Below are 57,671 nucleotides of genomic sequence, written 5' to 3' on the forward strand. Positions count from 1 at the left end.
GGCTGGTCCGGAGGCAGGCCCGGGCCGGAGGTGGCCGAAGGCCAGGGCGAAGCCCCTTGCCTCCGGGGTGGGCCTGCCGCAGGGCCTGCAGGCCACCCCTGTCAAGCGCCGAGGGGACCCACACACCACGGGACCCCGCAGCAGGCTCACTGCACCGCCACCCACACCCCCACCCCCACCCCCACCCCCACAAGAGGCTCCGCCCGTAGACCGCCACCGAACACCGCCCGTCAAGCCCACGACGCAGCGACGAGGTGCCGTTCGGCCGCCGACAGGTGGACGGCGGCGGCCAGCCAGGCCCGGGCGTAGGGGTCGGCCGAGGAATCGGTGAGGCGGCCGAAGACGTCGCGGGTACGCCGGTCGGCCTGGGCGGCCAGGGCCTGCGCCAGGTCGGCCGCCGTGCCGAAGCCGGCACGCCGCAGCACGTCGGGGCGACTGACCGGTTCACCGCCCCGGGCCGCCTCGGCCACTGCCCGGCGCCCGCCCGCGACCCCTGTCTCCAGCAGCCGCCGTACCCGCCACAACGGCGAGTCCGCCAACGGGTCCGGACCGGGTCCGACCACCACGGGCGCCGCCGACCCCGGCGCGGCGGCCGGGAAGTGGTCGCCCTGGAGGCGGTCGTACCCCAGGTCGACACGTCCGAGCCGGTCTTCGGGCAGCCGCAGCGTGTACGGGTCACCGGGGACGGGCCCGACCGCGAGGGGGCGCAGGGTCGCCGCCCGGTCCAGGTCGGGACGGCCCAGCACCCGGAGGCGCAGGCCCGGGTGGCCGGCCAGGCGCCGCAGGTTGGCCAGGTGGCCCAGCTCCGGGTGCGGGTGGGCGGGCAGCAGCCGCAGCACCGGGGCCCCGTCCCGTACCGCTCCTTCCGGCGCCAGTTCGCGCACCAGCAGGCTCTCGCCCGCGGCGCCCACCACCTCCACGTCGCACCCGAGCAGCCCGGCTCCGTCACCGGCCCCGAGCGCGGCGGCCGCCAGCCGGTCCGCGACGGCCTCGGCGGCCGGGCGGGCGAACAGGGCCGCGGCCGGGCCCTCCGACCAGGGGACGCCGCGCAGCGGGGTGGCCTTCACGCCGCGCCCGGCGCCCAGCCGGCCGTCGGAGGAGACCGTGGCGCCCACGACGAGCAGGCCCCCGCGGGCCAGTCCGGCGTGGTCGAGCACCGCGCCGCCGAGCGCGACGGGCGCGGAACCGGCGCCCCGGGTCCGGGCGAGGCCGCCCGGTTTGACGTCCGCGAGGGACAGGTGGGCGCCCTCGGGGGTGAGCAGGTGGGTGACGACACCGCCGTACCCCGTGGCGGACAGCACCGGCTCACGGCACAGGCCGAGCACGCGCAGGCTGCCGCCGGGCAGGTACGCACGGCGGCCGCGGCCCGCGAGGTCCGGGTCGGCGGTGCCCGATGCCAGGGCGGAGCTGATGCGCAGCACGTCCAGGAAGGCGCCGGCGAGGTCGGACAGCCGCAGGGCGGAGCTGCGGTCGCGGGCCGCCCGCAGTCCGCGGACCAGCCGCAGGGTGGCCGCCTCGGCCCGGGGCAGGCCGGCCACCCGGGCCGTGTGCGCGGCCCGCAGGAGCTCGGCCTGGACGACGGCGCCCGCGGCCGGCACGCCGGCGGCCAGGGCCGTCGCGGCCACCTGCCACAGGGCACCGGCCGCGGCCGTCTGAGCCGGGCCCAGCGGCTCGGGCCGGACGTCGGCACCGGACCCGGCGCCCGAGCCAGCAGACGAACCAACGCCAGATCCGGCATCCGGACCCACGCCGGATCCAGCACCCGAACGCGCGGCGCCCGCTCCGGCCTCCCGGTCGGCGCCGGAACCGGCGGCCGAACCGGCGGCCGAACCGACATCCGAACCGACATCCGAACCAGCGGCCGAACCAACACCAGATCCGGCATCCGAGTCGGCGATCGGAGCCGCGCCCAGGACCGCGGTCCGGTGCAGGCAGCGCGGTGCCAGCAGGCAGCCGCACACGGCCTCCTCGGCAGCGGTGACCACGCCCGAAGGGCCGGGGCGGACGGTCACCACGGCGTCCTCGCCGAAGCGGACCGAGACCGAACCGTCCGCGGCGGCCACCGCGTCGGCGCCGCAGTCGGCGATCGCCGCGTCCAGCTTCTTCCGCAGCCGGGCGGTCAGGGACTCGACCGCCTCGGCGAGGACGGCCGGTGCGACCGGCGGGAGGGTGGCGACGGGCACGCTCGGGTCGGGGGTCAACGGGCTTCTCCACGAAGTCGGTCGCCCACCCAGCGGGCGAGGGCGAGCGGGCTGAGGGCGGCCACCGGCATCCCGGCGGCGACGAGCTGCCGGGCGACCGGGACCGAATAGCGGGGCGTACCCCGGTCGTCGAGGGCGGCGCAGCCCAGCAGGTGGGCCCCGGAGGACGCGAGCGCCCGGACCTCGCCGAGCAGCCCGCTCACCGGGTAGCCCTCTTCGAAGTCGCTGACCACCACGACGAGCGTCCGGCTGGGCACGGTGATCAGCGAGCGGGCGTGCGCGAGACCGGCCGCGATGCGCGTACCGCCGCCGACGCGTACCTCCAGCAGCAGCGACAGCGGGTCGTCCACGCGGTCGGTCAGGTCCACCACGCTGGTGGAGAAGGCGAGGAAGTGGGTCGACAGCGTCGGTACGCCGGCCAGGACCGCGGCCGTCAGCGCGGACCAGACCACCGACGCCTCCATGGAGCCCGACACGTCGACGACCAGGACCAGCCTCCAGTCGGCCTCCCGGCTCACCCGGGTGCCGAACACCGGCCGTTCCGGCACGACGCGCACGCTGCCGTCCGGCAGCCTGCGCGTGTGGGCCAGGTTGGCCCTCAAGGTACGGGCGAGGTCGAGGCGCCCGCCCGGCCTCGGGGTCGGACGCGGGGTGGTGAGTCCCGACAGCGCCGGCCGCGTCCGCGTGGCCAGCTGCTTCGTCAGCTCCTCGACCAGTCGCCTGACCAGCGGCCGCAGCCGGGCCAGCCGGTGCTCGGGCAGGCCGCCGGCCAGCGACAGCACCGAGGCGAGCAGGTCCACCGACGGGCGCACGGACGCCGGGTCGAGCTCGGCCAGCACGTCGGTGCGCCCCGTGTCGACGGCCGCGGCGAGCACCTCCTCCCGGACGTCGGACCCGAAGAGCGCCTCGAGTTCCGCGGCCCACTCCCGGGCCGTGGGGAAGGCGGCCTCCTGTCCCCCGCCCGCGCCCGGTGCACCGTGCGGGTCGAGGTCGGCGGCGCCTTCGCCGCGCCCGGCCCCGTACAGCTCGTCCAGGGCGCGGGCGTGGCGCCGGGACGCGGCGGGCAGCCGGTCGTGCTCGCGACCGAGCAGCAGCCGCCACCGGTCGGCCGCACCGATCCGCGGCCCGTCGGACGGACCGGCGGGGCCGTCGGCCGGGGCGGTGGACGGGCCAGCGGAGCCGTCGGCCGAGACGGTGCACGGACCAGCGGAGCCGTCGGCCGAGACCACGTGGCGGTGGGTCGGAGCGGTGGGCCCGTCGACCGGTACACCCGCCCCAGGCGCCCCGGTGACGCCCTCCACGCGCGGTCCCGTTGCGTCGGGCAGGGCCAACTCCTTCAGCGCGGCCGCGCCCGCGGCATCCGCGGCCGCCCACAGGGCGAGCAGTGCGGGCGGCGCCTCGAGGGAGAGGTCCAGCCGGTCGCCGAGCCGGCCGGCCACCGCGTCCAGCAGGCGGCCGCGCGCGGCGGGCGCCAGAACGTCGAACCCGCCGCGCAGTGCGGGCAGCCGGTCCAGGAACTCCCGGTCGGCCAGGGCCTCGACCCGGTCGAGCACGGGGTCCAGGGCGTCCGCGGACGTCTGGAGCAGCGGTCCGGCGGCGGCGAGGAGGCCGCTCAGACGGCGGGTGAGCCGGCGGCGGCCCTCGGCGTCGGTCGCGGTGTCGATCCAGCCGGCGGCCCGGGAGCCGAGGTCGGCCGTCGGCTCCAGGTGCAGCAGCACCCGTACGGCCAGGGCGGCGCCCTGCATCAAGGGCGAGCCGGTGTCCGCGAGCGCCGCCAGCGCCTGGTCGAGGCGCAGCCCGAGGTGGTGGGCGGCGGCCCGGTCGGCCAGGGCCACCAGCGCGGCGGCGTCCGCCGGTTCGTCGCTGCCGGCCAGGCCGGGCAGCGTGCGCACCGCCGCTTCGAGGAGCACCGCGGCGAGCGCGGCCGCCTCGGCACGGGCCTCGGGGCCGGTACCGGGGAGGTGGCCCCGGTGGAGGGCGTCCAGCAGGTCGAGCGCCTGGAGGAGTTCGGGCAGGCTCGCGCAGCCCGGCAGCACCTCGGCGGCCTCCGCGAGCCGTACGGCGACCAGGTCGGGCAGGTCGCAGCGGGCGGCGTCCCCCAGGCCGGTCAGGATCTGCGCGCAGGTCGGGCCGCCCTCGGCGGCCTCCTGCCGTGCGGTGGCGCGCAGGGTGCCGGCGGCCGCCTGGGCCGCGGTGACGCCGCGTACGCCGGCGAGGTCGAGGCGGGCGGTCACGGCGGGGGTCCAGGACAGCCGCCACTTGGTCCCGAGGGCGGTGCCGTCGCCGGTGGCCGCCACCCTGAGCGGCTCTCCGTACGAGGCGCCGCAGACGAGCAGGCGTTGCAGCAGGACCTCGCGCCGGGCGTCGGTGGGCGAGCGCAGCGGCTCGAGGCGGATCTCGCGCGGGGCGGGGTCCTCGGGACGGGGCAGGCGCAGGGCGGCCAGTTCCCGTTCCACGGACGGCCCGAGGCCCGAGCGCGGGGTGCGGGGCGAGAGCCGTCCCCGGTCGGTGCCCACGAGGACGGCTTCCAGGGCGCGGGCCAGCGCCCGGCCGCGGCCGAGCGGCTCGCCCTGTCCGAGGACGGTGGTGACGGCCTCGACCAGTTCGGCGCGCCCGGGCGCGGGCAGGCCGCGCAGCCGGGCCAGGTCCCCGGCCAGCCGCAGGGTCTCGGCGGCTTCCCCGGTGCCGGCGGTGTGCCCGGCGTCGCGCAGTTCGCGGCACACTGCCGTGACGACGCGCGCGGCGGCCCCGTGTATCCGCTCCGGGTCGCCGGCCGCCCGCAGGACGGCCTGCTGCCACAGGGGGTCGCGGATGCCCGCGGGGTAGCCGGAGCGGGAGTCGAGCAGGTCGAAGGAGTAGGGAACGAGGGACGTCACGGGTGCCGGGTCGGCCGGGGCGGTCGCGGCGCCGCCGCCCGGAAGCCGGACGGAGCCGGGCCGGGTGTCGGCGCCGGTCCTGCTCCTCGGTACGGATCCGGACCCGCCCACCGCACCGTCTTCGGCGCCCGACCCAGACCCGCCCACTGCAGCGCCTTCGCCATCGGGCCCGGCCCCACCCACCGCAGCGTCACCGGCGTCGGACGGAGCAGTGGCCCCCAACAGCCCTTCCACATCCGGGCGTTGGCCGTCCGTGGCCGTCAGGGCAGGCGCGTGGAAGGCGCCGACGACCGCCGCGACGGTGCGGCCGCCCGCCGAGGCGGCGCGGATCACCCGCCGCATGTGAGCCTCACGGGCCAGGTCCCGCGCGGGGACGGTGCCGTCGGCCTCGGCGTCGCGGCGCAGGGCCCAGCCCACGCCGAGGGCGGCGCGGCGGACCGCTTCGGGCGTGCAGCCCGGGGCCAGCACCTCCACGGCGCGGTCCCACAGGTCCTCGCCGTCGCGTCCCGTACCGGCCGCGGCGAGGGCTTCCGCGAAGGAACGCCCGGCGGCCGGGGTCGCGGCGTCCGCCGCGCGCCCACCCGCTCCGGCCGCCGCGCCCTGCGCGGCCCGTTCGACCTCCGCGGCCTCCCCCGCTCCCGGAGCCACCACGTCCGCTTCGGGCCCGGTCCAGCCCGTGTCGGCCAGCGGCAGGTCGCAGCAGAGCACCTCCACCCCGTGCTCGCGAGCCCAGCGGATCGCGGCCAGTTCGGGCGAGAAGTCCGCGAAGGGATAGAACGCCGGCAGGCCGGCCGGGCCGATGCCGGCCAGGGCGACCGGCGCCCTGGTCTCCGGATCGGCCAGGTGCTCCAGCCAGTCCTGGAAGTCGACGGGCAGTTCCACGCACACGACCTGCGCGCCGGCCGCGTCCAGCAACGCGGGGGTGACCGCGGCGAGGGCCGGGCTGTGGTGGCGTACGCCGATCAGGTAGGGCGCGCGGCAGGCACCGAGGGCGTCGACGGCGGCGCCGGGCCCGTCGCCGGGGCCCGCTCCCCCGCCGTCGCGGGGCTCGGAGGTCTGCTGGGTCAGGTCCGTCACCGCAGGCTCCCGCGCAGGTCCCACAGGCGGCGCCACATGGCGGAGCCCTCCTCGGCCCGGCGGCGCACCGGACCGTCCCAGTAGCCGAGCATCCGGTCGTGGTCGGCGGGGTCGTCCTTGCGGACCACGCCGAGCAGGTGGCCCGGCAGCAGGTCCAGGACGTCACCGCCGGGGAGGTACGCGGCGGCCACCCCGAGCGAGGTCGCCACCTGCACCGCCTCGGCGGTGGACATCACCGTGCCGGGCCGTTCCACGTCCCAGCCCTCGGCGGAGCGGCCGCCCCGCAGGTCGCGGAAGACGGTCACCAGCGCGTCCAGCACCGCGTCGTCGACCGCGAAGGCGGCCCCGGCGCGCTCCACCGCGGCGACCGCCTGGCGGCGGACCAGGGCGGCCTCGGCGTCCGCGTCGGGGATGGGCTGCACCGTCTCGAAGTTGAAGCGCCGCTTGAGGGCCGCGGACATCTCGGACACGCCGCGGTCGCGCAGGTTGGCGGTGGCGATGACGGTGAAGCCGGGCGCGGCGCTGACCACCGCGTCCTCGGTGGCGGTCAGTTCGGGCACCATGACGCGCCGCTCCGACAGCAGGGAGACGAGGGCGTCCTGCACTTCCGGCAGGCAGCGGGTGATCTCCTCGATCCGGGCCACGCGGCCGGTGCGCATGGCGGTGAGCACCGGGGAGTCGACCAGGGCCTGCGGGGTCGGTCCCTGCGCGAGCAGCAGGGCGTAGTTCCAGCCGTACCGGAACGCGTCCTCCGTGGTGCCCGCGGTGCCCTGGACGGTGAGGGCGCTGGTGCCGCAGACGGCGGCCGACAGCAGTTCGGACAGCAGGGACTTGGCGGTGCCCGGGTCCCCGACGAGCAGCAGTCCGCGCTCGCCCGCGAGGGTGACCACGCAGCGTTCCACGAGGGCGCGCTCGCCGACGAACTTCGGGCTGATGGCCAGCTTGGCGGGCAGCCCGGCGCGGCGGCGGGGCAGGGCGAGCTCCTCGCCGCCGCTGCCGCAGACGAACGTGACCACGGCGCGCGGGGTCAGGGCCCAGCCCGGCGGGCGGGGGCCGGTGTCCTGGGCCGCGAGGAACGCGAGTTCGGCGGCGTACCGCTCCTCGGCGGGGAGCACCTGCCGGGCGGCGGGTGCGGCAGCGGGCTGCGGGGGCTGTGGGGCGACGGTCGTCATCGGGTCCTCATCAGGTGGATCGGGCGGGTGGTCGTCGGAAGACGGAGGGGGCGGGGGCGTCGGTGCGAAGGAGCGGACGCCCGGTCGCCGGCCCGCTCCGGTCGGGAGCGGGCCGGCGCCCGTTCAGCGGCGGCGCCCGCGCCGGCGCACGGTCAGCTCCGCGAAGCGCGGTACGTCGCCCTCGCGGACGCGCTGCCACGCCCTGCGGTACAGGTCGGCGACGGGCTCGGTGGGCACGATCACGCCGAGCGGGGCCGTGCGGCCGGCGAGCAGCTCGTAGAGGGGCGCCTTCCACTCCTCCACCGGCAGGCACGGCGAGGCGGGCTCCACCCATCCGCCCGGCAGGAACAGGCTGCGCCCGGCGCGGGTCCGGCGGGCCGTCACCACGAGGTCGGTGTCGGCCAGTTCGGCGCGGGCGGCCCGGATCCGGGCCGGCTTCCAGCCCGTCCACCGGGCGGTGTTGCGGTCGGTGGGGTCGGGCATCGCCAGCAGCATGAGGTACAGGGCGGCGGCGTCCGCACCCAGGCCGTGCCCGGCCGCAGCCTCGGCGACGAGGTCGGGCACCGAGCGGGTCGGGTCCTGGGGCCACCACGTGCCGTCCCCGTCCGGCGCCGGGCCGGCCGCGGGGGTGCCCGGGTCGGCGAGCAGCTCGGCGAAGCGGCCGCCGGAGACGAGCCGCAACGCCGTTTCGACCGGGAAGGGCTGCTGGTCGGCGCCGCGCAGCAGCGGCACGTACGGGTCACCGCCCGCGGAGTCGAGCAGGGCGGGGACGAGGGCCGGCATGGGCTGGCTGTCGTGGGTGGCCATCACCACCGCCCCGTACTGCTCGTAGCGCTCGGTGGTCCGGGTGGGCGCGCCCGCGGCCTTGCGGAACGCGGGCAGGTTCGCGTACCCGCAGAGGGTCAGCAGGAGCTCCGGGGCGGCCAGCCGCTGCCGGATCGCGGTGAGCGCCGGCGGCAGCAGGGCACGCACCGGGTCCCCGGCCGGGAGTCGGTGGGCGAGCCAGGCGGTCATGGCCACCGCGCCGGTCAGGACGTCGGCGGAGAAGACCTCGGCGCCCTCGGGGCCCTGCGGCTGCGCACGGTCGCCCTTCACCTCCCACGGGACGTCGGTGCCCAGTGCCGGTGAGGCGGCCGGATCGAGGACGGCGGTCAGGGAGCGCAGGGCGGGCCAGGGGGCCCTGATGCCGCGGTGCGCCTCGGTGACGAGCCACTCGGGCACGGGCGTGCGGCGGCCGACGCGCCGGTTCCACACCTCGGCGGCCGCGGCGGCGTCCGGTCCGTGCGTCCACAGCCCGGCGGGGTCGGTGGGGAGCAGGGCGGCGACCAGTTCGCGACGCACCTCGGCGGTCAGCTGCTTGAGCTCCTCCTTGGCCGTGGCGGCCTCGGTGACCTTGACGCCGAGCAGGGTGCGCTGCTCGGTGGGCAGGAAGCTGCGCTCGTAGTCGTCGACGTGCGGCAGGCCGGCCACGACCAGTCGGGCCAGGGTGGTGGACACGCCGGTGAGCCGGGCGAACTCCTCGGCCGCCTCGGGGAGCCAGGGCGCCGGGCCGCGCCCGTCGGCCTCGTCCAGGAACCGGGTCAGCCAGTCGACGGGGCGTCCGGGGTCGCCCAGCGGGCCGTCGCCGCGGGACGTGTAGGGCTCGGGCACGGCGCACGTGCCGGCGGGGTCGTACCGGAGCGCCTCGAGCACGATCCCGTCGCTCACCTGCTGCCAGTGCTCGGTGGTGGCGAGGAACCCGCCGCCGCCGAGGGGCAGGACGCTGCGGTGGTACGCGCTGTACTCGCCGCCGTCCGGGCGGCGCAGGTGGCGCTGGGCCAGGTGCACCCGCTGCCGGCGCCACCGGCCGGTGGCGGCGGCGAGGCCCAGCCCGTCGATGCGCGCCAGCAGGGCCAGCAGCGCCCCGCGGTGTTCGTCGGCGGTGCCGGCGGCGACCGCCCGGTAGGCGAGGGCGGCGGGGTGCTCGAGCAGCGGGGTCCAGGCCAGGACGGAGTACGGGAGGGCGGGCAGCTGGCAGTGCAGCCGTCCGGGTACGGCCACGGCCTCGGTGTCGGCGGCCGCGTCGGCGAACGCGCGCAGGGCGCGGAAGACCGCATCGGCCTCGCCACCGCCCCACCGGTGGCGGACGCTTCCGGTCAGGCCGGACAGGGCCTGGTCGAGCACCCGGTCCTCGGGGCCTTCCGGGGTCCGCGCGTCGGTGTCGCCGTGCGGGCCGGCGGCCAGTCGTGCGGCGATCCGCTCCAGGGCGGTGCGCTGGGCGAGCGCGAAGGCGAGCACGTCGACCACGCCCCGGACCAGGAGGGGGTCGCAGACGTCGGGCAGGGCCGCGCGGACCGCGGCGGCGAGCGCCTCGGTGCGGTCGGCCGCCTCCTCTCCGGCGGCGTCGGAGGCCGCGACGGCTGCGGTGAACAGCGCGCCGGCCCGTCCGGCGTCCACCGCGCGCAGGTCGAGGGAGCCTTCGGGGTCGCGCGGACGCAGGCAGAACCAGTGGTCCGCGGGCGGGAGCTTGGAGGTGCGGGAGCGGGACCCGTAGCCGTCGTGCCAGCGCGAGCGGGCGGTGACGGCGCCCTCGGGGTCGGTGAGCCGGAACTCCTGCCAGGTCTCGGCCAGGGCCCGGGGCCGGTCGTCACCGGGGAGGACCAGCGCCGCGAGGGGCATCTCGCCGCCCTCGGGCACCCGGACCGTGCGGCCGGCGGTGTCGGCCGCCCGCCAGCCCTGGTCGGGTACGTGCACGACGCGCCAGCCCAGGAGGCCGTCCGCGGGGGCGCCGAGCACGGAGTCGGGGACGGCGGGCACGGGGCGCAGCCAGCTCGACCGCTCGGCCAGGAAGCTGCCTTCGGGGTGGCCGTCGAGGGCGTCGGCGAGGAAGCCGGGGAGGGACCGTCGGCCGCTCGTGCCGCCGTCCGGGTCGTACTCCCGCCAGCCCACCGGCTTCTCCTCGGTGTCCCAGGTCCAGTAGGACCGGCCGTCGGTGATGACCGGGCGCTCCTGGGGCAGCCGGGTGTCCCCGCGGTGCAGGACGCCCGCGCCGGTGGTGCGGCCGCCGTCGGGCAGGGGCAGCCCGACCTGGTCGAGCGTCAGGCGCCACGCCTGCTGGCCGGTGTCGAGGGTGAACACGTCGTCCGGGGCGGTGTGCCAGTAGGCCTGCGTGTCCGCGCCGCCCTGCCAGGAGCGCCAGCAGACCAAGAGCGCGCCGTCGACGTAGTGGTAGCCCACGTTGCGCTGGTCGTTGCCGGGGATGCGCAGGTCGTGGACGAGGACGGTGGACTCCGCGTCGATCACGCGTACCTGGTGCCGGTTGGCCACGATCAGGTGCGGCCACGCGGTCAGGACGGTGAGCTCCGGGGAGTCGGGGCGGGGGGCGAGCTCGGCGAGCGCTTCCTCCCAGGCGGGCCAGGTGAGTTCCTCGAAGAGACCACCGCGCAGGGTGCGGCCCGCGAGGGCCCCGAGGTCCGTGGCGGCCGCGGCGGCGACCTCCTCCTCGGCGAGGGCCAGGGCCTCCGCGGGCAGCCACGTGAGGCGCTCGACGGCCTGCGGGAACAGCGGCAGGCCGGTGTCGGAACAGGAGCGCGCCACGTCGGCGACCCACTCGGCCAGCAGCGGGCGACCGCCCGGGGCGGCGGCCAGGCGGCGCAGGACGGTCTTGCTCTGGTCGGTTCCGTTGAGGGCGTACGCGGCGCGCCGGAACGCGGGCCGGAACCGCTCGTCGGCGGCCAGGCCGAGCAGGTCGCGGGGCCGCTCGGCCCGCGCCCAGTCGTCCAGGTCCAGCGCGTCCTGCGGGCCCGGCGCGACGACCGGCAGGTCGAGGGCCAGCAGCAGGTCCAGCAGGTCGACGTCCTGGACGCCGATGCGCAGGCCCGTCTCGCGTCCCGGTTCGGCGAGTTCGGCGCGCAGCCGGTCGGCACAGCGCTCGACGAGGTCGAGCAGCAGCGGCAGGGTCGGGCGGGAGCCCCATCCGGAGTGCCGGGCCGTGTGGAAGCGCTCCAGCCAGCGGGCGGTGCCGTCCGGGCTGGCTTCTTCGGCCGGAACGGAGGGTGACAGCAGGCCGGCGGTGGCGCCGGACTCGTCGAGGATGTCCAGCCAGAGGGCGGAGAGTTCGCCGTTGTCGCCCTCGCACGCGGGCGTGGCGGACAGCAGGGTGCCGCGCACCGCGGGGGTGCGGCGGGCCAGGGCGACCAGCGCGCTGCGGTGCGCCTTCCACCAGCCGGTGGCCGCCCGGAGGGTCGCCGGCAGCGGCAGCAGGTCGGCGAGGTAGTCCTGTTCGGCCTCCGCGGCGTCGAGGCCGGCCGCCCGGGCCAGGCGGCGCAGGGCGACGGCCGCCTGGGCGGAGGGGGCCATGCCGCCCGCGGTGCGCCGCACGCACAGGCGGCGGAAGCGCTCGTACGCCTCCGTGGCCGGCAGGCGCGCCGCCAGGTCGTTGGCGTAGCCGGTGAGCACGCGGACCGGCAGGGCGCCGGCGAGCGCGAACTCCAGGAAGACAGCGTCGAGCCGGTCCTGGTCCACCGCCAGGCCGTGGGTGGCCTCGCTCTTGCGGGCCCGGGTGAACAGCTGCGCGGCGTAGGTCGGGTTCTCCACCGCCAGGAAGAGGCGTCCGGCCTGCTCGAGGAAGACCGGCAGGAAGTGCGGGACGGCGGCGGCCAGCCGGCCGGCGATCTCCTGGCAGGCCTCCATGGCGGCCTTGGGCTTGGTCGCGGCCTGCCGGGCCACGCGCTCCAGCTCGGGTACGAGGGCCAGGGCGTGGTGGCCGTCCGCGGGGTGGTGGACGAGAACCCATTCGGGGAATCCGAGGCTCTGGCGGCGGCCGACGCCGACCACGGCCGGCTCGCCGTCGGGCACCAGGCCGAGGAACCCGGCGGAGAGGTCCTCCGCGGCCGCGAGTTCGGCGGGGGCGAGCCGGACCACGACGCGGTCGTCGGCGAGCCCGGGGTGGCGGTAGGTCCGGGCCGTGAGGTCCACGGCCTCGGGGCCGGCGTCCCGGGTGCCCACGGGCAGCACCGCTCCGGCCTTGAGCAGCAGTTCGGACGCGCGCATGCGCTCCTGGGTGGTGGCGGCGCTGTCGCCGTTCGTCTTCGTGTCCATGGTCCCGGTGGTGGTGTCGGTGGTGGTGACGATGTGGGTGGTGGTGCCGGTGGCGGGGGTGGTCATGCGCCGCCCTCCTCGATCCGGCGGCCGGCGTACAGCGCGGCGGCCATCCGCATCCCCTCAGACCAGGCGACCGGGCCGACCTCGCCCAGCGGGACGGCGCGGCCCTCCTCGTCCTGCCAGGTCAGGGCGCCGGTGGTGGAGTCGCCGTCCCAGTAGGGCTCGCCGATCCAGACGGCCGCCTCGAGCCTGCGTCCCGCGTCGCTGACGGTGCAAGTGGCGTACCCGCCGGAGACCCGGTAGCCGAGGCCGGTGGCCCGGGCCGCGAGGCGGAACCTCGAGGGGTAGCCGCCGCCGGCGAAGTCGCGCACCTCGGTCGTGTCGGCCGCGAGGTCCGCCGGCCTGGTCCAGGTCGCGCGGTGGATCTGCTCGACCCGCTGGACGACACCCAGTTCCGCGGCGAACTCCCGTACGTCCTCCAGGTCGGGGAGCAGCACCGGGTGCGGCAGGGTCACCGTGGCGGCGGACAGTCGGACCGTCTCGCCGTCGAGGTTGACCACGCGCAGTTCCCCGGAGGCGGTGGCGTCGCGCAGGAAGCCGGCCTCGTCCGGGTCGTCGCCCACGACGACGGCGTCGCGCAGCGCGCCCTGCCAGGCCTCGTCGGGCCAGACCCGGGCGAGCAGGGCGGTGGGAACGGGCAGGGAGGAGACCATCCAGCCGTCCACCTGCGCCACGCAGGCGGCGGCGTGCCGGTCCAGCCATTCGGAGAGCCGGCGCAGCCGGTCCACCTCCGGGTGTTCCCGCAAGCCCTTGGGAAGGGCCTTCAAAGGACGCCCCGCGGCCCGACCGGTGACAGCGCGTGCTGCCACCTTGCCTTCCACCAGGGCGATTTCGTACCTGTCGCCCACTGCCAGCCAGCCCATCTTCGGTGCCCCCTCGTGCGACCCGTCGCGATCCGCGCAGCCGGAACCAGAGGGCCCAACTGCCCCCTGAGCTGCGGTATGTGCGGGACAGTAGCGGGGGCCACTGACAACGGTCCGGCGCGGGGGTCGGCTGGCCCGGGGTCAGACACGGGTCGCCGACGGTCCGTTACGGTCCGTCACCGCACCTGGGTCCGTCGGCATCGGTGCGCTCCGGTCTTCGAGCGGCGCCGGCACGAGAACAGCCGGCGCCGTCGGCGCTGCGGCACGGCCGGGCCGCCCGGCGAGGGCCATAGTGGTGACGTGATCACCGAACGTGACAAGGCCGGTGGCGGCTCCTCGGAGCCGGCAGCCGCAGCCGATGAAGAGGCTCAGGTCATCGTGGTCGGGGCGGGGCCGGCGGGGTCCGCCGCGGCGGTGCACCTGGCGCGGGCCGGGGTGGACGTGCTGCTGCTGGAGAAGGGCGGCTTCCCCCGGGAGAAGGTGTGCGGCGACGGACTCACACCGCGGAGCGTGTACCAGTTGGTCCGCATGGGGGTCGACATCAACGGCCCGGGGTGGATGCGCAACAAGGGGATGCGCTGGGTGTGCGAGGGCCGCCAGGTGGAGTTGGACTGGCCGCGGCTGGGCCGGCTCCCGGACTTCGGGCTCACCCGTACCCGGCACGACTTCGACGAACTGCTGGCCGGACTCGCCGCCGCCGCGGGAGCGCGGCTGCGCACGGGAGTCAAGGTGACGGCCCCGCTGACCGACCGGGACGGGTACGTCACCGGCGTGGCCGCCTCCCGCGGGCCCGCGCAGGAACCGGTCCGCTATCGGGCGCCGCTCGTGGTCGCGGCGGACGGCGCCTCGGCGCGGACGGCGCTGGCGCTGGGCCTGGAACGCGACGCGCGCCGGCCGGTCGCGGCGGCGGCCCGGCGGTATTACCGCAGCGAGGTCCGGACGAACGACCCGTACCTGGAGCTCTGGGCCGATCTGCGCTGCCCGGGCACCGGCCTGGACCTGCCCGGCTACGGCTGGGTGTTCCCGCTCGGGGACGGGCGCGTCAACGTCGGTCTGGGTGCCCTGCCGCAGCACCGGCGCAGCCGTCCGGTGGACCTGCGGGCGGCCCTGGACCACTGGCTGATCCGGGTGCCCGCGCACTGGGGCCTGCGGGAGGAGAACGCGGACTCACCGCTGCGCAGCGCTCCGCTGCCGATGGGGCTGAACCGGCGGCCCCAGTACCGTCGGGGTCTGCTCCTGGTCGGGGACTCGGCCGGCATGGTCAGTCCGTGGAGCGGTGAGGGCATCGCGCAGGCGCTGGAGGCCGGGGAGGTGGCCGCGGAGACCATCGCCCTGGCCCTGGCCCGGCCCGCGGGGCCGCGGCGGGAGCACGCGTTGCTCCACTACCCGGCGGAGATCCGGCGCCGCTGGGCGCGCTACTACCGGCTGGGCAGCCTGGTCGGCGACCTCGTCTTCTCCCGGTACGGCTTCCGGCCCGTGCTCCATCCCCGCGTGATGGCCTCGCCCAAGCTCCTGGGCGTCCTGGCCCGGCTGCTCACCGACGTGACGGACGATCCGGCCCACGACGGCGTCGACGCCCTCCTGCACGCCCTGGTGCGCCTCGTCCCGTCGCCCCGGCGGTAACCACGGGCCGTACCTCGGGAGGTGACGGCTCGGGGCCGGCGGACCGCGCGTCCGGGCGGACTCCCGCCCGGTCCATATGGGGGCGCCCCTGGTGTCGGCCCCGGGACGCGGGCGCGCACCGGCCCGGGGGACGCCCCGGGCCGGTGCGCGGTGTCACCCGGGGCCGTCGGGCCGGCCGGCGGCGCCGGGCGGTCGGAAGCAGGCGGTGATCGCCTTGCCCCGCGCGCAGGGGTGGACGTCCACGGCGTCGGCGAGGACGTCCACGATGCCCAGGCCCCGCCCGGACGTCGCCCCCGCCGCGGCCGGCTCCGGGCGCGGCGGGTGGCGCGGGTCGGTGTCCGCGACGCTCACGTGCAGACAGCTGCCGTCCCAGGTGAGGACCAAGTGGGCGGTGCTCGCGGCGTGCACGTGCGCGTTGGTCACCAGTTCGGAGACGGTGAGCAGCACGGAGTGCACCGTGTCCGGGGCGTCCCGGGTCCAGGCCAGCGTGGACAGGTGCTCGGCGGTCCACGCGCGGGCCGCGCGCACCCCTTTCGTCACGGGAAACGAATGGGCCCAGCCCACCGCGCGCAGTTCCAATGTCCTCACCTGCCCGATCTCCTGACACGCCGCCATCCCGCGTCTACCCCGGCCCGGCCGGCCCATCCGCGCCCCGGACCGGTCCGCCGTGCGGTTGGGTAGGGGCATGCAACCACAACCGGTCGTCGTCGTGATGGGCGTGTCGGGCACCGGCAAGACCACCGTCGGTCGTCTCCTGGCGGCCGCACTGTGCGTCCGCTACGCCGACGGGGACGACTTCCATCCGCGGCGGAACGTGGCGAAGATGGCCGCCGGCACACCGCTGGACGACGCCGACCGGTGGCCGTGGCTGGACGCCGTCGGTGCGTGGGCACGGGGACGGGGCGACCGCGGGGGCGTGGTGTCGGCCTCGGCCCTGAAGCGTGCGTACCGCGACCGGCTGCGCGCGGCGGCGCCCGACGCGGTCTTCGTCCACCTGGCCGGCGACCGGGACCTGACCGGCCGCCGCATGGCCGCGCGCACCGGGCACTTCATGCCGGTGGCACTGCTGGACTCCCAGTTCGCCGCCCTGGAACCGCTCGGGCCGGACGAGCGGGGGGTCACCGTGCCGGTCGACGGCACTCCCGAGGAGACCGCTCGGCTGGCCCTGGACGCGCTGCACGGGCTGCAGGGTCTACAGGGGCCGCAGGGGCTGCAGGGGCCGCAGGGGCTGCAGCGGCCGGGCGGGCGGCGCGACGGCGGACCGCCGGGGGGCCCGCCGCTGCCGTGAGGACCGCGCGCCACGGGGCGCGGGCCGACCGGAGCGGTACCGCTCATCGAGCCGGCGGGCGGGGCTGCGGCGCGGCCCCGCCGGGCGGGGGTCGGTCCCGGCGGTGCGCCCGCGCGGGGCGGGCCGCGCACAGCCGCTGGACGGCCATGGCCCCCACGGTGGCGAACAGCACCGGTACGACCAGGGCGCGTGGCGCGTCGGTGAACTCCAGCATCAGGACCACGGCCGTGAGGGGGATGCGCTGGGCGGCGGCGAGGAAAGCGGCGCCGCCGACGACCGCGTGGGCCGCCAGCGTGGTACCCGGCCACACCAGGGCCCAGACGCCGCCGGCCAGGACCCCGAGGAGGGCGCCGTTGGCCACGGACGGGGTGAGCAGGCCCCCGCGGGCCCCCGCGCGGAGGGTCAGCAGCACGACGAGCGTGCGCAGGGCCAGGAGCACGGCGGTCAGCCCCAGGGCCGGCTGGGTGGTGAACGCCACCTCTGCCGGCCCCTTGCCGTTGCCCAGGAGTTGCGGGTACGGGATGGCCAGCAGGCCGATGAGGACGAACGCGGCCGGGGCGGTCAGCAGCAGCATGCGCCCCCGTGGTGCGCTGCGGCCCGCGCGGGCGCAGGCCCTGGAGAACAGGTGCGCGCAGAGGCCGATGAGCGGGCCGGCGACGGCGGACCAGACGACGAGCGAGGCCCCCACGGTCAGGCGGGTGAGGTGGAAGGCGGGTTCGTCGGGCAGCGCCGCCCACGAGATCACCGTCGCCAGGGCGGCGACGGCCGCCGCCGGGACGAGGGCGCCGACCGCCCAGGTGCCCAGCAGGACTTCCAGGGTGAAGACGGTCCCGCCCAGGGGGACGTCGTACACGGCGGCCAGACCGCCGCCCGCGGCGGAGGCCACCAGCACGCGGCGCTGACCGACCGTCAGTCCGGGGTGCCGGCAGACCGCGGTGGCGAAGAGCGCGGCCAGCTGGCGCGGGGCCGTCTCGCGGCCGAGCGGCGAGCCGAGGCCGACGGTCACGATCTGCAGGAGGGCGTGCCAGGTGGTGGAGAGCGCGGGCATGTGCGGGCGGCGGGCGGCCACCGCCTCCTCGACGCCGACCAGAGGCTGTCCGAAGCGGTAGAGGGCCCACCAGCCCGTGCCCGCCACGATCCCGCCCACCGCCATGGCCACCACCCGGCGGGCCGGTGCGGCGGCCTCGACGCCGGACAGGAACGAGCCCTCCGTGTAGCCGTACGCGAGGTGCTGCACCGCGTGCAGCAGCAGTGCGAGGCCGGTCCCGGCGGCACCGGCCAGCACCCCCACGACCACGGTGGCCACGGCGAACCGCCACGACCAGCTGCCCCGGGATCCACCGTCAGCCACGCCGGAACTCTAGCCGAATCGGGACGAAAGGGACTGCGTCCGGGCAGCAGGCCGGCGCGGGGCCGGACGGCGCCGGCGCGGCCGCCGCCCTCACACTCCGGGGTGACGGGTCCCCCTTCCAGGGGACTACGGCTCTGCGACCAGAGGGTGACGCGGTCTACGGAAGGGGCCCGTTAGCTTCGGGGCATGGTCACTTTCAGCAAGGCGGCACCGGCCGCCGTACTCGCGCTCACGCTCTCGTTACCGCTGGTCACGGCCGGCGCGGCAGCGGCCGCGGGGCCGCCGGGCACACCGTCCGCGGCCACCGCCCCGAGATCGGACGCCAGAGTTCTCGACAGGCCGGAACTGCCGCGTCCGACGGGCCCGTTCGCGGTCGGCAGCTCCGCGCTCCACCTCGTGGACCGATCGCGCCCGGACCCGTGGGTGCCGGAGGCGGACGGCCGGGAGCTCATGGTCACGATCCACTACCCGGCCGCCCGCCGCGCGGCGGGCGAACCGGCCCCGTACGCGACGGCCGAGGAGGCGAGGCTGCTGGTCGAGGGCGCGGGGTTCGGGGGCGCCGTGCCACCGGCCGAGCTGCGCGCGATGCGCACGTACGCCCGGGTGGACGCCCGGCCCGCCGGTGGGCGCCACCCCCTCGTGGTGCTCTCCCCGGGCTTCACCGTCTCGCGTTACACCTTGACCGCCCTGGCGGAGGACCTGGCGAGCCGGGGGTACGTGGTGGCGTCCGTCGACCACGCCTACGAGTCCTACGGCATCGAGGTGCCCGGCGGCCGCGTGCTGACCTGCGTGGCGTGCGGCGAGGTGCTCGAGGGCCGGGCGCCGGCGAGCAAGGTCACGGCGGGGCGGGCCCGCGACGTGTCGTTCGTGCTCGACCGGCTGATCGGCCGTCATGCGACCGACCGCTTCGCCCGGATGATCGACGCGCGCCGGGTCGGCATGGCCGGCCACTCCATAGGGGGCGCCAGCACGATGACGGCCATGACGGGCGACCGGCGCATACGCGCCGGCGTCAACATGGACGGGGCGTTCCACGACGCCGTGCCGGCCCAGGGTCTCGGCGGCCGCCCGTTCATGATGCTGGGCACGGGCGACGAGGTGCACCAGCCGGGTGGCGAGGACCGCACGTGGGACACCACCTGGCGGGCGCTCGACGGGTGGAAGCGGTGGATCACCTTCACCGGCGCGGACCACTACTCCTTCACGGACGGACCGGTCATCGCCGAGCACTTCGGCCTGCCCCGGACACCGCTGCCGGCGGACCGCGCCCTGCCCCTCACGCGGGCGTACGTCGCCGCGTTCTTCGACCGGCACCTGCGCGGCACGCCACAGCCGCTGCTGGACGCCCCGTCACCCACGAACCCGGAGGTGTCCTTCCACACCCCATAGGCCGGCCGAAGGTCCGCCGTGCGCCGTCGCGGGCCGGCCCTGCCCCGCGACGGCGTCACCGGCCCTGCTCTCGCACCTCAGCAGGTGCGCGACTTCGCCACCCCAGGGCGGCGAACAGGGCCGTCGCCGACCGGCGTCGAATTCCCGGCGATCTTGTCGAGGCGAGTGCGCTACCGTCCCCTCACGCTCACGACCAGGGGGAACCACGTGCACCAGCCGAACACCGGGATAGCCCGCTTCTGGGCCGAGACGCCGAAGCAGATCAGGCTCAGCGCTCTGCTCATCCCCGTCGGCACCGTCCTGTTCTTCGTCGGCCTGCGCCTGGACGCCACCGGCTGGTGGACGGGACACGACTACGTGCTCAACATCTACTCCGGCCTGACCGGCGCGTGCTTCGGCATCCCCGTCGCCCTCCTCCTGCTCAACAGGCTCACCAGCGCCCAGGACGAAGCCCGCCAGGCTGAGCAGGCCCGGCAGCGGGCCACCGAGGAGGCCACCGCCTTCCAGCAGTCCCTGCTCTCCGGCTTCGAGGCCTCCGACCTCGCCGACCTGACCACCAGGGCGGCAGCCCTGCAGACCCGGATCGCCGACCTCCGCCTCAAGCGCGCCGACGATCCCGCCTGGCCCCAGGCCATGCACGGCTTCCTCACCGACTTCGACAGCCTCCTGCCCAGCCCGTCCGGAGATCCCCGGAGCAGCCTGGGCGCGCTTCACCACACCGAAGAGCGAGCAAGCGTGAGTGAGTGGCGCAGTCGGATCCGGGCCCGGTGGACCGTCCTCAACACGGAGGTTCGCCCCACCCTGCACGGCCAGGACTGGCCCGAGGATGCTGCCGCCGAGGCCCAGCACGCCTGCGAACGGCTCCTGGTCCAGGGCCGAAACCCCTGGAAGTCGACCGGCGCCGAACCGGGCCGCGTGACCGCGATGCTGCACTTCCTCCAAGACGTCAACGCCTTGTGCCGCGCCGCCACGGCCCTCGAGATCTACAGGTGACCGCACGCCACCCAAGGGATGGGCGGTCCGGAGTCAGCGGCGGCCGACCGCGCCGTCCGCGAGGTCCCTACCCGGTGCCGGTGCGAAGAGCGACGGCCAGGGTTGCGTTTCCGGCCGGATGACCCGCGACACGCGCCTCCGGTCACCTGTCGGGAACGCCGTGCAGGTCCTCGTCCTTCGGCGTGTCCCCTTCGGGGCCTCGCGGGTGACGGCCTGGCTGGTCCTCGTGGTTGCCGGTCGATCGCACGAATTGCGGCAGGTCAGACGGCATATGGGACTACTCCTGGGTACATGGGAACTTACCGCCCGGAAACGATCATCTGTCCCCTAGCATGGCGCGCATGATCAGACGGGCCGCGCCGGCGCACGCCTCTTGGAGGGCGGTCGTGTTGGTGTGCGTCCTGCTGCTGGGGGGCGTCCTGGTCCCGCCGTGCACCGCCGCGACGCACCCGGTGGCCGGGGCACACCCGACGGCCGGGGTGACTGGCGCCGGGGCGGCCGCCGCCGCGGTGGCGGGGTGCAGCGTGTCCGCGGAGCGGGCGGCTCCGGGAGGACCACCCGGTGTGTGCCTGTCCGCGTGCGCCCACGGCTCCGCGAGCGCGCCCGAGCCGATGGGTCGGGACCTGTTCGAGGCGTCGCGGCTCGCCCCGGTCCACGGGGAGGCCGTCGTCGTCGGAACGGAACTGCCCGCTCACGTCCCGCCCTGGCCCCGGCCCCCCGACCGGTCCTGGCTGTGCGTCTGGCGCACCTGATTCCGCACCCCGCCGCCACGGCGCGGTGCGGGTCGGACGTCGGCACAGAACTGGGGGCTCATGTGTTACCTGCGGATCGTGCGAGCGCAAGCAAGGGATCTGTCGGTTCGATGATGGAAAGTGTCGCTGGGCGGGGCCTGTTGCAGGGCCTGACCGCGGGGCGGCGATGGGGGCACAGGAATGGCAGGCACTGCGAACGGGACGGCGGAGGAGCCGGAGCGGGTGGCGGAGCTCGTGCGGGGGGCACAGCGGGGGGACGCGCTGGCCATGGACGAGTTGTTGACCGTGCTGACGCCGCGGGTGGCGCGCGTCTGCGGACCGATCGCCCTGGAGGACGGTCCGGACGCGGCACAGGAGGCGCTGATCGCGATCTTCCGTAACATCGGCCAGCTCAAGTCGCCCGAGGCACTGTTCGGTTGGGCGCGGGCGATCGCCGCCCGGGAGGCGCTGCGGTACGCCAAGCGCCGCAACCGCGTGGTGGTGGCCGAGATCGCCGACCGCGCGGCGGAGGGCGTGGACGTGGAGCTGTCCGCCGACATCGAGGACGTGCTCGGGCGCCTGACTCCCGAACACCGGCTCGTCCTCGCGATGCGGCACGTCGAGGGGCTGGACGAGCAGGAGGTCTCCGAAGCCCTGAGGATCCCGGTGGGCACGGTGCGGTCACGGCTCTTCCGGGCGCGCGAGGCGTTCCGCAGGGCCTGGGCCTGACGCCGGACCGGACCCCTGGCGCTCCACGGGGGGACCGGGGGACGGGGGGCGGGGCGGGTTTCCGCCCCGCCCGCACCCGGCCGGGCGGCCGCCCGGCCGCACCCGCGCGCGTGCCGTGGTCAGTTGATCCTGTGCTCCGCCCAGAACGGGCCGAGGTCCTTCGCCGTCACCGCCCGTGCCGCACGCTTGAAGTCCGCGGTGGTGGCGACGCCCAGCCAGTGGTCCCGTACGTAGCCCCGCAGCATGCGCGCCATCGCGGGGCCGCCCAGGACGCGTTCCAGGTCGTGCAGGGCGCAGGCGCCGCGCACGTACACGACCCGGACGTACTCCGAACGGTGGCCGGCCGCGTAGTACGCCATGGACCGGGTGAGCGCGGCCGTGTCGCTGGGCCACGCCCCCTGGTCCTCCCAGCAGGTGGTGGTGGACTCCCGGTAGTACAGCTGGTTCGCGTACTGCGCGAAGGCCTCGTCGAGCCAGGGCGCCGCGAACTCGTCGTTCCCGACGATGCCGTAGAACCACTGGTGGGCGATCTCGTGGACGACGGCCGAGCCCTCCGGTTCGGTCCACAGCAGGACGAGGCCCGGGAACTCCATGCTGCCGACGTCGTCGAGGGCGTCGCTCATGACGAGGTCGAGCTCGCCGTAGGGGTAGCGCCCGTACCGCGCGCCGAACTCCTCGACCGCGCCGACGGCGCTCTTCAGGTCGGTCGCGACGCCTTCGGTGGAGGTGGTGGCGGTCCAGTAGGCGTTCAGCCGGATCCCGCCGGGCGTGGTCACCGTCCTGGACCGGAAGGGCCCCGCCGCCCACGCGAAGTCCCGCACGCCGCGCGCAACGCCGGTCGTGAGCGTGCGGCCGGGTGCGCCCGGGCGCCGGGTGGTGGTGCCCGTCGTGGGGACGACGAGCCTGCGGGGGTGGTCGAGGACGACCCGGAAGTCACCGGCGAGCGTGTAGTAGCTCTCGCCGAAGCCGACGTCCGGGTCGAGGTGCCGGCCGCGCGCGTCCTGCACGGACAGCAGGGGCAGCGCGTTGCCCAGATAGCGGTGCGCGCCGTCCCTGCCGAAGCGGTGGATCCGGTCCGGGACCGTGATCGCGAGGTCGAAGGAGACGCTGGCCCGCGCCCCGTACGGCAGCGGTGCCGGGAGGTCGATCCGCAGCGCGGTGCAGCCGACCGCGAGCGGGTGCGGGGTGCCGCCGGTGATCCCGCGGACGCGCACCGGGGACGGCCGGCCGGGAGCACCGCAGCCGTCGGTGCCGTTCCCCCACAGCCGTACGTCGACCGAACGCAGCGGTGTGCGGCCGGCGTTGCGGAAGGACACCCGCTGGCGGCCGCTCCAGTGCGAGCCGTCGGCGTCGGCGCGCAGCGCCACGTCGTACGAGGGTCGGTCCGGTGTCGCCGCCCCCCGCGCCGCACCGCCGCCCCGCTCCCCCGCGGTGGGGTCCGCGCCGGTCGCCGACCGCACGACGGCAGCGGGGCCCGCGGAGCTCTGCGCGCCGGCCGCCTGCGGTCCCGTCAGCAGGACAGCCGCGAGGGCGGCGAGCGTCACCCGTCCGTACCTGAGTAAGGTCATGCCGGGCACGGTAGGACGCCCGTACGCCCGGACGGGTGCGTTCCGCACGACCCCGCTCGGGGCAGCCCCGGACCGGGTGGTCGGCGGCGGCTCCTCGGGCTGCTCGGCGGGGTGGCGGCGGCCGGATGGTTCAGGCGGGCTGGGGCGTGAGCCGCTTGTGGCCCGTGCGGTCGTAGTAGGTCGTCATGCCGAAGCCGAAGAGCAGCGCGAGCACGGCGCCCACCCCGATCATGATCCACGAACGGGTGAGGCCGGCGTCGCCGCGGGCGTCGAAGTAGAGGATCGCGCGTACGCCGTCGCTGAGCTGGCGCATCGGTTCGAAGTGGGACAGGAACCGGTAGAACGCGGGAACCGCCTGGAGGGGGATGGTGGCGCCCGACGACGGCAGGCCGAGCACGATGAACACGAACATGGACACCAGTTGGCCGATCCCGCCGAAGGCGGCGTTGATGGCCTGGACGCCCAGGCCGACCGCGAGGGCCGCGCAGTAGGAGTAGATCCCCAGCAGCGGCACGTGGGAGGCGTCCATGCCCAGGATCGTGATGCAGGCCAGCATCACGAGTGCGGTGCTCACCACCGTGATGCCTGCCGTCATCACCATCTTGAGGAGCAGCGTCTGGGTGCGGCTGATCGGTACCGTCGGCCGCCGGGTGTGCCAGGGGCCGATCTCGTTGTCGGCGTAACCGAGGGCGGTGTCGACGCCGTTGCTGATGACGTTGCCGCCCATGAACCCGGCCAGGACCAGCAGCAGGGTGTAGTAGAAGGCGGAGAGGCCCAGACCGCTGTGGGCGCCGATGGGGTGCCCGACCTGGGTGACCACGTCGACCGGGTCGGCGAGCAGCACCTTGGCCGTGGGGGTCGCCCGGGCGCCGGCGGCCGTCTGCGTCAGCTGGCGGCCGACGGAGAGTGACGCGCCGTGGGCCGCCTTGGTGCTGATCTGGCTGGCCAGGGAGGATCCGAGGCTGCCCTTGCCCGGATTGGTGAGCACGATCATCGTCGGCCGGTGGGTGGCCCCGGACGTGGTGAGCGCCGCGACGGCGTCCGAGAAGCCGGCCGGAACCACAAGTGCCCCGTACACCTTCCCGGAGTCGAGCTGGTCCTCGGCCTGGGCGCGGGTCATCACCCGCCAGTCGGCCTTGCCGCCCGCGGAGTCCGCGGCGATGGCGGCGGTGATCCGCCCGCCCAGGTCCGGCGTGCCGGTGTCGTCGTTCACGAGGGCGATGGGCAGGTCGTGGAGGTCCCCGTTGGGGTTGACGACGCCGCCCATGTAGAGCAGGGACACGAGGAGGGCGAGCAGTCCCGTCAGGACGGTGGGGACCACCCAGATCTGGGGGCGGCGCAGCAGGGCGGCGGCCGTGGCTTCGGGGGCGGGGGGCGCGGACATGGGTCTCCGTAGCTTCCCGGCATGCGGGGGTCGAACGACGGTCGGCGGTCCTCGGTCGGGGGTAGGCGGTGGGCGTAGGCGGTCGGCGGTGACCGGGGTGATCCACCTCCGGCCGTCGACACCTCAGCATGCCCTCCGCATGCCCCCGTTGCCGCAGCCCGCCCCGCGCGCCTCCCTCCGATGTACCAGGGGTGGCCATGACCAGGGTGACGGCTCCGGGCGAAGCCCTTCCGGCGGCTCGGCACCCACGGCCCCCGCGGCTGACGGCGGCCCCGGAGCCGACCGGCGACCTGTTCGCGATCGTCGCGATCTACGTGATCCCGCTCCTCGTCGCACTGCCCGCCCTGGTCATCGTGCTGGTGGGCGTGCTCTGACCCGCCGGACGGAACCTAGTGGGAGCGGGCGTCGATGCGTTCCTGGAGGCGGTCGAGGAGGGCATGGCCGCGGGCCTCGGTCCCGAACAGGCCCAGCCGCTTCAGCAGCGCGCCGCCCGGCCTGCGCAGCCCGGAGGCGAAGGCGAAGGTCGTGCCGCCGTCGTGGGGCACCGCCGCCATCGCCCCCATGAGCGTCCGGCTCTGCATCAGGCACCATCCGGGTCGGAGGACGACGTCGAAGGCCTCCGGCAGGCCCAGCCGGCCGACCGCGCGGGCCGTCAGCCGCTCCCCCTCCGCGCCGAGCAGGGTGAAGGACTTCAACGCCGGGATGATGTGCGGGAGTTCGTTCTCCAGGTCGGCGGCCACCGCCCACAGGCGCTCCGGCGGGACGTCGTAGTGCCGTTCCGCGTACATGGGCGCCCGTACGGCGGCGGCGATGACCTTCAGACGCCGCAAAGGGTCCAGATCCGCCTGGGGCCAGGCGGCCGCGCCGAGATCGCTCATGTCGTCTGCTCCTCCGTACCGGACGGTCCCGCTCCTCGTCGGGGAGCGGCCCGGCGCCATTGTCACACCCGAAGGTGAGCAGGTGAACGGCCGTCTCAAGGACGGGACCCGCGGACGGCGGGAGTACTCCGCGCCGCCCGGTCCTCTTCCTCAGTGGACTCTCCCGCGGTGGACGGGCGAGTGCCCCGAGGACCCGAAGGAGAGTACCTGTGACGGTGAAGAGCGTGGCGGGCCGCAGGCCGGCCCCGGTGCGTGACTGGGTGCCCGTACAGACGCTGCCGCGGCACCTGCACCGCGTACGGCCGCGGCTGCGGGGCGTGGGATTCGGCATCGCGTCCGTGCACGAGGGCCCGCCGCCGGCGGTGCACGAGGCGGAGCTGGCGCTGGCCGCGCAGATGCCGCCCGCGCGGCGCGCGGACTTCCTCATCGGCAGGTGCGCCCTGCGCCGGGCGCTGCGCGACGCGGGCATCGCGGCGGGCCCGGTGCTGCGGGAGGGGCCCCGGCCGAGGTTCCCGGCGGGCGTGACGGGCTCGGTGAGCCATTCCCGGGGGGTGGCGGTGGCGGTGGTCGCGCGGACCGCCGAGGTGCCCGGGCTGGGCGTGGACCTGGAGTTCGGCGGTCCGCCGCCGGCCGCCGCCCATCTGGTGCTGGGCCCGGCCGAGCGGGACCTCGTGCGGAGCGCGGCGGCGCAGCGGCGGATGCTGGAGCTCTACGCGGCGAAGGAGGCGGCGTTCAAGGCGCTGAGCCCGCTGCTCGGCGCGGAACTGCCGGGTCTGCGCGCGGTGCGGCTGCGCCCGCGCGCGGACGGCTTCGCCGCCGGCCCGGCCGCCGGGCCCGGCCCCGAGGCGCTGGTGACGTGTCGTCCGGTCCCCGGCGGGATGCTCGCGTGGGCCGTGCTGGACGGGCGGCCCGGGCCGGACGGGCTTGACGGGCTTGACGGGCTTGACGGGCCGGCCAGGCCGGACCAGGTGGGCTGACCACGAGCGTGGTCGTCGGCGGAACGTCTTGAGCACGGCCAAGACCTCCGGTGCGGCGGGGTGCGCAGGCCCCGCCGCACCGGAGGTCTTCGCGTCGGATTCAGCAGTCCACCGTGACTTCGCTGTTCGGACACACGTCGATTCCGGAGTCGCCGTACGCCGTGTCGTATTCCGAACCCCCGTCGAGCGAGTCGTTTCCGGCCTCTCCGAACATGGTGTCGTCACCCTGCTCGCCGCGAATCGCGTCGGCTCCGTCCGGCGCCGCCGGATCGTTGACGTTCCCGTACAACCTGTCGTTCCCGTAGTCGCCGTCGATGCTGTCGTTCCCGGGGCCGCCGTAGGCCCAGTCGGCGCCGTCGCCACCGTCGATCCGGTCGTCACCGGCCTCGCCGTAGAACGTGTCGGAACCCGAGTTGCCGTTGAGGACGTCGTTGCCGGAGCCGCCGTGGACGACCATCTTCAGGTCGGTGAGGTTGGAGACGACGTCGTCGCCGTCGCCGGCATCGACACTGATTCTCCAGATACCCGTGTTGTTCAGGTTGAGCTCGTCACCCTGCGGACCCGACACCACGTCTCCGTCGTCGTAGACCTTGACGCTTCCGAACGGGGTGCCCCCGTGAATGGTGATCTTGTTGGCCCTGCCCGGGGCCGCTCTGATGTGGAGGTAGCCCGAGAGGTCGTAGTCGACGGTCGTGTTGTTCGGGACCTTGGCGTGCCGCTGCTCCTCCCCCTGCGCGGACACCGCGAGGGGTGACATGACGGCCAGGACGGCAACCAGGGAGACGCGCGCACAGAAGGCTAGTCGAGGCATCAACCATCACCACCGGGAAGACTGGGATCGGCCGGGCGTACGAGATCGGCGCTTCGGTTCCTCAGCACGTCGCGTGCGAGGCCACCCCCCGCTCTGGGCCCGCCTTGTCCCAGCGTCTCACCGTCGGAACCCCTTCGCATGCCGGACCTCGATGCGGTTGCCGCAGGTGCCGGAGCCGCTCGGCCGGTCGCGGGCGGAACGCACGAGGCCGCCGGACCCCTGGGGTCCGGCGGCCTCCTCGTTCGGTGCGGGTGGCGCTACGCGCCCGTGGTGACGGGCCGTCGGTCGTCGCGGGCGGACCGCTCGGGGTCGGTGGCGGCGGTCTCCGGAGCCGCGGGGTGCGGAGCCGGGGGCCTGCGGAGGAGGCGCGGGGTGTGCCAGATCCGGTCGCCGAGGAGCTTGAGGGCGGCGGGCAGCAGCACGACGCGGATGACGGTGGCGTCGAGGAGGACGGCCACGGACATGCCGACGCCGGACTCCTTCATGGACAACTGCGGAAGGGTGCCGAAGACCGCCGCGACGGCGACCATCACCACGGCGGCGCCGGTGACGGCACCGGCGGTCCCGGTCACGCCCTCCTCGATGGCGCGGTCGGTCGACAGGCCCCGGTCGTGGCCCTCGCGGATCCGGCTGACGACGAACACGTGGTAGTCCATCGACAGGCCGAAGAGGAAGACGAACAGGAACAGCGGCACCCAGGAGGCGATGGCCCCGGTGCTGGTGAAGTCCAGCAGGCCCTCGCCCCAGCCGTGTTGGAAGACCAGCACGACCACGCCGTAGGCGGCCCCGACCGAGAGCAGGTTGAGGACGAGCGTCACGGCCGCGATGGCGGGCGAGCGGAAGGAGAAGAGCATCACGAGGAAGGTGAACACCAGGACGAAGCCGGCGACCCGGCCGGTGGCGTCGGAGAGGTGGTCGCCGCTGTCGACGGAGGCGGCGGTGGTGCCGCCGACGGCCACGTCGGCTCCCCGGACGGTGCCGAGGGTGGCGGGTACGACCGTGGCGCGCAGGGTGTGCAGGGCGCGTACGGAGGCCTCGTCGGTGCCGGTGCCGGCCAGACCGACGGTGACGATGGCGACCGTGCCGTCGCCGCCGGTCCGGAAGGTCACCGGGCCGTGCAGGCCGGGGGTGTTCTCGGCGGCGGCACGGAAGCGGTCGAGGGCCGCGCGGGTCTCGGGTCCGTCGAGGTCGGTGCTGTGGACGACGACCTTGGCGGGGGTGGCCGAGCCGGGGAACGCCTGCTGGATGCGCTCGTACGTGCCCAGCGCCGGGAGCGCCCGGGTCGGCAGGTCGCTGACGCCCGGTTCGCCGGTGTGCAGGGAGAAGGCGGGCAGGAGCAGGGCGGTCAGCAGGCCGCCGAACACGACGACGGCGACCAGCGGGCGCTTGAGGACGCCGCGCAGGAGGGCGTTCCAGCCGCGGCCGGTGCGCGGGGGCGCGGGGGCGGCCGGCGCGGGGGCGGCCGGCGCGGCGGTGCCCGCGGCGGGCGTCGGGTCCTGGCTCTCCGTACGGCGGCGGAGGCGGGGCAGGCGGCCGGTGTTCACGCGGTCGCCCAGCAGGGAGAGCAGCGCGGGCAGGACGGTGACGGAGCCGAGGACCGCGGTGGCCACGACGACGATGGTGGCGCCCGCCATGCCGATGAAGATGCCGTTGCCGGACAGGAACAGGCCGGCGAGGGAGACGATGACGGTCAGGCCGGAGACGACGACGGAGTGTCCGGAGGTGGCGGCCGCGGCGGCGACGGCCGCCTGGGCCTCCTGGCCGCGGGCGCGCTCCTCGCGGAAGCGGCGGATGTAGAAGAGGGAGTAGTCGACGCCGACGGCGATGCCGATGAGGGACATCACCGACGTGCCGTTCTGGTCGACGTGGGCGATCTGGCTGGTCAGGGCGAGCAGGCCGCCTGCCGCGACGACCGCGGTGAGGGCGAGGACGACGGGCAGCAGGGCCGCGACGAAGGCGCCGAAGGCCAGTAGCAGGATGACCAGGGTGACGGGGAACGAGAGGTTCTCGGCCTCGGTGTAGTCCTCGTGGAGCTTGGTGTCGTAGCCGTGCTGGAAGGAGGCCTCGCCGAACTGCTCGACGCGCAGGCCCGGGTGGGCCTTGCCGACCCGGGCGACGGCGTCGAGGACCGGCTGCACCTCCTCCTTGGCGGTGACGGTGGCCGAGCGCATGTCGAACTGCACGAGGGCGGCCCGGCGGTCGGCGGAGACGGCCGGGCGGCCGGCGGGGTCGAGCGGGGAGACGACGTTCTGGGTCCGGCCGCTGTCGCGCAGGGCGCGGACGGTGTCGGTCACCGCCGCCCGGAAGGCCGGGTCGTCGACGGTGGCGGCCTCGGACTGGAGGAAGACCACCTCGTGGGCGGGGAGTTCGAAGCCCGCCCGGTCCAGGATCTCCTCGGCCCTCCGGGCCTCGCCGTTGGTCAGTTCGGCCGGGGTCGGGGCGGCGGTGCCCACGGCCGACCCGATGACGGTGGCGGCGACGACGAAGGTCAGCCAGAGCAGTACGGCCGCCCAGCGGTGGCTCGCGCTCCAGCGTCCGGCCGCCTCGGCGAGGCTGCGCCTGTTCTTCACGGTTTCTCCGGTGCGTGTGTGGTGGGTTGCAGGGGAAGGGGGGCTCGCGGTGCCCCGTCCGGGAGGTCAGGAGCCGGGCGGGTGGCGGAAGGTTCCGTCGGATTTCCGATCGGGTCCCGCGAGGCCCGGCCGCCCTGCGCGGCCGTCGGCCACGCTCGCCCGGAGCCGGGCGACGACGCGGCGGGCGTAGTGGTCCGCGCACCGCTCCAGGACGTGCCCGGCCGCCGCGTTCCGGGCGGTCCGGGGACCGGCGAAGAAGCCGAACCGGGTGCCGTGGTCCTGCGGTACGGCGGCCAGGCCGAGGAAGGTGCGCTCGCTCTGCATCAGGCACCAGCCCGGCTGGCGCAGGACGTCCGCCTCGACGACGCGGCCCCACGGGCCGTGGGCGCGGGCGCGCTGGTGCGGCCAGGGTCCGTCGACGAGGACGAGTCGGCGCAGGCCGGGAAGGAGGCGGGGCAGCCCGCCCTCCGGGTCGCCGGCCACGGCCCACACGTCGACGAACGGGGCCTCGAGGAAGGCTTCGGCATGGCAGTGCAGCGGCAGTGCGGCGGCCATCACGCGCATGCGGCGGACGGGATCGAGCTCGGGCTCGTGTGCGGAGCTCACGGCCGGCTCGCGCGGGCCGCCCGGCCCGCGACCGCGGCGCGGGAGCCGGTCCGGGCCCGGTCGGGACAGGACCGGGGGCAGGGGGTGCGGGGGGCTGTCGGAGGCGGCGCGGCCATCGCTGGTCTCTCTTCCGTCACGGGGGGTGTCACCTCACAGAGGGGTGGACGGGCGCCCGTACTCCCTGCGGGACACGGACGGCGGAGGGCGCGCGCGGGGCCACCGCGTCCGCCGCCCCAGGGCCGGAATCGAGGGCTCCGGAAACTTCTCGGAATTCGATGGAGTGCGACCGGGGGCGGGGCGGCTCTTGTCTGGTGTCGGAGCGAGCAGGCCCGGGCCCACACACCGCCCGGCTGCCGACCGGGGCGCGGACCGCGCCACCGGGAGCGGGCCGCACCGCAGGGTGCCGCAGCCGCCCGACCTTCCCCATCGCCAGGTTCACCAGAGGATTCCGCATGCCTGATGTCTCCGCCCTCCAGCTCGACGCGGTGCCGCGCCCCACGGCCCCGTTGGGCCTGCTGCCCGAGATCGCGGCCGAGAAGTTCCCGGACACGCCCTTCCTGTCGGACAGCGGCTGGAACGCCTTCGACGGCACCGTGGCGACCGTCGCCGACTTCGCCCGTGCGGTGGAGGACTACGCCGACCGCTTCTGGGCGGCCGGGATCCGCCGCGGCGACGTGGTCGCCGTCGTGCAGCGCAACCACATCGAGGTCGAGGGCGTGATGTGCGCGCTCGGCCGGATCGGTGCCCTGCCGGCCCTGTTGTCGTCCGCCATGGAGCCGGGCGAGCTGCTCGAGTGCCTGGCCCGGCTGGAGCGGCCGTACCTGCTGGTCGACCGGACCGGGCTCGACCGGCTCGGCGCGGCCCGCCACGCGCTCGGGCAGCTCACCCGCCGGGTGCTCTCGCTGGGTGAGAGCGAGCACTCCTGGGTGGTTCCGGCGCTGGAGCGTTCCGCGCACACGGCCGACCCGCGCGACGAGGACGAGTGGTTCGTCATCACCCACTCCTCCGGCACCACCGGTGCGCCGAAGATGTGTGCGCACTCGACGCGTTCACTGTTCGGGATGGTCGCCCCGATGATCATGATCTTCCGCGACCAGTACTCGCTGACGGACCTGAACGCCAAGCACCTGTCGTTCGTGCACGCCCGCACCTGCGCCGGCACGCTCGCCTCCCTGGAGATCGGGATGCCGTCGCTGGCCATCGCCGATCCGGACCCCGCCCACGTCAAGCGCCTGCTGCTGGAGCACCGGCCGACGTCGCTGGAGACCCACCCCAACATGTACATCCAGTGGGAGCCGCTGGCCGAGGACCCGGACCGGCCGCTGGCCCCGGTGGAACGGTTCATCAGCACCTTCGACGCGATGCACCCGCGCACGGTGCGGTCCCTGCTGGCCGCCTCCGAGCGGCCCGGCGCCCACTACTTCCAGGCGTACGGGCAGACCGAGACGGGTCCGATCTGCCTGCGGATCGTCACCCGCGAGGAGTCCGCGGACTACTCCCCGCGCAACGTCGGCCACGCCGGCGGCGGCTTCGAGATGCGCGTCGTCGACGAGACCGGCGGCGAACTGCCGGTGGGCACCGCCGGCCGGATCGAGACCCGGTCGATGGGCCGCATGCGCGGCTACGTCGGCGGCGGTCCGATGCCGGCGGACGACGCCTGGTGGCCGATGGGCGACATCGGCCGGATCCTGCCCGACGGCTCCCTGGAGCTGCTCGACCGGGTCGTCGACCACATCGACGGCGTGGGCAGCCTCCTGGAGAAGGAGGACCATCTGCTGGAGGCGCTGCCCGAGCTGGTGGAACTGGTGCTCATCCAGTCCGGGGACGGCGCGCTGCTGGCGGTCGCCTGCCCCCGGCCGGGCTCCGCTCCGGACGCCGGCCGCTTCCACGCGGCGGCGGCGGAGGCCGGGCTCCCCGACGTGGAGGTGCGGTTCTGGGACTGGGAGGCGGTGCCGGTCACCGGCTCGTACAAGGTGCGCCGCTCGGTGCTGCGCGAGCGGCTCGCCCGGCGCGTCGGCGCGGCCCGCCCGGCCCCCCTCGCGGCCGCGGCCGCGACCTCGACCGCCCCGAAGGGGGCCTGAGCCGTGGTGCACCTGTGGACCCTGCTGGAGCGGTCCCTGCGCGAGGACACCCTGCTGCACACGCCGCGCCGGCGCACCGAGCCGGTCTCCGGCCCGCAGCTGCTGGCCCGGGCCGAGCGCACCGCGGGCGCGGTGCTGGCGGCGCTGGACGGCGTACGGCCCACCCGTGTGGGGCTGTTGATGGCCAACGGCGAGCCGTGGGTGCGCGGTCTGCTGGCCGCGTTCCGGCTGGACGCGGCGGCCGTGCCGCTGGCGCTGCCGGTGGCCTTCGGCGGCGCGGACGCGTACGCCGAGCACGTCCGGCGGATCGCCGACGACGCCGGGCTGGAGGTGATGCTGGTCGACGGCAGCGTCGGCCGGCGGATCGTCTCCCGCGTGGCCGGGGCCGTCCCGGCGGTCCGGTTCGTCGACATCGCGCAGCCGCCGGCCGAGCGGGCGGCGCTGCCGGGCCTGACCGGGGGCGGCGCGCGGCCGGCCGTCGTCCAGTACACCTCCGGCAGCACGTCGGCGCCCAAGGGCGTCCTGGTGAGCCACGACAACGCGGCCGCGGGGCTGGACGTCATCGCGGCGGGCACCGGCTGGGCGCCGGACGACGTGCTGGGCCAGTGGCTGCCGCTGTTCCACGACATGGGCCTGTTCAGCCTGCTCAACGCGCTGCGCCGGGGCTCCTCCGTGCACCTGTGGGAGCCGGGCGACTTCGTGCGCCGGCCGCTGGCGTGGCTGTCGGAGTTCGCCGCCTGCGGGGCCACCATGACGCCCGCGCCCAACTTCTTCTACGACTACCTCGTCGCCGCGGCGGCCCGCGACGGCGTGCCGGCGGGCCTGGACCTGTCGCGCTGGCGGTACGGCGGCAACGGATCGGAGCCGGTGCGACTCACCAGCCTGCACGCCTTCCGCGACGCCTTCGCCCCGCACGGGCTCGGGCCGCAGGTGGTGCAGCCCAACTACGGGATGGCGGAAGCCACGCTGATGGTCTCCACGGGCGCGCCCCGCTCGCCCTACCGCAGCGTGCACGTCGACCGCGACCACGTGGGCCTCGGCGACCGGCTGCGCTACGCAGCGGAGCCCGGTGCCGGCACCCGCACGGTCGTCTCCTGCGGGCGGCCGGTGGCCGGCGTCCGGGTGCGGATCGGCACGCCCGAGGGCGCGGCGCTGCCGGCGGACACCGCCGGCGAGGTCCAGATCACGGGCGCGCCCGTGACGGCCGGCTACCTCGGACTGCCCACGGCGGCCCAGCCGTTCACCCCGGACGGCTGGCTGCGCACCGGGGACGTCGGCTTCCTGCACGAGGGCGAGCTGCACCTCCTGGGTCGCCTCAAGGCCATGGCCGTGGTCCGCGGCCACAACTACTACGCCGAGGACGTCGAGGAGATCGTCAAGGCCACTCCGGGCGCGGGCCGCCAGTGCGCCGCGTTCGCCTGGGGAGCCGCCGACGACGAGGGCGCGGAGGAACGCATGGTCGTGCTGTGGGAGACGAGGCTCGACCGCGCGGCGGCCGCCGCCGTCGGGCGGGCGATCGCCGCCCGCCTCGCCGAGCACCTGGGTCTGGGCGCCGTGGACGTCGTCCCGGTCCCCACCTCGGCCCTGCCCTTCACGAGCTCGGGGAAGGTCAAGCGCTCCGGCGCGGCGGACCTCTACCGCGCCCACCTCGCCGGGGCCGGCGCCGAGAGCGGGACGGACACCGGGACCGGGGCCGAGACCGCGACCGCGACCGCGACCGCCGCCACGACCGGTAACGCCCCCCGGACCGGCACCGCAAGCCCCCGGCCGGCGGCCCCGCCGGCCGGCCCCGCGGCGGCCGCCCGCGCCGCCGCCCCCACCACCACGGCTGCCCGTACGGCCGCCGCCACCCTGGAAGGAATCGCGTCATGACCCTCGCCGACACCACGGCCCCCGCCTCCCCCTCCACCACCGCCACCGCCACCGCCACCGCCACCGCCACCGTCCCCGGCGCCGTGCTGGACGTCGTCGTACGGGCCCTGGCCGCCCACTCGGGCGCCCGGCCGGCGTCCATCGACACCGCGAAGCCCCTGGCCGCCATCCCCGGCATCGAGTCCGTCAAGGCCCTGCGCGCCATCACGGAGATCGAGGACGAGCTCGGTATCGCCATCCCCGACGACTTCCTCTTCGAGACCGCCACCGTCGGCGACCTCGCCGCGTTCGTGGCCGGCCTGGTGGAGGAGGACACCGCATGAGCGTGGAGACCGCGGCACCCGACGCGCTGCTGCGCGCCCTGGGCCGGTTCACCACCGTGCCGGCCGACCTCGCCCGGTACGAGACCTCGGCGCACACCGCGGCGCAGGCCCTGCGGGCGACGCCCGAGCAGGTCCTGCGGCTGGCCGGGGCCGGCCTGCCGCACCGCGACGACCCGGAGCTCGGCCCGCTGTTCGACTACGACGACGTCATGAACGTCGGGATGTTCTGCGGGACCGGCCAGACCGTCCCCGAACTGGGCCTGCGCTTCCTGATGCGGTTCGCCGGCTCGGCCGCGCACGGCTGGTTCGAGCCGCGCGAGTGGGAGGTGGGCGTCCACCCGGCCCGGACCGCCGGCGGCGGCGAGCGCTCCGGCGGAGCGGCGGACGGCGCCGGCCTGCCCGCCGTGACCACCCGCGTCCCGGACTTCGCCGCCCCCGGCGTGACCGGGCTCTCGCCCGCCTTCGACGCCCCGCTGCTGGCCGGCGGCTACCGGTCCGAGGTACGCCTCGACGGCGCCCGCCACGAGGTCCGCGACCGGCGCGTCCTCGCGGCCTGGGACGACGTGGTCGGCCCGCTCGCCGCCCGCGAGGTCGTCTACCAGACCGTGCCCGAGGCCCTGCGCGCCGACCACGGCCGGGCGTGGGAACTGGGGGTCGTCGACTGCATCGTGGCCTCCCGCCTGCTGGCGGAGCGGCTGCGCGCGGAGGGCTTCGAGGCCCGGGCGCGCCGCGGGTACCTGCTGGGCCTGTTCGGCAGCGACCACGCCTGGTGCGAGGTCGTCGAGGACGGCGTGGCCAAGTCCCTCGACCCCGTCTTCGCGTTCGTGGCCACAGTCGGCGACGAACGCGGCGTCAAGGAGTCGCCCGAGTTCGCCGCGGCCTGCCGCGGCAGCCGTTTCAACCGGCTGATGCCGTGCGTCACCGACGACGCCGAACCCCTCGTCTACTTCGACGGCGAGCCCGCCCCGTACTGGGCGATGGCCGGCGTCAGCGCCCGCCCCCGGAGGACCCCGTGAACACCGCGCGCGAGCTGGTGCGCCGCCACCTGGACCACCCCGGCCTGCTCGACCGGGTGGCCGACGAGGACGACCTGGTCGGGGCCGGAGTGAACTCCGGCGAACTCATCCGCGTGGCGTTGGCCTGCGAGGACCTACTCGGGCGGCCGCTGGACGACGCGGAGCTGGCCTGCCTGACGAGCGTCCGCGCCGTCGCCGGGCTGCTCGGCACCACCGCCCCCGACCCGGACCCCGCACCCGCACCCGCACCGGAAGGAGCACGTTGAGATGTGGCTTCGGCATCTGCTGGAACGCGGCCTCGCCCGCCGGCCGGAGGCCCTCGCCCTGCGCGACGTACGCCGCGACCTGACCTGGCGCCAGCTGCACCGCGAGGTGTCGGCCCTGGCCGCCCGGCTGCGCGGTGCCGGCGGGCCCGGCAGCCGGGTACTGGTCGCCTCCGGCAACCGCGTCGAGGTCCTGGAGACCTATCTGGCCTGCGGTCTGGCGGGCCTGGTCGCCTGCCCCGTCAACCCGGCCCTGACCGACCGCGAACTGTCCGACGTCATCGAGTCGGTCGAACCCGTGCTGGCCGTGGCCGACCCCGCCCAGGCGGACCGGCTCGGCCGGCTGACCGCCGGGCCCGGCGGGGATCTGCCGGTGCTCGACATCACCGGGCTCGCAGGGCTCCCGGCGGACGAGGCACCCCGGACCCGGCCGGACGAGGGCGCGGAACTCGGCGCCCCCGTCGCGATCCTGCACACCTCCGCCACCACCGGCCGCGCCAAGGGCGTCGTGGTCACCCAGCGCTCCCTGCAGCTCAACGCCCTGTCCTGGCTGGCCGACGTACGCCCGGAGCCCGGCACCGTGTTCCTGAACGCGGGCCCGCTGTTCCACGGCAGCATGGTCATCGCCCTCGACCACCTGGCCGCGGGGGGCACGGTGTGCGTGATGGACCGCTTCACCCCGCAGGGCTGCCTGACCGCGCTCCAGGACTGGGGCGTCGAACACGCCTTCCTCGTCCCGTCCATGGTGCGGCTGCTGCTCGACGCCAAGGGGCTGGCCGGCGCGGACCTGGGCCGGCTGCGCCTGCTGCTGCACGGCGCCGCGCCCATGCCCGAGGACCTCGCCCGCGAGGCCCGGCAGCGGCTGGGCGCGGACCTGCAGACCGTGTACGGCATCACCGAGGGCGGCGGCCCCGCCCTCACCCTGCGCCCCGACGAGGAACCGGGCCCGGCACCGCTGCCGGGAGCGGTGTGCCTGGGCACGCCCATGCTGGGCACCCGCGTCCGCCTCACCGGACCGGACGGGCAGGAGGTCCCGACCGGCGAGGTCGGCGAGCTGCGGCTCTCCGGCGACGGGCTGATGCAGGGGTACTGGAAGAACCCCGGGGCGTCCGCCGAAGTGCTGGCCGACGGCTGGCTCAACACCCGCGACCTGTGCTGCAGCGGTCCGGACGGCCGCGTCTGGGTGGTCGACCGCCGCAACGACCTGATCCTGCGCGGCGGGCAGAACGTCTACCCCGCCGAGATCGAGCACGTGCTGCGCCGCTCCCCGCAGGTCGCCGACGTGGTCGTCGTACCGCTGCCGTCCCCGGTGTGGGGCCAGACGCCCGTCGCCTTCGTGCAGTCCGCCGAGGGCCACGCCTTCGACCCGCTCGACCTCCTCGACCGGTGCGTGGCCGGCCTGGCCGCCTACAAGCGCCCGAGCCACTTCCTGCCGGTGGAGAGCATCCCGCGCAACCCCTCCGGAAAGGCCCTGCGGGTCCGGCTGCGGGAGCTGGCCCTGACCCTGACCACCGGTGGCGCGGACGGCGCCGCCGGGCCCTCGACCCCCGTGAAGGAGTCCGCCGCGTGAGCACCACCGACTACACCAGGCCCGAGGTGCTCACCGCCCTGGCCGGCGAGTGGATCGTGCCCGTCCAGGGGGACGCCGTCATCTCCTGGAACTACGACGAGCGCAACGAGCGCATGCTGCGCCTGTACACCCAGGGCAAGCAGCGCCAGTGGGACATGGAGGACCGGCTCGACTGGGACCACGAGGTGGACCCGGACAACCCGCTGGGCCTGCCGGACGAGTTCGTCTCCATCGCCGGCTCCCCGCTGTGGGAGCGGCTGCCGGAGTCCGACCGGGCGGTGGTCCGCCGGCACACCAGCGGCTGGCTGTACTCCCAGTTCCTGCACGCCGAGCAGGCCGCGCTGGTGGGCTGCGGCAAGATCCTGCTGGCCGTCGACGAGCTCGACTCGAAGCTGTTCGCGGCCACCCAGATCGTGGACGAGGCCCGGCACGTCGAGGGCTTCAACCGCTTCCTGCACTCCAAGATCGGCCTTCGGTACGGGCTGTCGCCGTCGATCAGCGCCATGTTCGAGCACGCCATGAAGGAGCCGCGCTGGGACTTCGCGGTGCTCGCCGCGCACATCCTGATCGAGAACATGGGACTGGCCACCTTCGGCGTCCACCGCGAGCGCCTCCAGGACCCGCTCGCCAGGGCGTTCAGCGCGTACGTCGCCCGCGACGAGGCCCGGCACGTGGCGTTCGGCCGGCTGGTGCTGCGCGACTTCTACCCGCAGCTGAGCACGGCCGAGATCCGCGAGCGGGAGGACTTCGTCGTCGAGGGCTGCTGGGCGCTGCGCGACCGGTACGTGGACGACGACATCTGGCAGACCCTCGGCTACGGGGAGGAGGCCGTCAAGGCGGCCCGCCGGTCGCCGGCCAAGCGCGAGTTCCGCCGGCTGGTGTTCATGCGGATCGTGCCGGGCCTGAAGGAGATCGGGATGTTCGGGCCGCGCGTCCAGGAGGGCCTGCGGAAGATGGGCGTCCTCGGCTTCTCCGAGGTCGACGAGGCGGCGCTGCGCGAGCTCGACGACAAGGCCGCCGTGGACGCGCTGACCCGGCGCGAGCTGGAGGAGCGGCGGGCCGACATCGCCCAGGTCGTCGACCTGGGCCGGAGCGGCCTGCAGCTCGGCATCTGACGGCCCCCGGGTCGGCCTCCGACGCCGGTCCCGTACGGGTCCCGGGTCCGCCGCGCCCGCTGCGCGCGGCGGACCCCTGCGCCCCCGCCCCCGCCTCCGTACCTCTTTTCGAAGGAACACCCATGCCCGTTCCCCCCGCCCCCGTGGCCGCCGTCCCCGCGCAGCTGCGCGGCATGGCCGCCCCGGGCCTGTCCACCGAGGGCCGCCGGCTGCTCGCCGGGCTCGCCGACGGCTCGGTCCCCGGCCCCGCCGCCGCCGGGACCCTGCGCCTGCCGCCGGCCACCGGGTTCGCCGCCGGCCGCGTCACGTGCTCCACCCGCTTCGAGGAACCCCTCACCCTCACCCCGAACGTGGTCTTCGGCGGCTGGATCGCCTGCCTGGTCGACCACTTCGCCGGTCTGGTGATGCTCTCCGCCCTGCCCGACGGCACGCGCTTCCTCACCTCGGACCTGAACGTCACGTACCACGCGCCGCTGCGCCCCGGCCCGGTCGAGGTGCGCGCCGAACTGTCGCTCTGCACCACCCGCCTGGCCGTCGTCGAGGTCGCCTTCGCGCAGGACGGCCGCACCGTCAGCACCGGCCGCGTCGAACAGATCCTGCACCGTCCGCAGGGGGTGCCCGGTGCGTGAGGGCGAACTGCACGACGAGCACCGTGCCTTCCGCGCCACGGTCCGCGCCTTCGTCGAGAAGGAGATCGCCCCGCACCACGCCGCCTGGGAGCGGGCGGGGCTGGTGGACCGCGAGGTCTGGCGCAAGGCCGGCGCCCTGGGCCTGCTCGGGATCGACGTCCCCGTCGAGTGGGGCGGCGGCGGCACGGCCGACTTCCGCTACCAGGTCATCATCAGCGAGGAGCTGATGCGGGTCGGCGCCACGGGCGTCGGCTTCGCCCTGCACAACGACGTGGTGGCCCCCTACCTGCTGGAGCTGGCCGACCCGGAGCAGTGCCGGCGCTGGCTGCCCGGCTTCTGCTCCGGCGACCTCGTCACCGCGATCGCCATGACCGAGCCGGGTGCGGGCAGCGACCTGCAGGCCGTGCGCACCAGCGCCCGCCGCGACGGCGACGCGTACGTGCTCAGCGGCTCGAAGACCTTCATCACCAACGGCATCCACGCCGACCTGGTCCTGGTCGTGGCGCGCACCGGCCCCGGTTCGGGGGCGCGGGGGCTGACCCTGCTGGTGGTCGAGGCCGGCATGCCGGGCTTCACGCGCGGCCCGAAGCTCGACAAGATCGGCATGCGGGCGCAGGACACCGCCGAGCTGTTCTTCGACGAGGTGCGCGTCCCGGTGGCGAACGTCCTGGGCACCCCCGGGCGGGCGTTCCTGCACCTGTCCGACAACCTGCCGCGCGAGCGCCTGGGCATCGCCGCGTACGCGGTGGCCGCGGCGGAGACGGCGCTGGAGCAGACGCTGGAGTACTGCCGCACCCGGACGGCCTTCGGCAGGCCGGTCGGTTCGTTCCAGCACAACCGGTTCGAGCTGGCCGAGATGGCCACCGAGCTGGACGTGACGCGTACGTACGTCGACCGGGCGATCGGCGAGCTCAACGCCGGCCGGCTGTCAGCGGTCGACGCCGCCAAGGCGAAGTGGTGGGCCACCGACGTCCAGCGCCGCGTGCTGGACCGGTGCGTGCAACTGCACGGCGGCTACGGCTACATGCGCGAGACGCCGGTGGCCCGGGCCTTCGTGGACAACCGCGTGCACCCGATCTACGGCGGCACGAACGAAATCATGAAAGAGATCATCGGCCGCGATCTCGGTGTGTGAGCACCCCGATGATCCCCGTGACACGGAGAGACACGTGAGAGACGGACACCTTGAGGTCTGCATCGTAGGAGCCGGGCCCCGGGGCCTCGCCGTGCTGGAGCGGCTGTGCGCGAACGCCCCCGCGGGCGGGGCGGTCACCGGTGTGACCGTGCACGTGGCCGACCCGCACCCGCCGGGCGCCGGCGCCGTGTGGCGCACGGACCAGTCCCGGCTGCTGCTGATGAACACCATCGCCTCGCAGGTGACGGTGTTCACCGACGCGAGCGTGGACATGGCCGGCCGGCTCTCCCCCGGGCCGAGCCTGTACGAGTGGGCCAACTACCTCGTGCTGATGGGCCCGTTGGAGGACTACGAGGCGGAGGTCCTGGCCGAGGCCCGGGCCCTGACCCCGGACTCCTACCCCAGCCGCGCCTTCTACGGCCACTACCTGACCTGGGCGTTCCGGCGGATCGTCGCCACCGCGCCCGCGCGCGTGCGGATCGTGGTGCACCCCGCCACCGCGACGTCGGTCGACGACGGGCCCGGCGGCCGCCAGCGCGTCACCCTGGACGACGGCACCGTGCTCACCGGGCTGGACGCGGTGGTACTGGCGCAGGGCCACGGCGCCGCCCGGCCCACCGGCCGGGAACGGGAGCTGGGCGCCTTCGCCGCCGCCCACGGACTGACGTACCTGGCCCCCGGCAATCCGGCCGACGCGGACCTGTCCGGGATCCGGCCGGGCGAGGCGGTCGCCCTGCGCGGCCTCGGGCTGAACTTCTTCGACCACATGGCGCTGCTGACCGTCGGGCGCGGCGGCCGGTTCGAGCGCCGCCTCGGCCGGCTGGTGTACGTGCCGTCGGGGCGCGAACCGCGGCTGTACGCCTCGTCCCGGCGCGGGCTGCCGTACCACAGCCGGGGCCGCAACGAGAAGGGCGCGCACGGCCGGCACGAGCCGCTGGTGCTCACCGCCGAGCGGGTGGCGCGACTCCGGGAGCGGGCCGCGGCCGGCGGCCTGGACTTCGCCCGCGAGGTGTGGCCGCTGGTCGCCAAGGAGGTGGAGACGGTCTACTACGCGGCGCTGCTGGCCGGGCGGTCCTGCGGGTGCGAGGCCGCGCGCCTGCGGCGGGCCTTCCTGCCGGTGCCGCACGGCTCGGCCGAGGAGGCCCGCGTGCTGGCCGGGTTCGGCGTCACCGAGGCCGACCGCTGGGACTGGGCGCGGCTGGCCGACCCCGCGGCGGACCGGTCGTTCGACGACCCCGGGGCGCACCGCCGGTGGCTGCTGGGCGTCCTGCGGGCCGACGTGGCGGCCGCGGCGGCCGGGAACGTGAGCGGCCCGCTGAAGGCCGCCCTGGACGCCCTGCGCGACCTGCGCAACGAGATCCGGCTGCTGGTCGACCACGGCGGGCTGACCGGCCGGTCCCACCGCGACGACCTGGAGCGCTGGTACACCCCGCTGAACGCGTTCCTGTCGATCGGGCCGCCCGCGCAGCGCATCGAGGAGCTGGTCGCGCTGATCGAGGCCGGCGTCGTGGACGTCGTGGGTCCGCAGATGGAGGTGACCGCCGACGCCGCCGCCGGCGCCTTCACCGTCTCCTCGCCGCGGGTGGCGGGCTCGGCCGTGCGGGCCACCGCGCTCGTCGAGGCCCGGCTCCCGGCCCCCGACCTGCGCACGAGCACCGATCCGCTGCTGGTCTCGCTGCGCGGGGCGGGCGGCTGCCGGCCGTACGTGGTACCCGGCCCGCAGGGGGCGGGGTACGAGACCGGCGGGCTGGCCGTCACCGGGCGCCCCTACCGCGTCCTGGACGCCGCGGGGCGGGCGCATCCGCGCCGGTTCGCGTACGGCGTGCCGACGGAGGGGGTCCACTGGGTCACGGCGGCGGGGGTGCGGCCCGGGGTCAACTCCGTGACGCTCGCCGACGCCGACGCCATCGCCCTCGCGGTGCTGGCGCCGTCGGGTACGGGGCGGGCCGGGGGTGGCGACGGCGTCTCCGCCGGCGGTAGCGCCGGTGGGGGTGACCGTGGGAGCGACCGTGGGGGTGACGGTGCCGCGGTGGTCGCCGCGGGGCCGGTGCGCGCAGCCGTGGCGGCACCGGGGCCCGCCGCCGCCTCCCTGCCGGGGCGGCCGGCGGTGGGGCCGGATCCCGTGCCCGTTCCGTGCGCACTGGTCGCCGGTGGCCGTGGGCAGGGGGGCCGATGAACGCGTACGGCGACGTGGGACTGCTCTCCCCCGTGCGGGCGGGCACCGCGGCCGAGGCCGCGACGAGCGACACCGCCTGCCTGCAGGCGATGCTCGACGTGGAGGCCGCGCTCGCGCTGGCCCAGGTGCGCCTGGGCAGCGTCCCGGCCGAGGCCGGCCGGGCGATCCGCGCGGCGACCCGGGCCGAGGACTTCGACCTGCCCGAACTGGCCCGCCGGGGCCGGGAGTCCGCCAATCCGGTCGTGGCGCTGGTGGGCGTGCTCGCCGACCGGGTGGCCGCGCTGGACCCGGCCGCGGCGCACTACGTCCACCAGGGCTCCACCAGTCAGGACGTGCTGGACACCGCGCTGATGCTGGTGGCCTCGCGCGCCCTGGAGCCACTGCTGATCGACCTGGACCGCACCGCCGCGGCCCTGCGCGACCTGGCCGTCCGGCACCGCGACACGGTGATGCCCGCCCGGACGCTCGGCCAGCACGCCGTGCCCACCACCTTCGGGCTCAAGGCCGCGGGCTGGCTGCAGGGCGTGCTGGACGCGGCCGACCGGCTGCGGGACCTGCACGCCGCCGGGCTGCCCGTACAGCTCGGGGGCGCCGCCGGCACGATGGCCGGCTACCTCGAGTACGCGGCACTGGCGTCGCGTGCGGGCGGCGTCCCGCAGGTGCCGGCGCACGGCGAGTTCGCCGCCCGGCTGCCGGCCCTGGTGGCCGCCCGGCTGGGGCTGGCGAACCCGCTGGTGCCGTGGCAGTCGGTCCGTACGCCGCTGCTCGGGCTGGCGGCGGCGCTGTGCGGGGCGGCCACCGCCCTGGGCACCGTGGCGGCCGACGTACAGCTGCTCGCGCGCACCGAGACCGGGGAGCTGAGCGAGCCCGGCGCGCCCGGCCGGGGCGCCTCCTCGGCCATGCCCCACAAGCGCAATCCGGCACTGTCCGCCCTGGTCCGCTCGGCCGCCTACCAGGTGCCCTCGATGCTGGCGACGCTCGCGCACACCGCGGTGGTGGACGACGAGCGGCCGGCCGGGGCCTGGCACGCCGAGTGGCAGCCGCTGCGGGAATGCCTGCGGTTGGTGGGCGGCGCGGCCCGCACGGCCGCCGAGCTGGCCGAGGGTCTCGTGGTCCACGAGGACCGGATGGCCGCCAACCTCCGTCTCACCCGGGGCCTGGTGGTCTCCGAACGGCTGGCCGCGGTGCTGGCGGCCGACCTCGGGCGCGCCGAGGCCAGGGCCGTCGTCGGCCGGGCCGGCGCGCGGGCGGCGGCCGACGGCCGGCACCTGGCCGACGTACTGGCCGAGCTGCTGGCCGAACGGCCGCACCCCGAGGGCCGGTTCGACGCCGCCGCGTTGCACGCGCTGTGCCGGCCCGAGCGGTACACGGGCGCCGCCGGCCTCTTCGTGGACCGCGTCGTGGCCCGTCACGACGCACGCGACCGGACCGCCCGCTGAGGCCCGTCCCGCCTTTCCCTTCCTTTCCGCTCTCTTCCAAGGACCGTCGCTCCCATGACCCTGTCCGTGCACTCGTGGCCGACCCCCGGCGGGCTCCGCGTCACGCGCACTTCCCAACCGCTGGACCCGCGCGGCGCCCAGGAGGCGCTGGCCGACCTGGAATCGCGGCTCGGCCGCCGCCGCGGCCTGCTGCTCTCCGGCCGCACCGAGCAGCCGGGCCGCTATCGCCCGTACGACCTCGGCCATGCCGACCCGCCGCTGGAAGTCACCCTGCGCGCCGGCCGCCTGGAGCTGGCCGCCCTCAACGACCGCGGCCTGATCCTGCTCGACGCCCTCGGCGACGCGCTGGAGCCGCTGTTCCCGGTCGAGCGGCAGGGCGCCCACCACCTCGTCGCCGACCTTCCCGACCCCGACCGGGACGCCCCGGCGGCCGGGGCCCCCGAGGAGGACCGCACCCGGCGCGCCTCGCTGTTCGCCGCGCTGCGCGCGGTCGTGGCCGCGCTGGCCAGCCCGCACGATCGGGTGTGGGGACTGTACGGGGCCTTCGGCTACGACCTCGTCCTCGACTTCGACCCGGTGCCCCGGCACCAGGAGCGCGACCCGCGCGAGCGCACGGCCGTCCTGCACCTGCCCGACACGGTGCTGGAGCGGGACCCGCACACCGGGGCGGGGACCCTGCACCGCTACGAGTTCGAGTACCGCGGCCGGTCCAGCCACTGCCTGCCCCGTACGAACCCGCCGGCCGAGGCGGCCCCGCCCGCCGATCCGCCCGCCGCGGGCGACCACGAACCGGGGGCCTACGCCGCGCTGGTGCGGCGGGCCCAGGAGCGCTTCCGCGCCGGGGACCTGTTCGAAGCCGTTCCCGGACAGGTCTTCCACCGCCGGGCCGACACCCCGCCGGTGGCGGCGTTCCGGCGGCTGCGCGCCCGCAACCCGGCCCCGTACGGGCTGCTGATGAACCTCGCCGAGGGAGAGCACCTGGTCGGCGCCTCGCCGGAGATGTTCGTCCGGGTGGACGCCGCGGCCGGGACGGTCGAGTCCTGCCCGATCAGCGGGACCATCGCCCGCGGCGCGGACGCCCTGGAGGACGCGCAGCGGGTGCGGGAGCTGCTCGGCTCGGCCAAGGAGGAGTCCGAGCTGACGATGTGCACCGACGTGGACCGCAACGACAAGGCACGGGTCTGCCTGCCCGGCACCGTTGAGGTGCTGGCGCGCCGCCACATCGAGCTGTACGCCACCCTCATCCACACCGTGGACCACGTGCGGGGGCGGCTGCGGCCGGACCGGGACGCGCTGGACGCGTTCGTCTCCCACATGTGGGCCGTCACGGTCACCGGGGCGCCGAAGCGGGCGGCGATCGCCTTCGTCGAGCGCCACGAGCGCAGCCCGCGGCGCTGGTACGGGGGCGCGGTGGGCCGGATCGGCTTCGACGGGGGCCTGGAGACGGCGCTGACCCTGCGCACCGTCCACTACCGGGACGGCGTCGCCTCCGTGCGCGCCGGCGCCACCCTGCTGTACGACTCCGATCCGGAGGCGGAGGAGCGCGAGACGCGGCTGAAGGCGAAGGCCCTGCTGGAGGTCCTGGAGCCGGCCGGTGGCACGGCCTCCGAGGGCCCGGCCGGCGCGGCGGGCGGCCGGCCCGCCGAGGGTGCGGCCGCCGGGGTCCCGCGGGGGCGTCCCGCCCGGGTCCTGCTGGTGGACCACCAGGACTCCTTCGTGCACACCCTCGCCGACTTCCTGCGCCGGACCGGGGCCGAGGTCACCACCTACCGGGCCGGGTTCCCGCCCGCCCTGCTCGACGAGCTGCGCCCCGACCTGCTCGTGCTCTCCCCCGGCCCCGGGCGCCCGGCCGACTTCGGCATGGCCGCGCTGCTGGACGCCGCGCGGGAGCGGGAACTGCCGGTGTTCGGGGTGTGCCTGGGGCTGCAGGGGCTGGTCGAGTACTTCGGCGGGCGGCTGGGCACCCTGGAGCGGCCGGTGCACGGCAAGCCGTCGACGATCACCCTGGCGCCCGACGCGGGGGCGTTGTTCGCCGGACTGCCGTCGCGGCTGGCGGTGGGCCGCTACCACTCGCTGTACGTCCGGCCCGAGCAGGTGCCGGCCGGGCTGAAGGTCACGGCCGCCACGGACGACGGTGTGGTGATGGCCGTGGAGCACCGCGAACTCCCTCTCGCCGCAGTGCAGTTCCACCCCGAGTCCCTCATGTCGATGGCCGGCGGGGCGGGCGAGCGGATCATCGCCAACGCCGTCGCCGCCCTGGCCCGACCCGGTGCGGTCCCGGCCCAGCCGGACCGGGCCGGGACGGACCGGGCCAGGACGGACCGGGCCAGGACGGACCGGGCCAGGACGGACCGGGCCAGGACGGACCGGGCCGGGGGCCCGACCGCCGACGCCGCCCGCCCCCCGTACCCTTCGCTGATCCGGAGTGCCCGATGACCCCGCCTCCCCCTCCGCTCCGTTCCCCGCGTCCCGGGCGGACGATGCCGCTGTCCGCCCTGGCGCGGGGCGCGCGCCTGGCGGCGCTGCCGCTGGGGTTCGCCGGCCGGTCCGCGGTCCGGGCCGGCAAGCTGTTGGCCGGTCAGCCGGCCGAGCTGCTGACGGAGGAGCTCCAGCGGCGCACGAGCCGCCACCTCTTCCGGGTGCTCGGCGAACTCAAGGGCGGCGCGATGAAGTTCGGCCAGATGCTGTCGGTGTTCGAAGCCGCGCTGCCGGCCGAGGCGATGGGCCCGTACCGGGCGGCGCTCACGCTGCTCCAGGAGGCCGCGCCGGCCCTGCCCGCCGAGCAGGTCCACCGGGTGCTGGCCGCCGAGCTGGGGCCCGACTGGCGCACGGCCTTCCAGTCCTTCGAGGACGAGCCGGCGGCGGCCGCGTCCATCGGCCAGGTCCACCGGGCCATCTGGGGCGACGGCCGGCCCGTCGCGGTGAAGATCCAGTACCCGGGTGCGGGCGAGGCCCTGCTGGGCGACTACGCCAACCTCGGGCGGGCCGTCAAGGTCTGCTCCGTCATCGCGCCGGGGCTCGACGTCCAGCCCATGCTCGACGAACTGCGCGAGCGGGTGGCCGAGGAGCTGGACTACCGGCGGGAGGCGGCGGCCCAGCAGGCCTTCGCGGAGGCCTACCGGGGCAGCGGCGAGGTGGTGGTTCCGGACGTGGTGGCCGCCACGGAGCGGGTCCTGGTGACCGAGTGGCTGGACGGCACCCCGCTGTCCCGGGTGGTCCGGGACGGGGCCCCGGCCGAACGCGACGCCGCCGGGCTGGCGTACGTACGCTTCCTGCTGTCGGGGCCGAGCCGGGCCGGGTACCTGCACGCGGACGTGCACCCGGGCAACTTCCGGATGCTGCCGGACGGGAGGCTGGGCGCCATCGACTTCGGTGCGGTCAAGGAGCTGCCGGACGGGTTCCCACCGGCCATGGGCCGGCTGGTGCGGCTCGCGCTGGCCGAGGACTGGGAGGGGGCCCGGGCGGTCCTCGTGCGGGAGGGCTTCCTGCGGCCCGACGCGCGGCTGGACGAGGACGTGCTCAGGGCGTTCCTGACGCCGATCGCCGAGCCGGCCCGCGCGGAACGGCACCGCTTCAGCCGGGAGTGGCTGCGCGCGCAGGTGGCGAACGCGGCCGGCGCCCACCGGACGGCGCTGCTGCGCAGTCTGAACCTGCCGCCCTCGTACGTGCTGGTCAACCGCGTCGTGGGCAGCGCGGTCGCGGTCCTGGCGCAGCTGGACTGCACCCTGCCGTTCCGCGCGGAGCTGTTGCGCTGGCTCCCGGACGGCGCGGACGCTCCGGACACGGCGTAGCGGGGCGGCTCCCGGCCGCCCTCCGGGCTCCCCGCCCCGCGCGGGGAGCCCGGGCCCGTGAGGGGAGCCCGGTGAGCCCGGTCTCGTGAGCGGGAGGCGACGCCCGTGCGGGGCGGTACGTCCGGGGGTCTTCCCCGGACGTACCGCCCTGGTTGCAGACGGGCACTTGCGCTGGTTGGAGGGGGTGTCACCTTCTGGCGGTATTGGCGGGGCGATCGCTGGTGGGCGCCTGCGGCGGCGGTTACGTTGGCGGCCGTTGCGCACCCCTCAGGGAGGACCACTGCATGCGGAAACGATCGGCCGACCACCGTCGCGGGCCGGTGGTGTGGGGGATATCCCTCGTCCTGACCGCGGTCACCACGCTCCTCGGGAGCACGCCCGCCACCGCCGCGGCAGCGGCTCCCGCCGCCCCGCCCGTTCCCGTCCTGTCGTGGGGCCCGTGCGCCGACGACCGGGGCGACGGCTTCGAGTGCGCGACCGCCCGCGTACCCCTCGACCACCGCGACCCCACCGGTCGTACCCTCGACCTCGCCGTCACCCGGCGGCCCGCCGCCGACCGGGCGCACCGCACCGGCGTCCTGGTGCTGCACCCGGGCGGCCCGGGCAACTCCGGCGTGGACTTCGCCCGCAACAGCTACGCCGCGCTCCCGGCGGCCCTGCGCAACGGCTTCGACGTCGTCGGGTACGACATGCGCGGCGTGGCCCGCAGCGGACAGGTGGAGTGCTGGAACGACGCGGAGTACGCCGCCGCCGTCGACGCCGCGCGCGGCGTGCCCGCTCCCGGAGCCCTGGAAGAGGCCGTCCGGCAGGGCCGCGCGTTCGCCGCCGCCTGCCGCGAGCGCGCGGGCGAGCTCGTACCGTTCATCGGCACCGGGTCGAACGCCAAGGACCTGGACCTGCTGCGCCGGGCCCTGGGCGAGGAGCAGCTCTCCTTCTACGGCCGCTCGTTCGGCGCCTACGTCGGCACCGTCTACGCCGCGCAGTTCCCGCGGCGCGTCCGCGCGATGGTGCTGGACGGCGCGTACGACCCGCGGACCTACGCCGACCTGCCGTACGCCTACGACGCCGGACAGTACGTCGCGCTCGACGCGGCGTTCGGCCGGTTCCTGGACTGGTGCGCGCGGAACGCCGGGGCCTGCGGGTTCGGCGACGGCCGGCCGCGGCAGGCCTTCGAGGCGCTGAAGCGGACCCTGGACGCCGACCCCGTCATCGCACCGAACGGCCGCCCGGCCACCGGGTACACCCTCGCCTACCGGCTGATGTTCAACATCAACGCGGGCAGGGCCGTCTGGCCGGCGTTCGGCGAGGCGCTCAGGGCGGCGCAGGAGCGCCGGTACTCGTTCCTGCTGTCGCCGCCCTCCCCCGGGTCGTTCGACTTCCTCAACGTCAACCTGGCCGTCGAGTGCGCCGACCGGGTCTACCCGACCAGCCCGTCGCTCCTGCGCGCGCTGGTCACCGCCGAGGTCTCCGCGGCTCCCCTGCTGGGACCCGCCATCGGCTTCGGACCGCCCACGTACGACCACAACCACGCACCGACCTGCGCCCAGTGGCCGGCGGAGCGCCCGAGCCGGTACGCGGGCCCGTACCGGGCCGCCGGTTCCGCCCCGATCCTGGTCCTCGGCACGACCGGAGACCCGGACACCCCGTACCAGGACGCGGTGGCCCTGGCCCGGACGCTGGACAACGGCCACCTGGTCACGTTCGCCGGTGAAGGCCACACCGCGTACCACCGGAGCGCGTGCGTCAGCGCCCTCGTCGACGACTACCTCGCCACGCTGGCGCTGCCCGGCCGGGGCACCGTCTGCGCCGACGAGGAGCCCCCGGCCGCGCCGGACCGCCACCGCGTCCCGGGCGTCGGGGTGGACGAGACGCAGGACGCGATCCCGGCACTCCGCTGACCCCGCCGCCCAGGTCCTGCCGATCGGGCCACCCGCACGGCGGGACTGCGGCAGGATGGTGCGATTCCCCCCCCCGCACGTGGAGGTCGATGATGACGCGCGCCGTACCCGTCCTGATCGCAGCCGCACTCGTGGGCGCCCTGGCCGGCTGCGGGCCGGGCGGAGGCGCCGCGGGCGGGGGGACGGACGGGACCGCCCGCGCCGGGGCGGCCGGGGGCACGTCGGCCGCCCCGGCGCGGCCCGGGGCGCTGCCGGTGCTCCCGTCCGTCGACCGGGGTGACGCCGGGGCCGCCGAGACCGCGATGCGCGAGCTGATCCGCGTGGCGGCGGCCGCCGCCAAGGGCGTCCCGGACGACGACCGCAGCCCCTCCGTCACCGTCGTCGACCACGGCGCGTGCCGGATCTATCCGGTCGCGGGCGCCTGTCCGCCCACCACCCCCGACCAGCCCGTGCCCATCGAGATCGACGCGGTACAGGCCTGGCGCACCTACACGGAGCGGGAGGCCGACGGGCGGGACGGCAACGCCGCGTGGCAGGACGAGGTGCTGGCGGCGTACGTCAACTACCTGATGCTCCGGGAGTCGCAGCGCACCGCCCCCGCCCTCCTCACGAGCAACGACGACGCCGACGTCCCGAAGCTGAAGAAGCTCCAGCACTGCAAGCAGGGCAACGTCGTCGGCCCGCTGCGGCCGGTCATGAGCGCGGCGCTGTGGCACTACTTCGCCGCCCTGGAGGCCGACCCCGACTTCCGGGCGGGGGCCGAAGGGAGGTGCTGAGGCGCGTCCGGTCGGCGGGCCGCACGGGCCCCGGCCGAGGTCCGTACGCGGGTGCCCGGCGGAGGTCCACGCGGGGCCGGCTAGGGTGACGGTGCCTCAGAGACGGGCCACGGCCGCGCGGGCGCGGCGCCACTCGGTGCGCGCGCCGAGCGCGCACAGGACGGCGCCCAGCGCCGTGACGGCCACGACGAGCCATTCGACGGCGCCGCTCCCGGCGTCCGGCTCGACGCCGAAGAGCACCTCGATCCAGTCGTGCCAGACGAGGGTGACCACGAACAGCAGCCCGGACGCGGCTCCCAGGACCACTTCCACCCAGAACCGGGGGCGGAGGGCGTCGCTGGTGCGGTGGTGGGACGGGTGAAGGGCCATCACGGGCCTCCCCTCAATCGGTCGTCGGGTCGTCGGACCCCTCTTCGGGGGGTGCGCCCGCAGCCGGGCGGTCCTCGGGGTGCACCGGCCGGACGACGTACGTGCTCCCGCCCAGCAGCTGGTTCTGGAGCTCCTGCAGGACGTGGAACTCGACGGGCCGGTCCGCAGCGTCCTGCGGCAGCCGGACGTTGACGGCCAGTCCCCGGGAGCCGCGCTCGGGGTCGATGCGGACGCCCTTGAGCTCGTTCTTGCGGTGCTCGTCGGGCCTCATGACGTACGACCGTGCGAAGTCGAACTTCCGGACGTGTCCGTCGTGGTCGGTGAACGTCTCGGGCAGGAACCGTTCCGCGTGGTCCAGCGGGTCCACGCCGTGGCCCGGCTGCGGCCCCATGGCGTTCCCGAGCTTCTCGAACGCGATGTACAGACGGGTGCCCTCGGGCAGGCTGGCCCACTCGAACCGCACGTCGAACGGGTGCGGGGTCTGCTTGACGTTGTTGAGCAGGACGACGAACGCGCTCGACGGCGTCACGCCGCCCGCCACCGCGTCCTCGACCTGCAGGTTCTTCAGCGCGGCGTGCTTGCGGGTGGTCACCAGCGTCGTGACGTCGAACACCTGGCTCGCGTCGACGGGGTCCTCGTCGCAGGTGGTGACGGCCAGGATGCACGAGTGCGCGGCCGCCGTGGGCGGGACGAGGTAGTCCCACTCCACCACGCCCGGTTCGGCTGCCTCGAGCCGGGCGATCGTCCGGGTCGGGCCGAGCGGCGTGTACGCCGTGGCGGCCGGATCGGCCGCGAAGGGCCTGCCGGCGGACCAGAAGTCCGCGGGCAGGGCCGGCAGGCCGGCGGAGGCGTCGGCGAGGAAGGCCCGCACACGGACGTTCGTGGCCGCGCTCACGCCCCGGTTGTGCACCTGCACGTAGAAGCGGTTCAGGCGGTCCCGGCGCGCGGTGCGGTGGGCGATCTGCGTCAGCGCGACGTAGTCGCCGACGGGGGCGGGGGTCTGGTAGTCGGGTTGTGGGGCGTCCACCAGGACGTCGGGGCTCTGCCACCACCACGTCGTCCCCACGCCCTTCGGGTCGAACGGGTCCACGACCCCCGACGGGGACGGCTGGACCCGCCCGGAGTCGAGCACCGTGTCGCGCACGTACAGGTCGACCATCCGGGCCTGCGTCGCGTCCACGGGCCGCTCCCAGACGCTCCGGCCGTGGGTGGCCGCCCGCAGCAGCCGGCGCTTGGCGTGCAGGGCGAGGTCGAAGACGGGCGCGTTGGGCAGGCCCTGGTCCCAGGGGAACCAGGTCAGGCCGGCGTCCTCGGTCCGGAAGACGCCGACGTCACCGCCGCAGAAGAGCCGGTTGGCGTTCGTCGGGTCGATGACGATCGTGTTGACGGGGTTGGCCTGCGCCAGGCCGCCGGAGCGCGAGGTCCACACGGTGTCGCCGGGCCCCCGCCGGTAGACGTGGTCGCAGGTGAACTCCCCCGTCTCCTCGGAGTTCAGCAGGCCGGCGATCGTCACCCAGACGACGCCCGCGGGGTCGACGGCGATGTCCGAGACGCACACGGGCGGCAGCGACGGCCCCGTGAGGTCGGTGCGGGTCACGTCGACGGGGGCCCACGTCGGTCCCGTACGTCGGAACCGGTAGACCTGCCCGATCTCCGTCCCGGCGTACACGGTGTCGCTGTCGGCGGGATGGACGGCGATCGCCGTGACGGCGTTGTGCGGCGCGGCGGTGAGAGCCGCCCAGGTCTCGGCGCGGTCCTCGCTGCGCCACAGCCGGTCGCCGCCGAAATAGCAGGTCGTGGGGGTGGTCGGGTCGAGTGCGAACGGCGAGTAGAACTGGACCCGGCCGTCGATCCCGGCGTTCTTCAACTGCCACGAGGCGCCGGCGTCCTCGGACCGGTAGATGGTCGCGTTGGTGTACTGCTGGTACATCCGCAGGGGCGTCGAGGGGTCGATGGCGGTGAAGCCGCCGTCGCCGTAGGCCGACACCGTCCAGGCGGGAGTGCCTGCGTAGCGCTGCACCCCGTTGTCCTGGGTGCCGCCGATCATCACGTTCTCCCAGTCGGGGTGCTGGGCGATCGACTCGAACTGCAGCGTCGCCAGGTCCCGGTTGCGGTGGCTCCAGGTCACACCGGTGTCCGTGGAGACCTGGATGCCCCCGTCGTTGGCGTCCCAGCAGGTGGTCGGGGTCACGGGGTCGAAGACGAAGGCGTGGTGGTCGGCATGGACGTTGGGGACGGGCTCGAAGACGCCGCCGCCCGTGCTGCACCGCCACAGGAACCGCTCCGCGACGAAGAGGATGTTGGGGTCGGTCGGGTGCACCGCCACGTGGACGGCGTAGAAGCTCATGGCGAGGAACGAGAAGGACGCCGTGTGCGTGTGCCCCGTCGCGTCGGCTGTGGTGGTGAGCCGGACCGGACCGCCGCCGGCCATCCGCGCGAACTCCTGCGCCGTGAACGTGACGGTGTGGGTGTGGGCCGGTACCCCGTTCGTGGTGCTCGTGTACGTACGCGCGGTCGGCGGTGCCGTCGTGTCCGTCGCAGGGACGACGAACGAGTGGGCATGGCCCGCGCTCGAGGACGTCACGGACGAGACCGGCGAGTCGAAGCGCATCGGGACCGCCGACCACGTCGCCCCGCTGTCCGTCGTCCTGGCCAGCGCGGCGAAGCCCGGGTAGGTGACGAACAGGGCGAGTGCGGTCGACGGGTCCCCCGCCTGCTGGGCCATCGCGACGCGTTCGAAGGCCGCCACTCCGGACGGCAGCGCGGGGCTGCTGATCGCCGTCCAGGTCGACCACGCCCCCGAGGTGCGGGTGCTCGTCCACAGGGCCTGGCCGAAGTAGCCGGCCACGACCTTCACGGTCCCGGGCGGACCCGGCATGCGGAAGACCACCATGTCGGTGTACAGACCGTCGACCAGGCGCGTCCAGTTCACTCCGCCGTCGGTGCTCTCGTGGACGCCGACGTCGGACGCGACCAGCAGCCGCTGGCCGGTGGTGTCCGTCGGGTCGAAGACGACCCGGGTGATGGCGTCGTGGTCGAAGACGGCCGTCCCCCGTTCCGTCCAGGTGGCACCGCCGTCGACCGAGATCAGCAGTCCCCCGCCGTAGTACGTGTCCGCGCTCGAGCCCCATTCCCCGGTCCCCGCGACGACGTGCAGGTGGTCGTTCGGGTCGACGGCCAGCGCCCCGATGGCCAGGCTCCGCTGGAAGTCGGACTTGGGGGTCCACGTCAGCCCGCGGTCCGTGCTCTTCCACACCCCGCCGTTCGCCGTGCCCAGGTACACGGTGTCGGTGTCGGTGGGGTCGACGGCGATCGAGAGCGCCCGACCGCTCCACGCGACGCTGCCGACGACCAACGGTCCCGGTCCCATCGGCGTCCAGTTGGTGCCGCCCGGCACGGGCAGGGAGCGGACCGTGTCGGGCCGGTCCGGGTCCGTCGTGGCCCGCAGGCCCGCCTCGAGCCGGTCCCGGCGCTCGCGCAGGGCCCGTACCTGCGATATCTGCGTCTCGCGGGTGCCCGGGGGGATGCGGCCGAGGTGGCCGAAGCGGCGCTCCCAGTGGAACCGGTCGCGTGCGAAGGGGGCGTCGCCCTCTTCCCGCGGGCCGTCGGAGCCGCTCTCCGCCTCGGCGCCCTCCGGGGGCGCCTGGCCGCCTCCCACGTCGGTGCGCGGCCGCACGAGCACCGCGACCGGTGCGGCCGCCTCGTGGCCGTCCTGGGCGTACTCGGCGCCGCGGTGCGCGTACGCCGCCGCGACGCGGTGTTCCCCCGGGTCCAGGTGCAGGGTCGAGAGCCGGCAGAGGAAGGTCCCGGTGCCGTCCGGCCGGACCGCCTCGCCGGGGCGCGCGGCGGGCCGCCGTACCGGCTCGTCGTACGGGTCCTGCGGTGCGTCCGTCGCCCCGTCGTCCCCGAGCTCTCCGGAGTCGGGGACGGCCAGCCCCACGAGCACCCGCTCGCACCGGACCGGCCGCCCGTCGACCGTCAGCCGGACCGGCCAGCTCTGCCAGCCCCTCCCGCGGATGTCCAGGGGCATGCCCTGCGCACACGCGCGGGGGCTCACGTCGAGGAGGGGGGTGGTGGCCGCGTCGCCGTCGGACCGGCCCGTGCTGTTCCCGTAGCGGTCCATGACGTTCACGATAGTCGCAGGTCAGGGCTGCTTCCTGTCCAACCTTCAATGTTTGAAGGGGAGTCGGCGACAGAGTTCCGGTGCGCCGTTCAGCGCCGCGCGGGCGCGGCCGGCACGTCGTCGAAGGCGTCCGGGACGGGCAGGGTGGCCCAGCGGGTGACCGGCCAGCCGACCACGACGGCCCGGCCGACGACCGCGCCCACGGGGACGAAGCCGCCGTTCTCGTCGTCCTGGTGGTAGCGGGAGTCCTCGGAGTCCTGCCGGTGGTCGCCCATCATCCACAGCATCCCCTCGGGGACCGTCACCTTGAACCGGCCGCCGCGGCCGTCACTGCTGCACGGCGTGTTGCCGGGGAAGACGTACGGCTCGTCGAGCGCCTTGCCGTTGACCTTGAGCGGCCCGTCGTCCTGGCATTCGACGGTGTCGCCGCCGACCCCGACGACGCGCTTGATCAGGTTCTTCTCCCCGTCGGGAGGGAGCAGTCCGATGAATCCGAGTGCGGTCTGGAGCGGGTTAGGGTCGTCGAGCGGTTCGTCCAGCCATCCGTCGGGGTCGTGGAAGACGACGACCTCGCCCCGCTCGGGCTCCGCCCCGAACCACGGGGTGAGCTTGTCGACCAGGACCCGGTCGCCCAGTTGGAGGGTGTTCTGCATCGAGCCGGACGGGATCGAGAACGCCTGGAGCAGGAAGGTCTTGAGGAGCAGGGCGAGCACCAGTGCGACCACGACGAGGATCGGCAGCTCCTGCCAGAAGGGCCGCTGCGCCCGGCGCCCGCCCTGCTGCTCGGCCCCTTCCGGGCCGGTCTTCCCCGTCTCCCCGGCGTCCCGCTCCCGCACGGCGTCCGCCATCGGATCCCCCATCTGCTCCCCCTGGTTCGTGCTGTTCGTGCTCACTTCCTTCGCAACGAACGGGAGTTCCCGGGGCGAGCCGGGTCAGGCCGGGTCGGCGGGGCGTTCCAGTGCCGCCTTGAGGTTGTGGAGGGTGGTGCGGATGTTCCACCGCTGGAACTCGGCGAACGTGCGCCCGCGCGTCGCGACGCGGTCGAAGACCTGCACGACGGGGTACGGCCACGAGCGGCGGTCGTCCGTCCAGGTCTCGGTCACCCGGGTCCCCTCGGGGACGGCCTCGAGGCGGTACTCCCAGGTGGCCAGGGCCACCGGGATGCGCGGCTGCCGGAACCCGAAGGCGTGGACCCGGAACCGGAACAGCCGGTCCTGTTCGGCGGCCGTGACGGTGCACCGCGTGGTCCAGCGCAGCGGCCCGCGCTTGTTCCGCCCGTCGAAGACCGACCCGGACCGGGCCGCACGGTCCCCGTGCACGGTGGCACCGAGGTTCTCCGGGCTCCACTCGCCCATCCGCGCGGGGTCGGAGATGCGGCGGTAGACCTCGCCGGGGAGGGCGCGGATGACGATCCCGTCGGAGACCGTGAACGTACGGGGCATGGGCCTTCCCTTCTCGACCCGCCGAGGCTACTGCCTCGCCACCCCACTGACTACCCGCCGGTAATACGTGCCGGTACGGCGTGCGGGACCGCCGCCCCGGACCACGGACGCGGCGACCTCAGGTCCGGGGGGCCCGTCCCCTGGGCTGGCGCGGGGCGGCTGCCTCGGTCAACGGCGGGACGGGCAGGTCGGCCACCGCGTCCGTGGTGAGCCGCACGGTCTCGCCGTGGTGGGCCACCTGCAGGGGCGGTCCCTCCAGGAGGCAGTAACGGGCCGAGGACCGGTCGATCTCCAGCCGCAGCCGGCGGTTGCGGACGCGGATGGTGAAGGCCAGTCGCGTCAGGGCGGACGGCAGCCGCGGGGCGCAGTGCACGGGTGCCCCCGACCCGTCGTCGGCCTCGGACGCGCCCGCCTCGGCGCCCGCATCGCCCGCGGCGGTGTCGGGTCCGGGCGGCAGGCCGTAGTGCAGGCGCAGCCCGCCCATGCCCTGGACGAGGGCGATCCAGGTGCCGGCGAGCGAGGCCATGTGCAGGCCGTCGCGGGTGTTGTGCTCCAGGTCGTCCAGGTCCATCAGGGCCGCCTCGCGCGTGTACGCCCAGGCCAGCCCGATATGACCCGTCTCGGCGGCCAACACCGCCTGGCAGCAGGCGGAGAGGGAGGAGTCCCGGACGGTCAGCGGCTCGTAGTAGGCGAAGTTGCGTCCCTTCTCCTCGGGGGTGAACGCCTCCGGGCAGGTGAGCATCGCCAGCACCAGGTCGGCCTGCTTGACCACCTGCTTGCGGTAGAGGTCGAAGTACGGGAAGTGGAGCAGCAGCGGGTACTGCTCCTCCGCGGTGCCGTCGAAGTCCCAGATCTCCTGGTCGGTGAAGCCGGCCGCCTGCTCGTGCACCTGGAGCCTCGGGTTGTACGGAACGGCGACGGCGGCGGCCGTGCGCCGCCAGTCCTCGGCCTCCGCCGGTCCGGCGTCGAGCTCCGCCGCCCGCTCCGGGTGGCGCGCCACCGCCTCCGCCGCGGCGAGGAGGTTCTTGCGCGCCATGACGTTGGTGTACAGGTTGTCGCGCGCGACGGCGCTGTACTCGTCCGGGCCGGTCACGCCGTCGATGTGGAAGGCGCCCCCGGAGTCGAAGTGGCCGAGCGAGCGCCACAGCCGGGCGGTGTGCACCAGCAGGTCGAGCCCGGGGCCCCGGTGGAACTCCCGGTCGCCGGTGGCGGTGACGTACCGTTCGGCCGCCGCGGCGATGTCGGCGTTGACGTGGAAGGCGACGGTGCCGGCCGGCCAGTACGCGGAGCACTCGGCGCCGCTGATCGTGCGCCAGGGGAACGCGGCGCCCCGCAGGCCCAGTTGGCGGGCGCGTTCCAGGGCGCCGGGCAGGGTGGAGTGCCGCCAGCGCAGGACCGGGCCGACGGTGTGCGGCGCGGTGTGG

Annotated in this window: 40 protein-coding genes and 1 pseudogene (1 of these 41 running past the window's edge); 23 read left to right on the plus strand and 18 right to left on the minus strand. The window is 75.6% G+C overall.

Annotated elements, in window-relative coordinates; genetic code table 11:
• Positions 1-230: 230 nt before the first annotated feature.
• The 5 genes from ACIQCH_RS15290 to ACIQCH_RS15310 form a co-directional block, all read right to left on the minus strand.
• Entirely contained in the window at positions 231-2,201 is a 1,971-nt protein-coding gene (locus ACIQCH_RS15290; RefSeq protein ID WP_402581146.1) for a hypothetical protein, read from the minus strand.
• Positions 2,198-6,145 carry a DUF5682 family protein gene (locus ACIQCH_RS15295; RefSeq protein WP_402581282.1) on the minus strand — a complete coding sequence of 1,316 codons (3,948 nt, stop codon included), beginning with the start codon at positions 6,143-6,145 and terminating at the stop codon, positions 2,198-2,200. Before ACIQCH_RS15295 ends, ACIQCH_RS15290 begins: the two co-directional genes overlap by 4 nt.
• A gap of 5 nt (positions 6,146-6,150) precedes the next feature.
• Entirely contained in the window at positions 6,151-7,326 is a 1,176-nt protein-coding gene (locus ACIQCH_RS15300; RefSeq protein ID WP_402581147.1) for an AAA family ATPase, read from the minus strand.
• A gap of 123 nt (positions 7,327-7,449) precedes the next feature.
• A complete protein-coding gene (locus ACIQCH_RS15305; RefSeq protein ID WP_402581148.1) occupies positions 7,450-12,471 on the minus strand; it encodes a DNA-binding protein in 5,022 nt (1,673 codons plus the stop codon).
• The gene (locus ACIQCH_RS15310) at positions 12,468-13,331 is read right to left on the minus strand and encodes a DUF4132 domain-containing protein (RefSeq protein ID WP_402581149.1); all 864 of its coding nucleotides are present in this window, start codon (positions 13,329-13,331) and stop codon (positions 12,468-12,470) included. Before ACIQCH_RS15310 ends, ACIQCH_RS15305 begins: the two co-directional genes overlap by 4 nt.
• Before the next feature lie 300 nt (positions 13,332-13,631).
• Between ACIQCH_RS15310 and ACIQCH_RS15315 the strand changes: the two genes are divergently transcribed.
• The gene (locus ACIQCH_RS15315) at positions 13,632-14,954 is read left to right on the plus strand and encodes a geranylgeranyl reductase family protein (RefSeq protein WP_402581150.1); all 1,323 of its coding nucleotides are present in this window, start codon (positions 13,632-13,634) and stop codon (positions 14,952-14,954) included.
• 153 nt (positions 14,955-15,107) lie between these two features.
• On the opposite strand, the gene ACIQCH_RS15320 is transcribed toward ACIQCH_RS15315, so the two are convergent.
• The gene (locus ACIQCH_RS15320; protein ID WP_402581151.1) at positions 15,108-15,542 is read right to left on the minus strand and encodes an ATP-binding protein; all 435 of its coding nucleotides are present in this window, start codon (positions 15,540-15,542) and stop codon (positions 15,108-15,110) included.
• A gap of 97 nt (positions 15,543-15,639) precedes the next feature.
• Here ACIQCH_RS15320 and ACIQCH_RS15325 point away from each other — a divergent pair.
• Positions 15,640-16,143, plus strand: a pseudogene (locus ACIQCH_RS15325) (gluconokinase); the annotation flags it as partial.
• A 142-nt stretch (positions 16,144-16,285) separates the two neighbouring features.
• On the opposite strand, the gene ACIQCH_RS15330 reads toward ACIQCH_RS15325, so the two are convergent.
• Positions 16,286-17,593 (minus strand): chloride channel protein, encoded by a 1,308-nt coding sequence (locus ACIQCH_RS15330; protein ID WP_402581152.1) that lies wholly within the window; start codon positions 17,591-17,593, stop codon positions 16,286-16,288.
• Positions 17,594-17,779: 186 nt separating this feature from the next.
• Between ACIQCH_RS15330 and ACIQCH_RS15335 the strand changes: the two genes are divergently transcribed.
• From ACIQCH_RS15335 to ACIQCH_RS15350, 4 genes are all read left to right on the plus strand, one after another.
• Positions 17,780-18,982 carry an alpha/beta hydrolase family protein gene (locus tag ACIQCH_RS15335; RefSeq protein ID WP_402581153.1) on the plus strand — a complete coding sequence of 401 codons (1,203 nt, stop codon included), beginning with the start codon at positions 17,780-17,782 and terminating at the stop codon, positions 18,980-18,982.
• A gap of 207 nt (positions 18,983-19,189) precedes the next feature.
• Positions 19,190-19,975 carry a hypothetical protein gene (locus ACIQCH_RS15340; RefSeq protein ID WP_402581154.1) on the plus strand — a complete coding sequence of 262 codons (786 nt, stop codon included), beginning with the start codon at positions 19,190-19,192 and terminating at the stop codon, positions 19,973-19,975.
• A gap of 341 nt (positions 19,976-20,316) precedes the next feature.
• The gene (locus ACIQCH_RS15345; protein ID WP_402581155.1) at positions 20,317-20,727 is read left to right on the plus strand and encodes a hypothetical protein; all 411 of its coding nucleotides are present in this window, start codon (positions 20,317-20,319) and stop codon (positions 20,725-20,727) included.
• Positions 20,728-20,907: 180 nt separating this feature from the next.
• Positions 20,908-21,435, plus strand: coding sequence for an RNA polymerase sigma factor (locus ACIQCH_RS15350; protein WP_402581156.1), 528 nt, complete (start codon positions 20,908-20,910; stop codon positions 21,433-21,435).
• A gap of 119 nt (positions 21,436-21,554) precedes the next feature.
• Here ACIQCH_RS15350 and ACIQCH_RS15355 read toward each other — a convergent pair whose 3' ends face one another.
• Together ACIQCH_RS15355 and ACIQCH_RS15360 are read right to left on the minus strand one after the other, a co-directional pair.
• Positions 21,555-23,003, minus strand: a complete 1,449-nt coding sequence (locus ACIQCH_RS15355) for a M1 family metallopeptidase (protein WP_402581157.1) — start codon at positions 23,001-23,003, stop codon at positions 21,555-21,557.
• A gap of 130 nt (positions 23,004-23,133) precedes the next feature.
• Complete coding sequence (locus tag ACIQCH_RS15360) at positions 23,134-24,387, minus strand: YhgE/Pip domain-containing protein (RefSeq protein ID WP_402581158.1); 1,254 nt, start codon at positions 24,385-24,387, stop codon at positions 23,134-23,136.
• A 197-nt stretch (positions 24,388-24,584) separates the two neighbouring features.
• Here ACIQCH_RS15360 and ACIQCH_RS15365 point away from each other — a divergent pair, with 197 nt between their 5' ends.
• Entirely contained in the window at positions 24,585-24,761 is a 177-nt protein-coding gene (locus ACIQCH_RS15365) for a hypothetical protein (RefSeq protein WP_402581159.1), read from the plus strand.
• A 15-nt stretch (positions 24,762-24,776) separates the two neighbouring features.
• On the opposite strand, the gene ACIQCH_RS15370 is transcribed toward ACIQCH_RS15365, so the two are convergent.
• A complete protein-coding gene (locus tag ACIQCH_RS15370; RefSeq protein WP_402581160.1) occupies positions 24,777-25,265 on the minus strand; it encodes a hypothetical protein in 489 nt (162 codons plus the stop codon).
• Between the two features lie 209 nt (positions 25,266-25,474).
• Between ACIQCH_RS15370 and ACIQCH_RS15375 the strand changes: the two genes are divergently transcribed.
• Positions 25,475-26,242, plus strand: a complete 768-nt coding sequence (locus ACIQCH_RS15375) for a 4'-phosphopantetheinyl transferase superfamily protein (RefSeq protein ID WP_402581161.1) — start codon at positions 25,475-25,477, stop codon at positions 26,240-26,242.
• 100 nt (positions 26,243-26,342) lie between these two features.
• Here ACIQCH_RS15375 and ACIQCH_RS15380 read toward each other — a convergent pair whose 3' ends face one another.
• The 3 genes from ACIQCH_RS15380 to ACIQCH_RS15390 all read right to left on the minus strand — a co-directional run bounded on the left by ACIQCH_RS15380 (position 26,343) and on the right by ACIQCH_RS15390 (position 30,229).
• The gene (locus ACIQCH_RS15380; RefSeq protein ID WP_402581162.1) at positions 26,343-26,999 is read right to left on the minus strand and encodes a calcium-binding protein; all 657 of its coding nucleotides are present in this window, start codon (positions 26,997-26,999) and stop codon (positions 26,343-26,345) included.
• 311 nt (positions 27,000-27,310) lie between these two features.
• Positions 27,311-29,623 (minus strand): MMPL family transporter, encoded by a 2,313-nt coding sequence (locus tag ACIQCH_RS15385; RefSeq protein ID WP_402581163.1) that lies wholly within the window; start codon positions 29,621-29,623, stop codon positions 27,311-27,313.
• 66 nt (positions 29,624-29,689) lie between these two features.
• Entirely contained in the window at positions 29,690-30,229 is a 540-nt protein-coding gene (locus tag ACIQCH_RS15390; protein WP_402581164.1) for a hypothetical protein, read from the minus strand.
• Between the two features lie 452 nt (positions 30,230-30,681).
• Between ACIQCH_RS15390 and ACIQCH_RS15395 the strand changes: the two genes are divergently transcribed.
• The 15 genes from ACIQCH_RS15395 to ACIQCH_RS15465 all read left to right on the plus strand — a co-directional run bounded on the left by ACIQCH_RS15395 (position 30,682) and on the right by ACIQCH_RS15465 (position 50,313).
• The gene (locus ACIQCH_RS15395) at positions 30,682-32,310 is read left to right on the plus strand and encodes a class I adenylate-forming enzyme family protein (protein ID WP_402581165.1); all 1,629 of its coding nucleotides are present in this window, start codon (positions 30,682-30,684) and stop codon (positions 32,308-32,310) included.
• Positions 32,311-32,313: 3 nt separating this feature from the next.
• A complete protein-coding gene (locus ACIQCH_RS15400; RefSeq protein ID WP_402581166.1) occupies positions 32,314-34,182 on the plus strand; it encodes an AMP-binding protein in 1,869 nt (622 codons plus the stop codon).
• The gene (locus tag ACIQCH_RS15405) at positions 34,179-34,505 is read left to right on the plus strand and encodes an acyl carrier protein (RefSeq protein WP_402581167.1); all 327 of its coding nucleotides are present in this window, start codon (positions 34,179-34,181) and stop codon (positions 34,503-34,505) included. The genes ACIQCH_RS15400 and ACIQCH_RS15405 overlap by 4 nt, the downstream gene beginning before the upstream one ends.
• Positions 34,502-35,521 (plus strand): hypothetical protein, encoded by a 1,020-nt coding sequence (locus ACIQCH_RS15410; RefSeq protein ID WP_402581168.1) that lies wholly within the window; start codon positions 34,502-34,504, stop codon positions 35,519-35,521. The genes ACIQCH_RS15405 and ACIQCH_RS15410 overlap by 4 nt, the downstream gene beginning before the upstream one ends.
• Positions 35,518-35,787 carry a phosphopantetheine-binding protein gene (locus ACIQCH_RS15415; RefSeq protein ID WP_402581169.1) on the plus strand — a complete coding sequence of 90 codons (270 nt, stop codon included), beginning with the start codon at positions 35,518-35,520 and terminating at the stop codon, positions 35,785-35,787. The genes ACIQCH_RS15410 and ACIQCH_RS15415 overlap by 4 nt, the downstream gene beginning before the upstream one ends.
• A 1-nt stretch (position 35,788) precedes the next feature.
• A complete protein-coding gene (locus ACIQCH_RS15420) occupies positions 35,789-37,354 on the plus strand; it encodes a class I adenylate-forming enzyme family protein (RefSeq protein ID WP_402581170.1) in 1,566 nt (521 codons plus the stop codon).
• Entirely contained in the window at positions 37,351-38,469 is a 1,119-nt protein-coding gene (locus tag ACIQCH_RS15425; RefSeq protein ID WP_402581171.1) for a diiron oxygenase, read from the plus strand. The genes ACIQCH_RS15420 and ACIQCH_RS15425 overlap by 4 nt, the downstream gene beginning before the upstream one ends.
• A gap of 122 nt (positions 38,470-38,591) precedes the next feature.
• A complete protein-coding gene (locus ACIQCH_RS15430; RefSeq protein WP_402581172.1) occupies positions 38,592-39,098 on the plus strand; it encodes a PaaI family thioesterase in 507 nt (168 codons plus the stop codon).
• On the plus strand, positions 39,091-40,233 hold the full coding sequence (locus tag ACIQCH_RS15435; protein ID WP_402581173.1) for an acyl-CoA dehydrogenase family protein: 1,143 nt from the start codon (positions 39,091-39,093) through the stop codon (positions 40,231-40,233). Before ACIQCH_RS15430 ends, ACIQCH_RS15435 begins: the two co-directional genes overlap by 8 nt.
• 34 nt (positions 40,234-40,267) lie before the next feature.
• Positions 40,268-42,409 (plus strand): FAD/NAD(P)-binding protein, encoded by a 2,142-nt coding sequence (locus ACIQCH_RS15440; RefSeq protein WP_402581174.1) that lies wholly within the window; start codon positions 40,268-40,270, stop codon positions 42,407-42,409.
• Positions 42,406-43,848 carry a lyase family protein gene (locus ACIQCH_RS15445; RefSeq protein WP_402581175.1) on the plus strand — a complete coding sequence of 481 codons (1,443 nt, stop codon included), beginning with the start codon at positions 42,406-42,408 and terminating at the stop codon, positions 43,846-43,848. The genes ACIQCH_RS15440 and ACIQCH_RS15445 overlap by 4 nt, the downstream gene beginning before the upstream one ends.
• Positions 43,849-43,902: 54 nt before the next feature.
• A complete protein-coding gene (locus tag ACIQCH_RS15450; protein ID WP_402581176.1) occupies positions 43,903-46,284 on the plus strand; it encodes an anthranilate synthase component I in 2,382 nt (793 codons plus the stop codon).
• Between the two features lie 44 nt (positions 46,285-46,328).
• Entirely contained in the window at positions 46,329-47,639 is a 1,311-nt protein-coding gene (locus tag ACIQCH_RS15455) for an ABC1 kinase family protein (protein WP_402581177.1), read from the plus strand.
• Positions 47,640-47,923: 284 nt separating this feature from the next.
• Positions 47,924-49,537 carry an alpha/beta hydrolase gene (locus tag ACIQCH_RS15460; RefSeq protein ID WP_402581178.1) on the plus strand — a complete coding sequence of 538 codons (1,614 nt, stop codon included), beginning with the start codon at positions 47,924-47,926 and terminating at the stop codon, positions 49,535-49,537.
• Positions 49,538-49,629: 92 nt separating this feature from the next.
• On the plus strand, positions 49,630-50,313 hold the full coding sequence (locus tag ACIQCH_RS15465) for a hypothetical protein (RefSeq protein WP_402581179.1): 684 nt from the start codon (positions 49,630-49,632) through the stop codon (positions 50,311-50,313).
• 96 nt (positions 50,314-50,409) lie between these two features.
• Here the strand turns inward: ACIQCH_RS15465 and ACIQCH_RS15470 are convergent, their stop codons facing one another.
• From ACIQCH_RS15470 to ACIQCH_RS15490, 5 genes are all read right to left on the minus strand, one after another.
• Positions 50,410-50,682, minus strand: a complete 273-nt coding sequence (locus ACIQCH_RS15470) for an ABC transporter permease (RefSeq protein ID WP_402581180.1) — start codon at positions 50,680-50,682, stop codon at positions 50,410-50,412.
• A gap of 13 nt (positions 50,683-50,695) precedes the next feature.
• Complete coding sequence (locus ACIQCH_RS15475) at positions 50,696-54,805, minus strand: WD40/YVTN/BNR-like repeat-containing protein (protein ID WP_402581181.1); 4,110 nt, start codon at positions 54,803-54,805, stop codon at positions 50,696-50,698.
• An 89-nt stretch (positions 54,806-54,894) separates the two neighbouring features.
• Entirely contained in the window at positions 54,895-55,665 is a 771-nt protein-coding gene (lepB, locus tag ACIQCH_RS15480) for a signal peptidase I (protein WP_402581283.1), read from the minus strand.
• A 72-nt stretch (positions 55,666-55,737) separates the two neighbouring features.
• Entirely contained in the window at positions 55,738-56,247 is a 510-nt protein-coding gene (locus ACIQCH_RS15485; protein ID WP_402581182.1) for an SRPBCC family protein, read from the minus strand.
• A gap of 118 nt (positions 56,248-56,365) precedes the next feature.
• On the minus strand, positions 56,366-57,671 hold the 3' portion of the coding sequence (locus ACIQCH_RS15490; protein ID WP_402581183.1) for a glycoside hydrolase family 65 protein. 1,115 nt of this gene lie beyond the right edge of the window; 1,306 of the gene's 2,421 nt are visible here — the last part of the coding sequence; its start codon lies beyond the right edge, outside the window; it ends in the stop codon at positions 56,366-56,368.

The sequence above is a fragment of the Streptomyces sp. NPDC093225 genome, from assembly GCF_044753805.1.
Taxonomy (GTDB): Bacteria; Actinomycetota; Actinomycetes; order Streptomycetales; family Streptomycetaceae; genus Streptomyces.

Bases quoted from the DNA above. Each gene is read 5' to 3' on its own strand.
- ACIQCH_RS15300 (WP_402581147.1), bottom strand. From the start codon at position 7,326: ATGACGACCGTCGCCCCACAGCCCCCGCAGCCCGCTGCCGCACCCGCC.
- ACIQCH_RS15305 (WP_402581148.1), bottom strand. From the start codon at position 12,471: ATGACCACCCCCGCCACCGGCACCACCACCCACATCGTCACCACCACC.
- ACIQCH_RS15310 (WP_402581149.1), bottom strand. From the start codon at position 13,331: ATGGGCTGGCTGGCAGTGGGCGACAGGTACGAAATCGCCCTGGTGGAA.
- ACIQCH_RS15335 (WP_402581153.1), top strand. From the start codon at position 17,780: ATGGTCACTTTCAGCAAGGCGGCACCGGCCGCCGTACTCGCGCTCACG.
- ACIQCH_RS15345 (WP_402581155.1), top strand. From the start codon at position 20,317: ATGATCAGACGGGCCGCGCCGGCGCACGCCTCTTGGAGGGCGGTCGTG.
- ACIQCH_RS15350 (WP_402581156.1), top strand. From the start codon at position 20,908: ATGGCAGGCACTGCGAACGGGACGGCGGAGGAGCCGGAGCGGGTGGCG.
- ACIQCH_RS15355 (WP_402581157.1), bottom strand. From the start codon at position 23,003: ATGACCTTACTCAGGTACGGACGGGTGACGCTCGCCGCCCTCGCGGCT.
- ACIQCH_RS15360 (WP_402581158.1), bottom strand. From the start codon at position 24,387: ATGTCCGCGCCCCCCGCCCCCGAAGCCACGGCCGCCGCCCTGCTGCGC.
- ACIQCH_RS15365 (WP_402581159.1), top strand. From the start codon at position 24,585: ATGACCAGGGTGACGGCTCCGGGCGAAGCCCTTCCGGCGGCTCGGCAC.
- ACIQCH_RS15370 (WP_402581160.1), bottom strand. From the start codon at position 25,265: ATGAGCGATCTCGGCGCGGCCGCCTGGCCCCAGGCGGATCTGGACCCT.
- ACIQCH_RS15380 (WP_402581162.1), bottom strand. From the start codon at position 26,999: ATGTCACCCCTCGCGGTGTCCGCGCAGGGGGAGGAGCAGCGGCACGCC.
- ACIQCH_RS15395 (WP_402581165.1), top strand. From the start codon at position 30,682: ATGCCTGATGTCTCCGCCCTCCAGCTCGACGCGGTGCCGCGCCCCACG.
- ACIQCH_RS15405 (WP_402581167.1), top strand. From the start codon at position 34,179: ATGACCCTCGCCGACACCACGGCCCCCGCCTCCCCCTCCACCACCGCC.
- ACIQCH_RS15410 (WP_402581168.1), top strand. From the start codon at position 34,502: ATGAGCGTGGAGACCGCGGCACCCGACGCGCTGCTGCGCGCCCTGGGC.
- ACIQCH_RS15420 (WP_402581170.1), top strand. From the start codon at position 35,789: ATGTGGCTTCGGCATCTGCTGGAACGCGGCCTCGCCCGCCGGCCGGAG.
- ACIQCH_RS15430 (WP_402581172.1), top strand. From the start codon at position 38,592: ATGCCCGTTCCCCCCGCCCCCGTGGCCGCCGTCCCCGCGCAGCTGCGC.
- ACIQCH_RS15445 (WP_402581175.1), top strand. From the start codon at position 42,406: ATGAACGCGTACGGCGACGTGGGACTGCTCTCCCCCGTGCGGGCGGGC.
- ACIQCH_RS15450 (WP_402581176.1), top strand. From the start codon at position 43,903: ATGACCCTGTCCGTGCACTCGTGGCCGACCCCCGGCGGGCTCCGCGTC.
- ACIQCH_RS15455 (WP_402581177.1), top strand. From the start codon at position 46,329: ATGCCGCTGTCCGCCCTGGCGCGGGGCGCGCGCCTGGCGGCGCTGCCG.
- ACIQCH_RS15460 (WP_402581178.1), top strand. From the start codon at position 47,924: ATGCGGAAACGATCGGCCGACCACCGTCGCGGGCCGGTGGTGTGGGGG.
- ACIQCH_RS15465 (WP_402581179.1), top strand. From the start codon at position 49,630: ATGACGCGCGCCGTACCCGTCCTGATCGCAGCCGCACTCGTGGGCGCC.
- ACIQCH_RS15470 (WP_402581180.1), bottom strand. From the start codon at position 50,682: ATGGCCCTTCACCCGTCCCACCACCGCACCAGCGACGCCCTCCGCCCC.
- ACIQCH_RS15475 (WP_402581181.1), bottom strand. From the start codon at position 54,805: ATGGACCGCTACGGGAACAGCACGGGCCGGTCCGACGGCGACGCGGCC.
- lepB (WP_402581283.1), bottom strand. From the start codon at position 55,665: ATGGGGGATCCGATGGCGGACGCCGTGCGGGAGCGGGACGCCGGGGAG.
- ACIQCH_RS15485 (WP_402581182.1), bottom strand. From the start codon at position 56,247: ATGCCCCGTACGTTCACGGTCTCCGACGGGATCGTCATCCGCGCCCTC.